General features: G+C 69.2%; 53 protein-coding genes (2 of these 53 only partly in view). 20 read left to right on the top strand and 33 right to left on the bottom strand.

What is annotated here, in order from left to right; translation table 11 throughout:
• From mmsB to ACWPN7_RS10690, 4 genes are all read right to left on the bottom strand, one after another.
• Positions 1-196 carry the start of a multiple monosaccharide ABC transporter permease gene (mmsB, locus tag ACWPN7_RS10705; RefSeq protein ID WP_459197338.1) on the bottom strand. The gene continues 1,016 nt to the left of window position 1, outside the view, so only the first 196 of its 1,212 coding nucleotides appear in the window; the start codon lies at positions 194-196; the stop codon falls past the left edge of the window.
• Complete coding sequence (mmsA, locus tag ACWPN7_RS10700) at positions 193-1,776, bottom strand: multiple monosaccharide ABC transporter ATP-binding protein (RefSeq protein ID WP_459197337.1); 1,584 nt, start codon at positions 1,774-1,776, stop codon at positions 193-195. Before mmsA ends, mmsB begins: the two co-directional genes overlap by 4 nt.
• Before the next feature lie 287 nt (positions 1,777-2,063).
• The gene (gene chvE, locus ACWPN7_RS10695; RefSeq protein ID WP_040138175.1) at positions 2,064-3,140 is read right to left on the bottom strand and encodes a multiple monosaccharide ABC transporter substrate-binding protein; all 1,077 of its coding nucleotides are present in this window, start codon (positions 3,138-3,140) and stop codon (positions 2,064-2,066) included.
• A gap of 115 nt (positions 3,141-3,255) precedes the next feature.
• A complete protein-coding gene (locus ACWPN7_RS10690) occupies positions 3,256-4,284 on the bottom strand; it encodes a LysR family transcriptional regulator (RefSeq protein ID WP_040138174.1) in 1,029 nt (342 codons plus the stop codon).
• 151 nt (positions 4,285-4,435) lie between these two features.
• On the opposite strand from ACWPN7_RS10690, the gene ACWPN7_RS10685 reads away from it, so the two are divergent.
• The 7 genes from ACWPN7_RS10685 (at position 4,436) to yjfF (ending at position 12,710) form a co-directional block, all read left to right on the top strand.
• A complete protein-coding gene (locus tag ACWPN7_RS10685; RefSeq protein WP_456511113.1) occupies positions 4,436-5,335 on the top strand; it encodes an SMP-30/gluconolactonase/LRE family protein in 900 nt (299 codons plus the stop codon).
• Positions 5,336-5,378: 43 nt separating this feature from the next.
• The gene (locus ACWPN7_RS10680) at positions 5,379-6,305 is read left to right on the top strand and encodes a dihydrodipicolinate synthase family protein (RefSeq protein ID WP_149649488.1); all 927 of its coding nucleotides are present in this window, start codon (positions 5,379-5,381) and stop codon (positions 6,303-6,305) included.
• Between the two features lie 37 nt (positions 6,306-6,342).
• The gene (locus ACWPN7_RS10675; protein WP_459197353.1) at positions 6,343-7,923 is read left to right on the top strand and encodes an aldehyde dehydrogenase (NADP(+)); all 1,581 of its coding nucleotides are present in this window, start codon (positions 6,343-6,345) and stop codon (positions 7,921-7,923) included.
• A 193-nt stretch (positions 7,924-8,116) separates the two neighbouring features.
• Positions 8,117-9,082, top strand: coding sequence for a galactofuranose ABC transporter, galactofuranose-binding protein YtfQ (gene ytfQ, locus ACWPN7_RS10670; protein WP_149649487.1), 966 nt, complete (start codon positions 8,117-8,119; stop codon positions 9,080-9,082).
• 37 nt (positions 9,083-9,119) lie between these two features.
• Complete coding sequence (ytfR, locus tag ACWPN7_RS10665; protein ID WP_149649486.1) at positions 9,120-10,670, top strand: galactofuranose ABC transporter, ATP-binding protein YtfR; 1,551 nt, start codon at positions 9,120-9,122, stop codon at positions 10,668-10,670.
• Entirely contained in the window at positions 10,667-11,731 is a 1,065-nt protein-coding gene (locus tag ACWPN7_RS10660; RefSeq protein ID WP_149649485.1) for an ABC transporter permease, read from the top strand. Before ytfR ends, ACWPN7_RS10660 begins: the two co-directional genes overlap by 4 nt.
• 4 nt (positions 11,732-11,735) lie before the next feature.
• Positions 11,736-12,710: a galactofuranose ABC transporter, permease protein YjfF gene (gene yjfF, locus ACWPN7_RS10655; protein ID WP_149649484.1), complete on the top strand. Its 975-nt coding sequence runs from the start codon at positions 11,736-11,738 to the stop codon at positions 12,708-12,710.
• Between the two features lie 6 nt (positions 12,711-12,716).
• On the opposite strand, the gene pth is transcribed toward yjfF, so the two are convergent.
• The 9 genes from pth to ACWPN7_RS10610 form a co-directional block, all read right to left on the bottom strand.
• On the bottom strand, positions 12,717-13,292 hold the full coding sequence (gene pth, locus ACWPN7_RS10650) for an aminoacyl-tRNA hydrolase (protein WP_137107221.1): 576 nt from the start codon (positions 13,290-13,292) through the stop codon (positions 12,717-12,719).
• An 89-nt stretch (positions 13,293-13,381) separates the two neighbouring features.
• Positions 13,382-13,993, bottom strand: coding sequence for a 50S ribosomal protein L25/general stress protein Ctc (locus tag ACWPN7_RS10645; protein WP_014199936.1), 612 nt, complete (start codon positions 13,991-13,993; stop codon positions 13,382-13,384).
• Positions 13,994-14,191: 198 nt separating this feature from the next.
• Positions 14,192-15,127, bottom strand: coding sequence for a ribose-phosphate pyrophosphokinase (locus ACWPN7_RS10640; protein ID WP_014199935.1), 936 nt, complete (start codon positions 15,125-15,127; stop codon positions 14,192-14,194).
• Positions 15,128-15,326: 199 nt separating this feature from the next.
• On the bottom strand, positions 15,327-15,806 hold the full coding sequence (locus ACWPN7_RS10635) for a bacteriohemerythrin (RefSeq protein WP_040138165.1): 480 nt from the start codon (positions 15,804-15,806) through the stop codon (positions 15,327-15,329).
• A gap of 119 nt (positions 15,807-15,925) precedes the next feature.
• Entirely contained in the window at positions 15,926-16,693 is a 768-nt protein-coding gene (gene pgeF, locus ACWPN7_RS10630; protein WP_040138163.1) for a peptidoglycan editing factor PgeF, read from the bottom strand.
• Between the two features lie 31 nt (positions 16,694-16,724).
• On the bottom strand, positions 16,725-17,855 hold the full coding sequence (locus tag ACWPN7_RS10625; RefSeq protein WP_459197336.1) for a class I SAM-dependent methyltransferase: 1,131 nt from the start codon (positions 17,853-17,855) through the stop codon (positions 16,725-16,727).
• A gap of 17 nt (positions 17,856-17,872) precedes the next feature.
• Positions 17,873-18,679 (bottom strand): prolipoprotein diacylglyceryl transferase, encoded by an 807-nt coding sequence (gene lgt / locus ACWPN7_RS10620; protein ID WP_459197335.1) that lies wholly within the window; start codon positions 18,677-18,679, stop codon positions 17,873-17,875.
• Between the two features lie 60 nt (positions 18,680-18,739).
• Positions 18,740-19,726 (bottom strand): ADP-glyceromanno-heptose 6-epimerase, encoded by a 987-nt coding sequence (rfaD, locus tag ACWPN7_RS10615; RefSeq protein WP_459197334.1) that lies wholly within the window; start codon positions 19,724-19,726, stop codon positions 18,740-18,742.
• 123 nt (positions 19,727-19,849) lie between these two features.
• Positions 19,850-21,550 carry a long-chain-fatty-acid--CoA ligase gene (locus tag ACWPN7_RS10610; protein ID WP_459197352.1) on the bottom strand — a complete coding sequence of 567 codons (1,701 nt, stop codon included), beginning with the start codon at positions 21,548-21,550 and terminating at the stop codon, positions 19,850-19,852.
• Between the two features lie 286 nt (positions 21,551-21,836).
• Between ACWPN7_RS10610 and ACWPN7_RS10605 the strand changes: the two genes are divergently transcribed.
• Both ACWPN7_RS10605 and ACWPN7_RS10600 read left to right on the top strand, forming a co-directional pair.
• Complete coding sequence (locus ACWPN7_RS10605; protein ID WP_051658775.1) at positions 21,837-22,370, top strand: cold-shock protein; 534 nt, start codon at positions 21,837-21,839, stop codon at positions 22,368-22,370.
• A 108-nt stretch (positions 22,371-22,478) separates the two neighbouring features.
• Complete coding sequence (locus ACWPN7_RS10600; RefSeq protein ID WP_459197333.1) at positions 22,479-23,141, top strand: chemotaxis protein; 663 nt, start codon at positions 22,479-22,481, stop codon at positions 23,139-23,141.
• A gap of 4 nt (positions 23,142-23,145) precedes the next feature.
• On the opposite strand, the gene ACWPN7_RS10595 is transcribed toward ACWPN7_RS10600, so the two are convergent.
• The gene (locus ACWPN7_RS10595; protein WP_459197332.1) at positions 23,146-24,198 is read right to left on the bottom strand and encodes a serine hydrolase domain-containing protein; all 1,053 of its coding nucleotides are present in this window, start codon (positions 24,196-24,198) and stop codon (positions 23,146-23,148) included.
• Positions 24,199-24,347: 149 nt separating this feature from the next.
• Between ACWPN7_RS10595 and ACWPN7_RS10590 the strand changes: the two genes are divergently transcribed.
• The gene (locus ACWPN7_RS10590) at positions 24,348-24,848 is read left to right on the top strand and encodes a hypothetical protein (RefSeq protein WP_349620764.1); all 501 of its coding nucleotides are present in this window, start codon (positions 24,348-24,350) and stop codon (positions 24,846-24,848) included.
• A gap of 93 nt (positions 24,849-24,941) precedes the next feature.
• Here ACWPN7_RS10590 and ppdK read toward each other — a convergent pair whose 3' ends face one another.
• The 7 genes from ppdK to bioF all read right to left on the bottom strand — a co-directional run bounded on the left by ppdK (position 24,942) and on the right by bioF (position 34,464).
• Positions 24,942-27,635, bottom strand: a complete 2,694-nt coding sequence (gene ppdK / locus ACWPN7_RS10585) for a pyruvate, phosphate dikinase (RefSeq protein WP_492273281.1) — start codon at positions 27,633-27,635, stop codon at positions 24,942-24,944.
• A gap of 279 nt (positions 27,636-27,914) precedes the next feature.
• On the bottom strand, positions 27,915-28,622 hold the full coding sequence (locus ACWPN7_RS10580; protein ID WP_492273274.1) for a DUF2270 domain-containing protein: 708 nt from the start codon (positions 28,620-28,622) through the stop codon (positions 27,915-27,917).
• Positions 28,623-28,676: 54 nt separating this feature from the next.
• The gene (gene bioB / locus ACWPN7_RS10575) at positions 28,677-29,669 is read right to left on the bottom strand and encodes a biotin synthase BioB (RefSeq protein WP_456530707.1); all 993 of its coding nucleotides are present in this window, start codon (positions 29,667-29,669) and stop codon (positions 28,677-28,679) included.
• A 25-nt stretch (positions 29,670-29,694) separates the two neighbouring features.
• Positions 29,695-30,999, bottom strand: coding sequence for an adenosylmethionine--8-amino-7-oxononanoate transaminase (gene bioA, locus ACWPN7_RS10570; RefSeq protein ID WP_459197331.1), 1,305 nt, complete (start codon positions 30,997-30,999; stop codon positions 29,695-29,697).
• Positions 30,996-32,405, bottom strand: a complete 1,410-nt coding sequence (gene bioD, locus ACWPN7_RS10565; RefSeq protein WP_456530705.1) for a dethiobiotin synthase — start codon at positions 32,403-32,405, stop codon at positions 30,996-30,998. The genes bioA and bioD overlap by 4 nt, the downstream gene beginning before the upstream one ends.
• Positions 32,402-33,190, bottom strand: a complete 789-nt coding sequence (locus ACWPN7_RS10560; protein ID WP_459197330.1) for an alpha/beta fold hydrolase — start codon at positions 33,188-33,190, stop codon at positions 32,402-32,404. The genes bioD and ACWPN7_RS10560 overlap by 4 nt, the downstream gene beginning before the upstream one ends.
• Positions 33,187-34,464: an 8-amino-7-oxononanoate synthase gene (gene bioF / locus ACWPN7_RS10555; RefSeq protein WP_456530704.1), complete on the bottom strand. Its 1,278-nt coding sequence runs from the start codon at positions 34,462-34,464 to the stop codon at positions 33,187-33,189. Before bioF ends, ACWPN7_RS10560 begins: the two co-directional genes overlap by 4 nt.
• Here bioF and ACWPN7_RS10550 point away from each other — a divergent pair.
• Positions 34,463-34,894 (top strand): GIY-YIG nuclease family protein, encoded by a 432-nt coding sequence (locus ACWPN7_RS10550; RefSeq protein ID WP_051658770.1) that lies wholly within the window; start codon positions 34,463-34,465, stop codon positions 34,892-34,894. The two genes, bioF and ACWPN7_RS10550, sit on opposite strands and share 2 nt — an antisense overlap.
• A 93-nt stretch (positions 34,895-34,987) precedes the next feature.
• Entirely contained in the window at positions 34,988-36,124 is a 1,137-nt protein-coding gene (locus ACWPN7_RS10545) for a BMP family ABC transporter substrate-binding protein (RefSeq protein WP_456530703.1), read from the top strand.
• Between the two features lie 3 nt (positions 36,125-36,127).
• On the opposite strand, the gene ACWPN7_RS10540 is transcribed toward ACWPN7_RS10545, so the two are convergent.
• The gene (locus tag ACWPN7_RS10540; RefSeq protein ID WP_137107204.1) at positions 36,128-36,838 is read right to left on the bottom strand and encodes an RluA family pseudouridine synthase; all 711 of its coding nucleotides are present in this window, start codon (positions 36,836-36,838) and stop codon (positions 36,128-36,130) included.
• A gap of 193 nt (positions 36,839-37,031) precedes the next feature.
• Between ACWPN7_RS10540 and ACWPN7_RS10535 the strand changes: the two genes are divergently transcribed.
• The 3 genes from ACWPN7_RS10535 (at position 37,032) to galU (ending at position 39,555) form a co-directional block, all read left to right on the top strand.
• Complete coding sequence (locus tag ACWPN7_RS10535) at positions 37,032-37,778, top strand: hypothetical protein (RefSeq protein ID WP_040138142.1); 747 nt, start codon at positions 37,032-37,034, stop codon at positions 37,776-37,778.
• Between the two features lie 33 nt (positions 37,779-37,811).
• Positions 37,812-38,552 carry a DnaJ domain-containing protein gene (locus ACWPN7_RS10530; protein ID WP_176025266.1) on the top strand — a complete coding sequence of 247 codons (741 nt, stop codon included), beginning with the start codon at positions 37,812-37,814 and terminating at the stop codon, positions 38,550-38,552.
• A 133-nt stretch (positions 38,553-38,685) separates the two neighbouring features.
• On the top strand, positions 38,686-39,555 hold the full coding sequence (galU, locus tag ACWPN7_RS10525; RefSeq protein ID WP_040138141.1) for a UTP--glucose-1-phosphate uridylyltransferase GalU: 870 nt from the start codon (positions 38,686-38,688) through the stop codon (positions 39,553-39,555).
• A gap of 72 nt (positions 39,556-39,627) precedes the next feature.
• Here galU and ACWPN7_RS10520 read toward each other — a convergent pair whose 3' ends face one another.
• Together ACWPN7_RS10520 and ACWPN7_RS10515 are read right to left on the bottom strand one after the other, a co-directional pair.
• On the bottom strand, positions 39,628-40,236 hold the full coding sequence (locus ACWPN7_RS10520; RefSeq protein WP_040138140.1) for a hypothetical protein: 609 nt from the start codon (positions 40,234-40,236) through the stop codon (positions 39,628-39,630).
• Positions 40,233-40,793 (bottom strand): hypothetical protein, encoded by a 561-nt coding sequence (locus ACWPN7_RS10515; protein WP_349620769.1) that lies wholly within the window; start codon positions 40,791-40,793, stop codon positions 40,233-40,235. Before ACWPN7_RS10515 ends, ACWPN7_RS10520 begins: the two co-directional genes overlap by 4 nt.
• Positions 40,794-41,072: 279 nt before the next feature.
• On the opposite strand from ACWPN7_RS10515, the gene ACWPN7_RS10510 reads away from it, so the two are divergent.
• Together ACWPN7_RS10510 and ACWPN7_RS10505 are read left to right on the top strand one after the other, a co-directional pair.
• Complete coding sequence (locus ACWPN7_RS10510) at positions 41,073-41,825, top strand: isochorismatase family protein (RefSeq protein ID WP_040138135.1); 753 nt, start codon at positions 41,073-41,075, stop codon at positions 41,823-41,825.
• 129 nt (positions 41,826-41,954) lie between these two features.
• Positions 41,955-43,139 carry a pentapeptide repeat-containing protein gene (locus tag ACWPN7_RS10505; RefSeq protein WP_103039719.1) on the top strand — a complete coding sequence of 395 codons (1,185 nt, stop codon included), beginning with the start codon at positions 41,955-41,957 and terminating at the stop codon, positions 43,137-43,139.
• Positions 43,140-43,146: 7 nt separating this feature from the next.
• Here the strand turns inward: ACWPN7_RS10505 and ACWPN7_RS10500 are convergent, their stop codons facing one another.
• Together ACWPN7_RS10500 and ACWPN7_RS10495 are read right to left on the bottom strand one after the other, a co-directional pair.
• Positions 43,147-44,139, bottom strand: a complete 993-nt coding sequence (locus ACWPN7_RS10500) for a BMP family lipoprotein (protein WP_103039718.1) — start codon at positions 44,137-44,139, stop codon at positions 43,147-43,149.
• Entirely contained in the window at positions 44,136-44,882 is a 747-nt protein-coding gene (locus ACWPN7_RS10495; protein ID WP_492273273.1) for a hypothetical protein, read from the bottom strand. The genes ACWPN7_RS10500 and ACWPN7_RS10495 overlap by 4 nt, the downstream gene beginning before the upstream one ends.
• Before the next feature lie 169 nt (positions 44,883-45,051).
• Here ACWPN7_RS10495 and ACWPN7_RS10490 point away from each other — a divergent pair, with 169 nt between their 5' ends.
• Together ACWPN7_RS10490 and ACWPN7_RS10485 are read left to right on the top strand one after the other, a co-directional pair.
• On the top strand, positions 45,052-45,879 hold the full coding sequence (locus ACWPN7_RS10490; protein ID WP_040138131.1) for an SDR family oxidoreductase: 828 nt from the start codon (positions 45,052-45,054) through the stop codon (positions 45,877-45,879).
• 334 nt (positions 45,880-46,213) lie between these two features.
• Positions 46,214-46,471: a hypothetical protein gene (locus tag ACWPN7_RS10485; protein WP_040138129.1), complete on the top strand. Its 258-nt coding sequence runs from the start codon at positions 46,214-46,216 to the stop codon at positions 46,469-46,471.
• Positions 46,472-46,556: 85 nt separating this feature from the next.
• Here the strand turns inward: ACWPN7_RS10485 and argE are convergent, their stop codons facing one another.
• The 6 genes from argE to ACWPN7_RS10455 form a co-directional block, all read right to left on the bottom strand.
• Positions 46,557-47,753 carry an acetylornithine deacetylase gene (gene argE / locus ACWPN7_RS10480; protein WP_459197327.1) on the bottom strand — a complete coding sequence of 399 codons (1,197 nt, stop codon included), beginning with the start codon at positions 47,751-47,753 and terminating at the stop codon, positions 46,557-46,559.
• Positions 47,750-48,757 (bottom strand): ABC transporter ATP-binding protein, encoded by a 1,008-nt coding sequence (locus ACWPN7_RS10475; protein WP_459197326.1) that lies wholly within the window; start codon positions 48,755-48,757, stop codon positions 47,750-47,752. The genes argE and ACWPN7_RS10475 overlap by 4 nt, the downstream gene beginning before the upstream one ends.
• Positions 48,754-49,743: an ABC transporter ATP-binding protein gene (locus tag ACWPN7_RS10470; RefSeq protein ID WP_459197325.1), complete on the bottom strand. Its 990-nt coding sequence runs from the start codon at positions 49,741-49,743 to the stop codon at positions 48,754-48,756. Before ACWPN7_RS10470 ends, ACWPN7_RS10475 begins: the two co-directional genes overlap by 4 nt.
• Before the next feature lie 13 nt (positions 49,744-49,756).
• Positions 49,757-50,659: an ABC transporter permease gene (locus tag ACWPN7_RS10465; protein ID WP_040138120.1), complete on the bottom strand. Its 903-nt coding sequence runs from the start codon at positions 50,657-50,659 to the stop codon at positions 49,757-49,759.
• Entirely contained in the window at positions 50,656-51,633 is a 978-nt protein-coding gene (locus ACWPN7_RS10460) for an ABC transporter permease (RefSeq protein ID WP_040138118.1), read from the bottom strand. The genes ACWPN7_RS10465 and ACWPN7_RS10460 overlap by 4 nt, the downstream gene beginning before the upstream one ends.
• A 219-nt stretch (positions 51,634-51,852) precedes the next feature.
• A complete protein-coding gene (locus tag ACWPN7_RS10455) occupies positions 51,853-53,451 on the bottom strand; it encodes an ABC transporter substrate-binding protein (RefSeq protein WP_492273272.1) in 1,599 nt (532 codons plus the stop codon).
• Between the two features lie 338 nt (positions 53,452-53,789).
• On the opposite strand from ACWPN7_RS10455, the gene ACWPN7_RS10450 reads away from it, so the two are divergent.
• A complete protein-coding gene (locus tag ACWPN7_RS10450) occupies positions 53,790-55,229 on the top strand; it encodes an aldehyde dehydrogenase family protein (protein WP_492273271.1) in 1,440 nt (479 codons plus the stop codon).
• Between the two features lie 158 nt (positions 55,230-55,387).
• Here ACWPN7_RS10450 and ACWPN7_RS10445 read toward each other — a convergent pair whose 3' ends face one another.
• Positions 55,388-55,551, bottom strand: the final stretch of a protein-coding gene (locus ACWPN7_RS10445) for a nucleobase:cation symporter-2 family protein (RefSeq protein ID WP_459197324.1). 1,198 nt of this gene lie beyond the right edge of the window; 164 of the gene's 1,362 nt are visible here — the last part of the coding sequence; its start codon lies beyond the right edge, outside the window; it ends in the stop codon at positions 55,388-55,390.

The following is a 55,551-nucleotide window of genomic DNA, read 5'->3' as shown; positions in this document are numbered from 1 at the left end:
TGACGATGTAGCTGTTCTGCAGCACGAGGTTGGTCAGGTTCAGCGGCTGGAGCAGCGTGCCGTCGGTCATGTACTGGAAGAACAGGACGATGGCGACCAGCGACAGCAGCATGCCGTACTCGCGCATGTGCGCCTTCACGAACCGTCCCATGGACACCCGCGGGCCGCGCGCCGGAAGGTTGAGTTCGGCACTCATGGCAGAGCCTCCCCGGACATCAGCGTCTCGCCGGAGCGCATGATCGCTCCCATGATTTTCTCCTGGCTGGCCTCGGCCGCCGGCATCTCGGCGACCATTTCGCCGGCGTTCATCACGTAGATGCGGTCGGCGACGCCCAGCAGCTCCGGCATTTCGGAGGAGATCAGGACGACCCCCCGGCCCTCGGCGACCAGCTGGTTGATGATGGTGTAGATCTCGTACTTGGCGCCGACGTCGATGCCGCGGGTCGGCTCGTCGAGGATCAGCACCTGCGGGCCGGCGAACAGCCACTTGCTGAGCACGACCTTCTGCTGGTTGCCGCCCGACAGGTTCACCGTCTCCTGGAACACGTCGGCACAGCGGATGCGCAGCCGGCGCCGGAACTCCTCCGCCACCTGGACCTCGCGCTCATGGTCGATGACCCAGCGTTTCGCCACACCCCTGAGGTTCGCCAGAGTGACGTTGTGGCGGATGTCGTTGTCGAGCACGAGGCCGAGATGCTTGCGATCCTCCGTCGCGTAGGCGAGGCCGTTCGCCATGGCCCGGCTGATGGTGGAGACGTCGATCTCCCGACCGTCGAGGAAGGCCCGACCGCGGATGTTGCGGCCGTAGGAGCGGCCGAACAGGCTCATCGCGAACTCGGTGCGGCCGGCGCCCATCAGCCCGGCGATGCCCACCACCTCGCCGCGGCGGACGGTCAGGTTCACGTCGCGGACGACGCGCCGGCCGGGATGGGCCGGGTGGTCGGCGCTCCAGCCCTTCACCTCGAACAGCACCTCGCCGGACACGGTGGTCCGCCTGGGATAGCGGTCCGACAGGGCGCGCCCGACCATGCCGCGGATGATGCGGTCCTGGCTGACCACGGCCTCGCGGCAATCCAGCGTCTCCACTGTCGTGCCGTCGCGCAGGATGGTCACCCGGTCGGCAACCTTGGCGATCTCGTTCAGCTTGTGCGAGATGAGGATGGAGGCGATTCCGCGCGCCTTGAACTGCAGCAGCAGGTCCAGCAGGGCGTCGCTGTCGCTCTCGTTCAGGCTGGCGGTCGGCTCGTCCAGGATCAGCAGCTTGACCTCCTTGGACAGCGCCTTGGCGATCTCCACGAGCTGCTGCTTGCCGACGCCGATGTCCGTGATCAGGGTCTCCGGCGGGTCGTGCAGCCCGACGAGGCGCAGCAGCTCCCGCGCCCGCAGGGTGGCGGCGTCCCAGTCGATCACGCCACGGCTTGCCTGCTCGTTGCCGAGGAACAGGTTCTCGGTGATCGACAGCAGGGGAACCAGCGCCAGTTCCTGGTGGATGATGATGATGCCCAGCCGCTCGCTGTCGGCGATGCCGCGGAAGGCCTGGGGCTGGCCGCGGAAGCGGATCTCGCCGTCGAAGCTGCCTTGCGGGTAGACCCCGCTCAGCACCTTCATCAGCGTCGACTTGCCGGCGCCGTTCTCGCCGATCAGCGCGTGGATCTCGCCCTCGCGGACCGACAGGTTGACGTTGTCCAGCGCCTTCACGCCGGGAAACGTCTTGGTGATGCCCTTCATCTCCAGGATCGGCATCGCCAGACTGGACCGCTCCAGGATGGAGTCCATGAGAATCCTCCAAGGAACCTGCGATCGCCCGAGCGCACCTCAGTCCGGTGGCGGGTCGCTCGCATTTTCAATCCCCTCTACCCTCCGCTCACGCGCAAACGAAGTTTGCGCTGACGCGGCAGGCGGACCTTTGGTCCGCCGAAAGCGGGGAGAGGGTTAGGGTGAGGGGGTTGCGCTTTTGCCGGACGCACCGTCACGCGCATCCCCCTCACCGGCCCTCCGGGCCACCCTCTCCCCAGAGGGTAGAGGGTTATGAAAGCCAAATGCGCCCACCCCGCGCCGCTTCGTCACTTGAACTGGGCTTCGGTGTAGTAGCCGCTGCCGACCAGCGTGCTCTTCCAGTTCGACGCGTCCACGCTGACCGGCTTCAGCAGATAGGCCGGGACGACCTTCTTGCCGTTGTCGTAGGTCTTGGTGTCGTTGACCGGCGGCGTGCCGCCACCCAGCACCGCGTCGACCATCTCGACCGTGACCCGGGCAAGCTCGCGGGTGTCCTTGAAGACGGTGGCGCGCTGCTCGCCCGCCAGGATCGACTTGATCGAGGGCACCTCGGCGTCCTGGCCGGTCACCACCGGCATCGGCTGCGACGGCGAGCCGTAGCCGACCCCCTTCAGCGAGGAGATGATGCCGATGCTGATCCCGTCGTAGGGCGACAGCACGGCGTCGACGCGGCGGTTGCCGTAGAAGGCGCTCAGCAGGTTGTCCATGCGGGCCTGGGCGGTGGCGCCATCCCAGCGCAGGGTGGACACCTTGTCCATGCCCACCTGGCCGCTGCCCACCTTCAGCTTGCCGCTGTCGATGTAAGGCTGCAGCACCGACATGGCGCCGTTGTAGAAGAAATAGGCGTTGTTGTCGTCGGGGGAGCCGCCGAACAGCTCGATGTTGAAGGGACCCTTGCCGTCCTTCAGGCCCAGCGCGTCGACGATGTAGCTGCCCTGGAGCACGCCGACCTGGAAATTGTCGAAGGTCGCGTAATAGTCCACGTTCTCCGACCCGCGGATCAGCCGGTCGTAGGCGATGACCTTGACGCCGCGGTCCTTGGCCTGCTGGAGCACGTCGGTCAGCGTTGTGCCGTCGATGGCGGCGATCACCAGAACCTTGCTGTTCTTGGCGACCATCGTCTCGATCTGGGCAAGCTGGTTGGGGATGTCGTCCTCGGCGTATTGCAGGTCGGTCTTGTAGCCCTTGGCCTGGAACTGCTTGACCATGTTGTTGCCGTCGTCGATCCAGCGGGCCGAGGACTTGGTGGGCATCGCGATGCCGACGGTGGGCTTGTCCTGCGCCAGCGTCGGCGTGGCGGCGACGGTGAGGGCCAGCACGCCGACGGCCATCCCGGCCAGTGTGGTCGTGAACGAAGAAGACATGGGCCGATTTCCTCCCCCTTCTGCGGCACCGGGTTGACCACACCCGCGGCTCTTGAACGGGTGTCGGGTGGCGCAATGTTTGTAAGGCTAGCAATAGGCCGAAAAACCATAACTGTCAAATACGATTATTGGCGGAATCCATACACATTTCGATATCACTTGAAGGGCCCGCTTGTGGCGTTTCCTGCGCGCGGCGCATCTTCGCGTCGGACGCCGCCCGCAAGGCGGCCAGGGCGGTGCGGGCGCCCGGCGACAGCGGGCGGTCCTTCAGCCAGAAAATGCCGTAGGGCTCGACGCTGAAGCGCTTGTGGAAGGGCACGATGGTGCAGCTGCCGGTGGGGGAGAACACCTGGGCGAGCGCGCGGGCGAAGACGGTGACCGAATCGTTCTCGGCGACCATCGCCAGGGAAATGACGGGCGAGGCGCTTTCGATCACCTTGCGCGGCGGCGGAACCCCCTCGGCGCGGAACAGCGCCTCGACCCGGCTGCGCAGCAGGCTCCCCAGGGGCTGGAGAATCCAGGTGGCGTCCACCAGATCGGCGGCGGTCAGCGGGCGGCCGAGCCGCAGCAGCGGGTGGCCGTCGCGGCAGACGAAGCACAACTCCTCGCTGCTGATTTCCTGATAGTCGAAGCACGCGGCGTCGACGTGGTCGGGCAGGCGGCCGATCGCGAAATCCATGACGCCCTGCCGGACCCGCTCGGCCAGCACGTCGCTGGTTTCCACCGCCACGGCGATCTTCAGGTCGGGGTGATCGCGGGTCAGCGTGGTGATCACCGGCACCACCAGTTCCACCGCCGGAGCCATCACCGTGCCGATGGAGACGCTGCCGCTGTGGCCGGCCAGCAGGTCGTTCAGCTCCTCCCCCGCCTCCTGCAGGCCGCTGAGGATCGCCCGCGCGTGGCGGATCATCAGGCCGCCGTACCAGTTCGGCTCGACGCCGCGGCCATGGCGCTCGAACAGGGTGACGCCCAGCGACTCCTCCAGATCGCCCAGCAGCTTCGAGGCGGCGGGCTGCGACATGGTCAGGCTGGCGGCGGCGCGGTGCAGGTTGCGGTGCTCGTCCAGCGCCACGAAGAGTTGGAGATGGCGCAGCTTCAGCCGGGCCTTGAGGAACCAGTTGGCCGGGAAACGGTGGGGGGTCACGGGCGGGGGCCTCCGGTCTGGCGAGGCGCCGACATACGAAATCTCGTATCGCCGGCGCCGATATTCGTATTGGACGATTATCAGAACGCTCTCTATTGTTGGCGTGGTCAACAAAATTCAGAACGGGACCGCGAGGGGGAGGCGACACGGCATGCCGCAGGAGGTTCGTTGCGTCTGGCCCGCCCGGGCGCTCCTGGGCGAAGGCCCGCTGTGGTCGCCGGGGCAGGGCGCCGTCTTCTTCGTCGACATCCACGGATCGCGAATCCTGCGCCACGGGCTCGACGACGGGTCCCAAGCGGACTGGGCGCTGGAGGACGCGGCCTGCTGGCTGGTGGAATGCGCCGATGGCGACGGCTTCATCGCCGGGCTGCGCTCGCGCCGGGTGGTCCGCCTGCGGTTGGAGCCGGATCGCGCGGTGATCGCCGGGGAACTGGCGCAGATCGACCCCGACCGGCCGGGCAACCGGCTGAACGACGCCAAGGCCGACGCGCAGGGGCGCCTGTGGATCGGCAGCATGGACGACGGGGAGGAAGCGCCGTCCGGCGCCTTCCACCGGCTCGACCCCGACGGGTCGATTGCGCGTGTGGACGAGGGCTACACCGTCGCCAACGGCCCGGCCCTGTCCCCGGACGGGCGGACGCTCTACCACACCGACAGCGCGGCGCGGACGATCCACGCCTTCGACCTGGACGGCGCGGGACGGCTATCCGGGAAGCGCGCCCACATCCGCTTCGGCGAGGCCGATGGCTATCCCGACGGCATGACCTGCGACGCCGAGGGCGGCCTGTGGGTGGCCCATTGGGACGGCGGACGGGTCAGCCGCTTCCGGCCCGACGGCACACTGGACCGCGCGATTACGCTGCCGGTGTCGCGCGTCACCTCCTGTGTCTTCGCCGGCCCCGCCCTCGACCGGTTGTTCGTGACCACCGCGGCGCATGGCATCGGCCGTGACGGCCGGCCGGACGAACCGCTGGCCGGCGCGCTGTTCGAGTGCGATCCCGGCGGCGTTCGCGGCCTGCCGCCCGGCCGCTTCGGGCATCCGCCGGGCTGACCCGGCCCCCCTCCGCATACCCGACAGAAGGACCCCAACGGCCATGGCCCCCAGCGCCCGCCCCTATCGGGGAGTGTTTCCCGTCGTTCCCACCATCTTCACCGAGACGGGGGACCTCGACCTCGCCGGGCAGACGCGCTGCGTCGATTTCATGATCGACGCCGGCTCCGACGGCCTGTGCATCCTCGCCAATTTCTCCGAGCAATTCGTGCTGACCGACGCCGAGCGCGAGCTGCTGATGGAGACCATCCTCGGCCACGTCGCCGGCCGGGTGCCGGTGATCGTCACCACCACCCATTTCAGCACCGCCGCCTGCGCCGCGCGCAGCCGCCGCGCCCAGGAGCTGGGGGCCGCCATGGTGATGGTCATGCCGCCCTACCACGGCGCCACCATCCGCGTGCCCGAGGCGGGCATCGTCGCGTTCTTCCAGCGGGTGTCCGACGCCATCGACATCCCCATCATGATCCAGGACGCGCCGGTCAGCGGCACCGCGCTGTCGGCGGAGCTGCTGGCCCGCATGGCGCGGGAGATCGCCAACGTCGCCTACTTCAAGGTCGAGGTGCCGCAGGCCGCCGCCAAGCTGCGCCGGCTGATCGAGCTGGGCGGCGACGCCGTCGAGGGGCCGTGGGACGGCGAGGAGGCGATCACCCTGCTGGCCGACCTCGACGCCGGTGCCACCGGTGCCATGACGGGCGGCGGCTATCCCGACGGCATCCGCCAGATCATCGACCCCTTCTTGGCCGGCGACCGCGAGGCGGCGGTGGCCGCCTACGGGCGCTGGCTGCCGCTGATCAACCACGAGAACCGCCAGTGCGGCCTCGCCACCGCCAAGATCCTGATGAAGGAGGGCGGCATCATCGCCTGCGACGCCGTGCGCCACCCGCTGGCGGACCCGCACCCGGCCAGCCGCGCCGGTCTGCTCGACGCCGCCCGCCGCCTCGACCCGCTGGTCCTGCGCTGGGCGCGCTGAGAACGGCGCCACCCCTCGCCAAACCGGGAGACCCATGATGACCATCACCGGCGAGATGCTGATCGGCGCGCGGAGCCACCGCGGCTCCGACGGGTCCTTCCGGGCCGTCGATCCCGCCACCGGCGCGGAGCTGGAGCCGGCCTTCGGCGGCGGCGGCGCGGCGGAGGTCGAGCGCGCCTGCGCGCTGGCCTGGGCCGCCTTCGACGCCTTCCGCGAGACCGGGCTGGAGGCGCGGGCCGCCTTCCTGGAGACCATCGCCGCGAACATCCTCGACCTCGGCGACGAGCTGATCCTCCGCGCCATGGCAGAGAGCGGCCTGCCGCGCCCTCGGCTGGAAGGGGAGCGCGGGCGCACGGTCGGCCAGCTCCGCCTGTTCGCCCAGACGGTGCGCGAGGGCGGCTGGCTGGAGGCCCGCATCGACCCGGCCCAGCCGGAGCGCAAGCCGCTGCCGCGCCCCGACGTCCGGCAGCGCCACATCCCACTCGGCCCGGTCGCGGTGTTCGGCGCGTCGAACTTCCCGCTGGCCTTTTCGGTGGCCGGCGGCGACACCGCGTCGGCCCTTGCCGCCGGCTGCCCGGTGGTGGTCAAGGGCCATTCCGCCCATCCCGGCACGTCGGAGCTGGTCGGCCGGGCCATCCGGGCGGCGGTGGCCTCCTGCGGGCTGCCTGAGGGCGTCTTCTCGCTGCTGTTCGGCGTCGGCAACCCCATCGGAACGGCGCTGGTGACCGACCCGCGCATCAAGGCGGTGGGCTTCACCGGCTCGCGCGGCGGTGGCTTGGCTTTGATGGAAGCGGCGGCCCGCCGGGCAGAGCCGATCCCGGTCTATGCGGAGATGAGCAGCATCAACCCGGTCTTCCTGATGCCGGCGGCCCTGGCCGCGCGGGCCGAGGCGTTGGGCAAGGGCTTCGTGGCCTCGCTGACCGTGGGCGCCGGCCAGTTCTGCACCAACCCCGGCATTCTGCTGGGCGTGGATGGGCCGGACCTCGACCGTTTCGTGGCCGTGGCGGTGGACGCGCTGGGCGGCAGCGCCGCCTCGACCATGCTGACCCCGGCCATCCAGGCCGCCTATGATTCGGGGGTGGCGCGGCTGTCCGGCAGCGCCGCCGTGGCGACGCTCGCCCGCGGCTTGGCGTGCAGCGGCCCCAACCAGGCGCAAGCCGCTTTGTTCGGCACGACCGCCGACGCCTTCCTCGCCGAGCCGGACCTGCAGGACGAGGTGTTCGGGGCAGCGTCGCTGCTGATCCGCTGCCCGGACGTCGCGGCGATGCGGACCGTCGCCGAGCGGCTGGAGGGCCAGCTCACCGCGACCGTGCAAATGGACGCGGCGGACGGCGACGCCGTGGCCGCGCTGCTGCCGATTCTGGAGCGCAAGGCGGGCCGCATTCTGGCCGACGGCTGGCCGACCGGGGTCGAGGTCTGCCACGCCATGGTGCATGGCGGCCCCTTCCCGGCGACCTCCGACAGCCGAACCACCTCGGTTGGGACGCTGGCGATCCGGCGCTTCCTGCGCCCGGTCTGCTACCAGGACATTCCCGCCGCCCTGCTACCGGAGTCGCTGCGCGACGGCAACCCGCTCGGCCTGTGGCGGCGGATTGACGGCGTGCCGAGACAAGAGTGAGGGAAGGACCGGCAACGCTTTGCCCGCATCGGGCGATCATGCCGGTTTTGGTATCGCTTCGGTCGATAATCGTATTGGACAGATATGGTTTTTGACGCTTAATGTTGGCCCAACGAACAGATGCGAGCGGGCACAGGCGGGTCGCCGGGGTTGCCCGGATCGATGACAAGTCACCCCAGGGGAGTGAAACGGTATGTCCAGGACATGGCTGATCTCCGCCGCTGCCGCCGCGGCCTTGTTGATCGGGCTCGGCGGTGCGCAGGCCGCCGACAAGAAGCTGGTCGTCGGCTTCTCGCAGATCGGTTCGGAATCGGGCTGGCGCGCTGCCGAGACCAAGACCGCCAAGACGGAGGCCGAGAAGCGCGGGATCGACCTGAAGATCTCCGACGCCCAGCAGAAGCAGGAGAACCAGATCAAGGCCGTGCGCTCCTTCGTCGCCCAGGGCGTCGACGCCATCTTCATCGCCCCGGTGGTGGCGACCGGCTGGGATTCGGTGCTGAAGGAGGCCAAGGAGGCGAAGATTCCCGTCGTCCTGCTCGACCGCCAGATCGAGACCCGCGACCCCGGCCTCTACATGACCGCCGTCACCTCCGACACGGTGCTTGAGGGTCGGGTCGCCGGCGAATGGCTGGCCAAGCAGACCGGCGGCACCTGCAACGTGGTCGAACTCCAGGGCACCGTCGGCTCCTCCCCCGCCATCAACCGCAAGAAGGGCTTCGACGAGGTCGTCGCCAAGACTCCCGGCATGAAGATCGTCCGCACCCAGTCCGGCGATTTCACCCGCGCCAAGGGCAAGGAGGTGATGGAGAGCTTCATCAAGGCGGAGAACGGCGGCAAGGGCATCTGCGCGGTCTACGCCCACAACGACGACATGGCGGTTGGCGCCATCCAGGCGATCAAGGAGGCCGGGCTGAAGCCGGGCAAGGACATCCTGGTCGTGTCCATCGACGGCGTGCCCGACATCTTCAAGGCGATGGCCGACGGCGAGGCCAACGCGACCGTGGAACTGACGCCGAACATGGCCGGCCCGGCCTTCGACGCGCTGATCGCCTTCAAGAAGGACGGCAAGGCGCCGCCGAAATGGATCCAGACGGAATCGGCCCTGTTCACCCCCGACACTGCCAAGGCCGAGTACGAACGCCGCAAGGACGCCTACTGACCCGGCAGTCCCACGGCACCGCCGGCGAGGCCCCCGCATGACGGACCCCACCCCCACCGCGTCCCCGCCGCTGCTGGCGATCCGCGGCCTGTCCAAAGCCTTTCTGGGCGTCCAGGCGCTCGACGGCGTGGATTTCACCGTGCGCCACGGCGAGATCCACGCCCTCCTCGGTGAGAACGGTGCCGGCAAGTCGACGCTGATCAAGACGCTGACCGGCGTCTACCAGCGCGACGCCGGCACCGTGATGCTGGAGGGGCGGGCGATCGCCCCCCGCGGCGTGGAGGAGGCGCAGCGTCTGCACATCGGCACCGTCTATCAGGAGGTGAACCTGCTGCCCAACCTGTCGGTGGCGGAGAACCTGTTCCTCGGCCGGCAACCCATGCGCTTTGGCTTGGTGGACCGAGGCGCCATGCGGCGGCGGGCGCGGGCGGTGCTGATCCCCTACGGCCTGTCCCTCGACGTGACGGCGCCGCTCGGCCGCTTCTCGGTGGCGACGCAGCAGATCGTCGCCATCGCCCGCGCGGTGGACATGTCGGCCAAGGTGCTGATCCTCGACGAGCCGACGGCCAGCCTCGACGCGCAGGAGGTGGCAGTCCTCTTCAAGGTGCTGCGGACCCTGCGGTCGCGCGGAATCGGCATCGTCTTCGTCACCCATTTCCTCGATCAGGTCTACGCGCTGTGCGACCGCATCACCGTGCTGCGCAACGGTCGCTTGGTGGGGGAGCGGCGCACCGCCGAGCTGCCGCGCCTCGACCTCGTCGCCATGATGCTGGGGCGGGAGCTGGAGGCGGCGGCCCACCGCATCGCCCCGCCGGACGATGAGGGGGAGGAGGATGCCCGGCCGCCGCTGGTCCGCTTCCGCGGCTACGGCAAGGCGCGCAGCGTCGAGCCCTTCGACCTCGCCATCCGCCCCGGCGAGGTGGTGGGGCTCGCCGGGCTGCTCGGTTCCGGCCGGACGGAGACGGCGCGGCTGGTCTTCGGCATGGACCGCGCCGACCAGGGCGAGGTGGCGGTGGACGGCCAAGCGGTGCGGCTGCGCGGGCCGCGCGACGCCATCCGGCTCGGCTTCGGCTTCTGCCCGGAGGACCGCAAGAAGGAGGGCATCGTCGGCGCGCTGTCGGTGCGCGAGAACATCATCCTGGCGCTCCAGGCGCGGCAGGGCTGGCTGCGGCCGATCCCGCGCCGCCGCCAGGAGGAGATCGCCGACCGCTTCATCCGCCTGCTCGACATCCGCACGCCGCACGCCGAGCAGCCGATCCAGCTGCTGTCCGGCGGCAACCAGCAGAAGGCGCTGCTCGCCCGCTGGCTGGCGACCGCGCCGCGCCTGCTGATCCTCGACGAGCCGACGCGCGGCATCGACGTCGGTGCCCATGCCGAGATCATCCGCCTGATCGAGCGGCTGTGCGCCGACGGCATGGCCCTGCTGGTCGTCTCGTCGGAGCTGGAGGAGATCGTTGCCTACAGCCGCCGCGTCGTCGTGCTGCGCGACCGCCGCCACGTGGCGGAGCTGAGGGGAGGGGAGGTCGCCGTGGGCCGCATCGTCGCCGCCATCGCGTCGGAGTCCGTTCCCGTGGAGCCCCGCCCATGACGCGGTCGGCCCCCGGCCCGTCGCGCAACCTGCCGCAATACGGCGCGCTGGCCGCCGTGCTGCTGGCCAACTGGCTGCTCTTCCCCGACTTCTTTTCCATCCGCCTGCAGGACGGCCGGCTGTTCGGCAGTCTGATCGACGTGCTGAACCGTGGCGCTCCGGTGGCGCTGCTCGCCATCGGCATGACCATGGTCATTGCCACCCGCGGCGTCGACCTGTCGGTGGGCGCGGTGATGGCGATCTCCGGCGCGGTCGCCGCCACCCTGACCCAGGCGGGCTGGGGGTTGCTCCCGGTGCTCGCGGCGTCGCTGGCGGCCGGCCTGCTCTGCGGCCTGTGGAACGGGCTTCTGGTGGCGGTCCTGCGCATCCAGCCGATCGTCGCCACCCTGATCCTGATGGTCGCCGGCCGCGGCATCGCCCAACTCGTCACCGAGGGGCAGATCGTCACCTTCACCAGCCCCGGCCTCGCCTTCATCGGCAGCGGGTCGTTCCTGACCGTGCCGATGCCGGTGGTCATCACCGCCGTCCTGCTGGGGGTGACCGCGTTGCTGGTTCGGATGACCGCGCTGGGGCTGATGATCGAGGCGGTCGGCGTCAACCGGCTGTCCAGCGCCGGGGCCGGAGTCAACACGCCGGTCGTGCTGATCGCCGTCTATGTCTGGTGCGGCCTGTGCGCCGCGGTCGCCGGTCTGGTGGTCGCCGCCGACATCCGCGGCGCCGACGCCAACAACGCCGGGCTGTGGCTGGAGCTGGACGCCATCCTGGCGGTGGTGGTCGGCGGCACCTCCCTGCTCGGCGGCCGGTTCGGGCTGCTGCTGTCGGTGGTGGGCGCGCTGACCATCCAGGCGATGAACACCGGCATCCTGCTGAGCGGCTTCAAGCCGGAGTTCAACCTGATCGTCAAGGCGGGCGTCCTGATGGTCGTCCTGCTGTTGCAATCGCCGACCCTGACGCTGTTCCTGCCGCGCCCGGCCGGCCACCGACCCGCCCAGCCGCCGGTCCGGCCGCCGACCCCGCCACGGGCCAAGCCCGAGAGCCCAAGCCCGAGCGCGGGAGCGTGACGCCATGATCCACCGCTTCCTTCCCCTGCTGGTGACCAGCGCCGTCCTGGTGGTCGGCTTCCTGCTCTGCGCCGCGCAGTTCCCCAACTTCGCTTCGCTGCGGGTCGTCGGCAATCTGCTGACCGACAACGCGTTTCTCGGCATCACCGCGGTCGGCATGACCTTCGTGATCCTGTCGGGCGGCATCGACCTGTCGGTGGGGGCGGTGATCGGCTTCACCACCGTGCTGCTGGCCGTGCTGATCGAGCAGGGCGGCTGGCACCCTTTATCCGCCTTCGCCGTGGCGCTGGCGGTGGCCGGCGGCTTCGGGGCGGCGATGGGCGCCGTCATCCACGTTTTCCAGATGCCGCCCTTCATCGTCACGCTGGCCGGCATGTTCGTCGCCCGCGGCCTCGGCTTCGTGCTGAGCACCGATTCCATCCCGATCAACCACCCGCTCTATGCGGAGCTGGGCGATCTGGCGCTGCGTTTCGACGGCGGGGGCAAGCTGACCCTGCCGGCGCTGCTGATGCTGGGGGTGGTCGTCGCCGCGGTGGTCTGCGCCCATTGGACGCGCTTCGGCGCCAACCTCTACGCACTGGGCGGCAACCGGCAGTCGGCGGAGCTGATGGGCGTGCCGGTGGGCCGCACCACGGTCGCGGTCTACGCCCTGTCGGGGCTGCTCGCCGGGCTGGCGGGGATCGTCTTCTCGCTCTACACCGGGGCCGGCTACTCGCTGGCGGCGACGGGGGTGGAGCTGGACACCATCACCGCGGTGGTGATCGGGGGGACCCAGTTGACCGGCGGCTACGGCTATGTGATCGGCACCTTCATCGGCGTGCTGATCCAGGGGCTGATCCAGACTTACATCACCTTCGACGGCAGCCTGAGCAGCTGGTGGACGAAGATCGCCATCGGCGTCCTGCTGTTCGTCTTCATCCTGCTCCAGAAGGGCCTGCTGGCGGTCTGGACCGGCCGCGGTGCCCCGGCGGAGGCGTAACCCCGTCTACTTGGTGGGCGCGGTCGCCAGGGTGACCTTGTTCATGAAGTTCTCCGCTTGCCCCTTCACGACCAGCGGGAAGGCGTCGGCAACGGCGTCGATGAGCGGGTCGAGCCAGCTCTGCTCGGCCTTGGCGAAGTCGTGGAGGACATAGCCGCTGACCCGGTCCTTGTCGCCGGGATGGCCGATGCCCAGGCGGATGCGCCAATACTCCTTGCCGAGATGCGCGTCGATGGAGCGCAGGCCGTTGTGCCCGCCATGCCCGCCGCCCTTCTTCACCCGGATCTTGCCGGGCGGCAGGTCCAGCTCGTCATGGATGACGACGACGTCCTCGGGCTTCATCTTGAAGAACTGCACGGCCGCGGTGACCGACTGGCCGGACAGGTTCATGAAGGTCAGCGGCTCCAGGGCGATCACCTTCTCGCCACCGATCGTGCCCTCGGCGGTCTGACCCTGGAAGCGTTTGCGCCAGGGGCCGAAGCCGTGGCGGCGGGCGATCTCCTCCACCGCCATGAAGCCGATGTTGTGCCGGTTGCGCGCGTACTCGGCGCCAGGGTTGCCCAATCCCACCAGCAGCAGCATGGCGCATTCTCCTCATCTCGAAACAGCGTAGGCCGGAAACGAAACAGGGGGCCGAAGCCCCCTGTCGCAACCCCAAAGGCGGCTTCCGATCAGGAAGCGGCGGCCTCGGTGGCTTCGCCCTCTTCGGACTTCAGGCCCGACGGGGCGACGATCGTGGCGATCGTGAAGTCGCGGTCGGTGATGGTCGAGGCGACACCCTCCGGCAGCTTCACCGAAGAGATGTGGATCGAATCGCCGACGTCGTAGCCCTCGCAGGAGATCGTGATCTGCTCCGGGATGTTGCCGGCGGAGACGGTCACGTCCAGCTCGTGGCGGACGATGTTGAGCACGCCGCCGCGCTTCAGGCCCGGCGACTTCTCCTGGTCGACGAACTCGACCGGAACCTGCACGGTGGTGCGGGTTTCGGCGGAGACGCGCAGGAAGTCGACGTGCAGCGGGACGTCGGTGACCGGATGGAACTGCACGTCGCGCGGCAGGACCCGGTGGGTGGCGCCATCGACGGTGACGTCGAACAGGTGCGTGAAGAAGCCCGCCTGGTTCAGAACACGGGTGAACGTGAACTTCTCCAGCGAAATCATGATGGGGGCCTGCTTGCCACCGTAGATCACGGCCGGGATACGGCCATCACGACGGGTCTGGCGGGCGGTCCCCTTGCCGGCCCGGTCGCGCGCTTCGGCGCTGAGCGGAACGATCTGCGTCATCGGAAGAACTCCTTGAACGGAAAAAAGCGCCAGCCTCCAGGGGTGCTGACGCGTGGGCGCGGTGATTAAGCCATGCGGGGCGCGGCGTCAAGGACAGAGTCCGGAAACGCCCGAATGGCCCTTATGAAAAGATGACGCCCATGAAAAAAGCCCTTCCCCCGCGAAGGGGAAGGGCTTTTCGCGTGTGGTCCGGCGCCGTTACGAGAACAGGCTCGACACCGAACGCTCCTCGCTGATGCGGGTGATCGCGTCGGCGAGCAGCGGGGCGATGGTGAGCTGGCGGATGTTGCGGGACACGCGCACGGCCTCGGTCGCCTGGATGCTGTCGGTGGTGACGAGCTGCTCCAGCGGCGACACGGCCACGCGGGCCACCGCACCGCCGGACAGGACGCCGTGGGTGCAATAGGCGTGGACCGACTTCGCGCCGGCGTCCATCAGGGCGACCGCGGCGTTGCACAGCGTGCCGCCCGAATCCACGATGTCGTCGAGCAGGATGCAGCGGCGGTTCTTGACGTCGCCGATGATGTTCATCACCTCCGACACGCCGGCGCGCTCACGCCGCTTGTCGATGATGGCGAGATCGGCGTCCAGCCGCTTGGCCAGCGAGCGGGCGCGCACCACGCCGCCGACGTCGGGCGACACCATCGTCACCTCGCCGATGTCCTCGAAGGTCGCGCGGATGTCCTTCTCGAACACCGGGGCGGCCATCAGGTTGTCGGTCGGGATGTCGAAGAAGCCCTGGATCTGGCCCGCGTGCAGGTCCATGGTCAGCACGCGATTGGCGCCGGCCTGGGTGATCAGGTTGGCGACCAGCTTGGCCGAGATCGGCGTGCGCGGGCCGGTCTTGCGGTCCTGGCGCGCATAGCCGTAGTAGGGGAGGACCGCCGTGATGCGCCGGGCCGACCCGCGACGCAGGGCGTCGATGGTGACCAGCAGCTCCATCAGGTTGTCGTTGGCCGGGAACGACGTCGACTGGACCACGAACACGTCTTCGCCGCGCACGTTCTCCAGGATTTCGACGAACACCTCCATGTCCGAAAAACGGCGGATGCTCGCTTTGGTCAGCGGCACGCCGAGACAGGTGGAGATGGCCTCGGCCAGCGGACGGTTGCTGTTGCCGGCAAGCACCTTCATCGCAGTCGGCTCTCTCTGCAGGGAATAGGTTCCGGTGCGCCCGTCAGTCCCTTGCCGACGCCGCCCCTTGAAAACGCGGCGGACCATAACAAAGGGGCGCACCTATGTAAACGTTCCATGACGGGCGGTTCAAGACGCCGCAGCCAGCCGGCCCTGCGATTCCCGCATGGCGCAAGCGTGGCGGCAGGACGCCTGCGCATCACCGCACGGCGAACTTCGCAAGGTGCGATTTCATGGGCAGATCGGCCTTCACGAAATGGTCGAAGAACCAGAACTGCAGAAGCTCGTCCGCCTTGGCCTTCACATAGCTGTATTCGAAGGCCGACTCCTCGGCGTCCACCTGCCCGATGATGTCGTCCAGGAGGGTGGCCAGCCGGCGGTGCTGCGCCCGGTGTTCCTCCAGATGCGGGTAGCGCATGGAGGCCTGGACCCGCTCTTCCCGCAGGAAGTGGCGGACCGAGACGCGGCGCAGCTCGTTCAGCAGGGCCAGCGCCGGCTTGCGCTCCGCTTCCTCACCCGGCAAGGCGACGAAGCGGCGGATCAGTTCGTGCTGCATCCGGTGGTCGGCGTCCAGCCCGCCGTTGTCGAGCACCATCCGCGCGCTGCGCCAATCGCTTCGCCCGTCGCCGCCCCGCCCATCGGCCCGATGCGTGTCTTCCCGGTGCGCGTCCATCGTCATGCCGGCGTCTCCCTCTCCGGAATGCCCTCACCCTTGAGAATCGATCTTACCCGAAATGGGTCGTATCGCAATCAGTCAGAGGTAAGAACAAATTTCGGGCGGGAACTTTTCTGTCGTGTTCAGCCCTGAAGGACGATGGCCGAGAGGCCGCGCCCATAGTCCTTCTCACCACGCAGGCAGGACCGGCGGTAGCTGAAGAAGCGGTCCTCTTCGACCACCGTGTCGTTGGGGCAGCGCTGGATGATCTGCACCCCGGTATCGCCCAGGCGGCGGGTGATGTAGCCGGCCAGATCGAACAGGAAATGATCCAGGCGGCGGGCCGGCGCGAAATAATCGCGGTTGCGCGGGTCTTCCGACAGGAAGGGGGCGGGGAATTCCGGCCCGACTTCGTAGGAGCGCTGGGCGATGCAGGGGCCGATGGCGGCGACGATGCGGTTGCGCTTGGCGCCCAGCTCTTCCATCCGCGCGATGGTCGCCTCCAGAACGCCGCCCTTGGCGCCCTTCCAGCCGGCGTGGGCGGCGCCGATGACGCGGGCCTTCTCGTCGGCGAACAGCACCGGGGCGCAGTCGGCGGTGAGGATGCCCAGCGCGATGCCCGGACGGTCGGTCGCCATGGCGTCGGCGTGGGGCGCCTGATCGGGCGTCCAAGGCTCGGTGACCGCGACGCAGGTCGGGCTGTGCACCTGATAGCAGGTGACGAGCCGCTCCGGCGGGACGTCCATGCGGGCCGCGGCGCGCGCGCGGTTCTCCGCCACGGCGGCGGGCGCGTCCCCGGAGCCGAAGCCGACGTTCAGCGAGGCGTACAGCCCCGTCGACACGCCGCCGGTGCGGGTGAAGAAGGCGTGTCGGATGTGGGTGATGTCGTTCAGCGCGCCAAGCGTAATCACGAACCCGTCCCTTTGCTGTCGCGGTCTCTTGTTAATTTGCCAGATCCGGGCTTTCGAAGCCCGCCGGAGGCCCCAGGCCGGGGGAGGCGAGGGCCAGAACCTTGAAGAGGGTGCCCATTTGGTCGGGACCGATCAAGCGGGCCAGTGCGGAGTCGATGTCCGCGGCCTGCGTCGCCGTGGCGCTGCGCTTCAGCGCGGCGGCGCGCGGCTGGATGCCCAGCCGGGCCAGCCAGTCGCCCTGGTCCACCGGACCGAAGCTCTCCGCCCCGCCCTCGCGGGCCGCGGCGGCGATGGCGGCGAAATCCACATGCGCGGTCAGGTCGGCCTCGCCCGGCGCGTCGAGCACCGGGGCGTAGGCGTGGCGGCGCAGCGCCTGGAGCGTGTCGCCGACCGCCGGACCGCCGCGGTAGCCGTAGTCGATCACCAGCGCCGCGCCGGGGTGGGCGGCCAGACGCTCCCCGATCAGGCGGGCCACCGCCTGGGAGGCCGGGGAGACCTCGACCACGCTGCCCTCCGGCGCGTCGCGCAGGGCCGGTGGAATCAGCCGGGCGCCGGCGCTGCCGAAGGCCTCCAGGACGAAGCGGAAGCGGGGCGTTTCGGCGGGAGCCGCAGTGTCGATGTCGATCAGCCGCTCGAACCAGCCGTGGTTGGTCTTCTGGACCTGACGGATGGGCAGGGCGTCGAAGAACTCGTTGGCGAGGATCAGGGTCGGGCCTTCGGGCGCATCCTCCAGCCGGTCGTGCCAAGCGACCGGAGTGCCGGCCAGGGTGTCCTTCTGGCGGGCGCGAAGCGTCGGGCTGGTCTCCACCAGATGGACCTGGGCGGCCTCACGGAAGGCGGGAACCAGCGCGGCGGCGCGCAGGGCGTCCTGCATCAGCGTGCCGCGGCCCGGCCCCAGCTCCACCAGATGGAAGGGGGCGGGGCCGCCCAGCCGCGCCCAGGTATCGACGCACCACAGCCCGGCCAGCTCGCCGAACATCTGGCTGATTTCCGGGGCGGTGGTGAAGTCGCCGGACACGCCGAAGGGGTTCTGGCGCATGTAGTAGCCAAAGCGCGGATGCCCCAGCGCCTCCGCCATGAAGGCGGCGACCGACAGCGGCCCGTCCATCAGGATGCGGCGGGCGAGGTGGCGGGCGAGGCTGTCCGGGGCGGCATCACTCATGACGGTACCTTCCGAACTCAGACGGCGGCGGGGCGGCGGCGGGCCTGGGCGACCAGCCACACACCGAACAGAACCATCGGCACCGACAGAAGTTGTCCCATCGTCGCCCCGGCATAGAGGAATCCGAGCTGCGCGTCCGGCTCGCGGAAGAACTCCGCGACGATGCGCGACAGGCCGTAACCGATGAAGAAGATACCCGCCGTCATGCCGGCCCGCCCGCGCACGGCGGGCATCCGCACCAGGATGGCCAGGAGGACGAACAGCACCGCCCCCTCCAGGAAGGCTTCATAGAGCTGGCTGGGGTGCCGTGGCACCTGCAGCGGGTCGCGCGGGAACACCACCGCCCAGGACACGTCGGGCGCCGGGCGGCCGTACAGCTCGCCGTTGATGAAGTTGGCGATGCGGCCGAAGAACAGCCCGATGGGGGCCGCCGCGGCGATCAGGTCGCCGAAGGCCAGCGGCGACAGGCCGCGCTTCCAGCAGAACAGCAGGATCGCGCCGAGGACGCCGATCAGCCCGCCGTGGAAGGACATCCCGCCATGCCAGACCATCAGCGCGTCGAGCGGATTCTGGAGGTAGAAGGGCAGGTTGTAGAACAGCACGTAGCCGATCCGCCCGCCCAGGATGACGCCGACCACGGCCCAGGTCAGGAAGTCGTCGTAATCCTCCGCCGAGGGGCGGCCGGGCGTGCGGCGGGCCAGCGCCAGGCAGTAGCGCCAGCCGAGCACGAAGCCTGCCAGATAGGCGAGCGCGTACCAGCGGATGACGATCGGCCCGAGTTCGAACGCCACGGGGTCGATGGCGGGGAAGGCGATGGCGAGCATGCGCGGCGGGTGCCTTATGTTGTTTCGGCGTTTCCCCCGTCGATGGGGGAGGCGGAACCGTCAGCGGTAGGGGTCGGGCTGCGACAGGAAATCCTGGACGTAGCGGCGCACGCCCTCTTCCAGCTCGGTGAAGGGCTGCTCGAATCCGGCGGCGCGCAGGCGTTCGGTGCGCGCCTCGGTGAAATACTGGTATTTGCCCTGAAGCTCGGCCGGCATGTCGAAATACTCGACGCGCGGCTCCAGCCCCAGAGCGGCGAAGGTGGCGAGCGCCAGGTCCTTGAAGCTGCGGGCCTTGCCGGTGCCGACGTTGAACAGCCCGCTGACCTGCGGGTTGTCGTAGAGCCACAGCATCACCGCCACGCAGTCGTCGACGAAGATGAAGTCGCGGAGCTGTCCGCCGTCCTCGAACTCCGGGCGGTGCGACTTGAACAGGCGCGCCGGCTCGCCGGCCTTGAGCTTGGGGTGCAACTTGGCGACGACACTCATCATGTCGTCCTTGTGCCGCTCGTTCGGGCCGTAGACGTTGAAGAACTTCAGGCCCGCCCATTGCGGCGGCACGATGTCGCCCTCCGTTACCACGCGGGCGACGCGGCGGTCGATCAGGTGCTTGGACCAGCCATAGGCGTTGAGCGGGCGCAGGGTCGCCAGCGCCCCCGGCGACCCGTCGTCGTCGAAGCCGGCGGAGCCGTCGCCGTAGGTCGCGGCGGAGGAGGCATAGATCAGCCGCGCCCCCCGCCAGGAGGACCAGCGCCACAGGTCGAGCGTCAGCGCCACGTTGTTGGCGACGATCTTGTCCACGTCGCGTTCCGTCGTCGCCGAGATGGCGCCGAGGTGGAAGATCACGTCGATCTCCGCAGCATGCTGGTCGAGGAAGGCGAGCGCGTTCTCCGGAGCGATGAGGGTGGCGAGTTCCCGCTTGGCGAGATTCTGCCACTTCTCCCCGTCGCCGAAGCGGTCGATCACCGCGACGTTGGTGATCCCGCGCGCGGCCAGGGCCGCCACGAGGTTCGAGCCGATGAAACCGGCCCCACCGGTGACCACGATCATGCGCTTTTCCTTGCCGCCGGACCGAAAGAAAGGACGAGCGTCCTTATAGGGTCCGGGGGGCGGGGCCGCAAGGTGGGGTGGGGCGTATGGCCACCCTGCGGTTCCGGAAGGGCACGCGGTGCCTTACGAGCCCTTCCGCCGCTCCGCCTCCTCGTCGAGCAGGGCCTTGCGCGACAGCTTGCCGATCATCGTCTTGGGCAACTCGCCGCGGAACTCGACCGCCTTGGGCATCTCGATGGGGGAGAGCTTGTCCTTGAGGAAGTCGATCAGTTCCTCGCGCGTCAGGCTCTTGCCGTCGTCGACGCGGATGTAGGCCTTCACCGTCTGGCCGCGGTACTCGTCGGGCAGGCCGGCGACCACGCATTCCGCGACGGCGGGGTGCAGGTAGATCGCCTCCTCCACGTTGCGCGGGTAGACGTTGAAGCCGCTGCACAGGATCATGTCCTTGATGCGGTCGACGATGTGGGTGTAGCCGTCCTCGTCCATGTAGCCGACGTCGCCGGTGTGCAGCCGGCCGTCCACCAGGGTCAGCGCCGTTTCCGACGGCTTGTTCCAGTAGCCCTTCATCACCTGCGGACCGCGGATGCACACCTCGCCCTTCTCGCCGATGGGCAGGACGCGGCGCGGCTCCTCCAGGCTGACGATCTCGATCAGCGTGCCGGGCAGGGGCAGGCCGATGGAGCCGGCCTTGTTCAGCCCGGTTATCGGATTCGCGGTGGCGACGGGGGAGGATTCGGACAGGCCGTAGCCCTCCACCAGGACGCAGCCGGTGTTCCGCTCGAACGCCTCCTTGACCTCCACCGGCAGGGGAGCACCGCCCGACAGGCAGTAGCGGATCGAAGAGAGGTCGTATTTCTCCAGATGCTTGTGGTGGTTGATCGCCGTGTAGATGGTCGGCACCGCCGGGAACAGCGTCGGCTTCTTGGCGTGGATGGTCTCCATCACCTGATCCAGCTCGAAGCGGGGCAGCATGACGATCTCCGCCCCGATGCGGATGCTGAAGTTCATCACCACGGTCATGGCGAAGACGTGGAAGAAGGGCAGCACGCCCAGCATCCGCTCCTCCCCCTGCCGCGCGCCGACGAACCACAGGCTGCACTGCTCGGTGTTGGCGTAGAGGTTGGCGTGGGTCAGCATGGCGCCCTTGGGTACGCCGGTGGTGCCGCCGGTGTATTGCAGCACCGCCACGTCCTCCGCCGGGTCGATGGCGACCGGCTTCGGGGCGCCGTCGTTGGCGACGAGGCGGCGAAAGGACAGGTGGCGGTCGTCCGCAGGGATGCGCGCGACCTCCGCCCGCTTCACGATGGGGAACAGCCAATTCTTGGGAAAGGGCAGGATATCGGCCATCGGGCAGACCACCAGCCGCTTCAGCCCCGATTCGGCGAGCATCCGCGCCATCTTGCCGTAGAGCACGGTAAGGTCGAGCGTCACCATCAGCTCGACGCCGCTGTCGGTGATCTGGTGGTGCAGCTCCCGCTCGGCGTAGAGGGGGTTGAAGTTCACCACCGTCCCGCCGGCCTTCAGGATCGCGAAGTAGCAGATCACGTAATAGGGTGTGTTGGGCAGGAACAACCCGACGCGCACGCCCTTGCCGACGCCGATCGCCTGGAAGCCGCGGGCGGCACGGTCCACCATCCGCGCCACCTCCGCGTAGGTCGAGCGCTTGCCCATGAAGTCCAGGAAGGGCCGCTCCGCGAAACGGGCCGCCGCGTCCTCCAACAGCGCGGTCAGCGGTTTCACCGGAATCGGCGCGTTCCAGTCCACGTCGGGCGGGTAGCCCAAGGTCCAGCTCTGGTCCGGCAATTTGCGGGCCGCATCCCCCATCATCGTCGTCCCTCCCATGTTCGATTCTTGTTTGTTTGGGTCTTGTTTGGCCCCGGCGCCCGTTCGGGCTTGTTCCAATCAGGTTCGGGGGCCTTTGGCTCATTGTAGCCCTTTTTGTAACCCGTCATCCGGAGAAATGGTCCCTGTGACGGTGCCGCCGCCAGAGGCAAAGGGCGGTTGTGAAGAAAAAATTACGCTGGAAACCCTATTTTCTGTGTGGCTAAATTCATGTTCGGCGGACGATCCGCTTTCCACGCTTGGCGCCTTGACCGAAAGGATCGGACCCTTGCCTTCAGCCGATTCGCATCCCAGCGACGTTCTGGATGTTTCCGATCCTGGCGAAGCGGCCCCGCTCCGCGCTTCGGTGACGTGGTTCGATCCGGTCAAGGGCTTCGGCTTCGTGGCGCCGCAGGACGGGACGACCGACGCCTTCCTGCACATTTCCGTCCTGAACCGAGCCGGGCTGCACGAGATCGGCGAGGGGGCGGAGCTTCTGTGCCGGGTGGTTCCGGGTGCCAAGGGGCCGCAGGTGGCCGACATCCTGGACGTTCTGAGCACCGGCACGACCGCCGAGAGCCGCAACGCGCGCCATGACGCGGCGTCCGGCGCCGAAGAGGAACTGACGGGCACCGTGAAGTGGTTCAAGCCGGAGCAGGGCTTCGGATTCGTCATCGCGGACGACGGGGCCAAGGACGTCTTCGTCCACAAGAGCGTTCTGCGCCGCTGCAATCTGACCGGATTGGAGTCCGGACAGCGGGTGCTGCTGCGGGTGCGCGCCGCGCCGAAGGGACGGGAGGCGTCCTGGGTCGTGCTGCTGTGACGCGGTCGTGGACGCTGGAAGGTCGGCGGGGCATACGGACTTGTTGTATTTTCTTTAATTACCATTGATTACCATCGCCGAGCCTTTGTCCCTTTCAGGCTGACGGTGATGCCCCTGTCCGGATCGCTTCACTTCCAATCCTCCGCCGGATTCGACGGCCGCGGCGCGGACGGTGACGGGCCGCGCGCGGACGGCAGCTACCTGGACCGTGAGTTCGGGGCCTATGTGGTGCCGGTCGTGCTGGGCCATCACCGGATTTCCGGGCGTGACGACGACATGCTGGTGACCACGCTTGGTTCCTGCGTCGCCGCCTGCATCAACGATCCGGTGGCCCAGGTCGGCGGCATGAACCACTTCCTGCTGCCCGGCTCCCCGTCCGGCGGCGAGGGCTTCGGAGTCGCCACCCGCTACGGCAGCGTCGCGATGGAACGGCTGATCAACGACCTGCTGGCGCGCGGCGCCCGCCGCGAGCGGATGGAGGTCAAGCTGTTCGGGGCGGCCCGCGTCATCGACACCAGCCTGGACGTCGGCGCCGCCAACGCCGCCTTCGCGGTGGATTATGTGCGGCGGGAGGGGTTGGCGCTGGCCGTTCGGGATCTGGGGGGGGGCAAGGGGCGGCGCGTCCATTTCTTCCCGGCCACCGGGCGGGCCTTCCGCCGCCTGCTGCGCCCCGAGGCGGAGCGGGAGACGGTGCATCAGGAGATGGATTATCTCCAGGCGCTGCGGCGCACCCCCGTCGAGGGGGAGATGGAGTTGTTCGACCGGCGCTGACCGGTCATTCCCGCAGGCTTTCCACAGCCTCCACGGTCATCCACTCCGCCTGGTCGTTGTCCTCGCCGTCGGTGAAAAGGGCCACGGTCACCGGCTCCTCTCCCGGCTTGCGGGCGGGGAAGTGATAGGCGCAGGCCGACCCGCCCGGCCCGCCGCCGGTGTGCCCCCAGTAGGGTCCGGCCTGCCCGTCGCGCTCCACCATCAGGCCGAGGCCGTAGCCCGGCTCCACCCAGGGTCGCCCGCGCATCGTTCCCGGCACCGGGAAGGACTCCTGCATGCGCGCCGCCGCGGCGCCGGGGAGCAGGCCGCCCGCGAACAGCGCGTGGAGAAGGTCGGCAATGTCCGCCGCCGTCGCGGCCACCACGCCATGGGCCACCCAGCCGGGATGGTAGCGGGCCGCCACATCGGCGGGCAGGCCGTCCTTGCCGCCGAGATAGGGGCTGGGACCGGTCCACAGGCCGGAGAGGTCGCCGCGCCCCGTCGGCACCGACCAGCCGGTCAGGCCCAGCGGGCCGAACAGCTCGCGGTCGAGGGCCTGGGCGAAGGGCAGGTCGGTGGCCCGCTCCAGCACCCGCTTCGCCAGCAGATAGCCGATGTTGGAATAGGAGAATTCCCGGCCCGGCGGGGCGAACAGGTCGCTGGCGCGGCAGTGTTCCAGGAAGCCGTCCTCGCTCCACGGCTCCTCGCCCGCCCGCACGGCGGCGTGGTAGGCGGGGCTGCCGCCGTAATTGCGCAGGCCGGCGCGGTGGGCGAGAAGCTGGGCCAGGGTGATCCGGCCGGCCGCCGCGAAGTCCGGCAGCCAGCGGTCCAGCGGAGCGTCGGGGTCGATCAGGCCCCGTTCGCACAGCCGCAGCAGCGCGGCGGCGGTCAGGGTCTTGGTGATGCTGTAGATCAGGAAGCGGGCCGTGGCCGGCGGGAGCGGCGCGCCGCTGCGGGCGAGGCCGGTGGTCCAGGAGTGCGGACCCGAACGGACCGCCACCACGGCGGCGCGGGCCGCGGCGGGGCCATCGCCTTCGTCGAGAAGCCGGGTCAATCGATCGGCGGTGTAACGATCCATGCCTCGCGGGTCCTCCGGTGAGGAATTCCCGGATAGTACGGCCATGCCGGGCGAATGGCGACGCCATAACGGCCGCACCGGGCCGTGCCGGCTTCACGCCACGGTCCGCCTGCACGTCTGCCTGTCGTTGAACCGACCAAAAGGAGCAGATGATGCTGCATCGCAAACGATTGGTTGCCGCGGCGCTGGGAGCCGCCCTGACAATGGGCATTCCTTCTTACGGATTTGCCACGGAGCTGCCAAATCTCAGCGATTTCAAGAAGGCCATGGGTGAGGATGGATGCCAGCTCATCCCGTTCGCGGATCTGCGCGGCCGATGCATTGAAGCCAACGCCGGGCTTCACGCCCAGGACGCCTGCTCGGCGCCGGCCTGTCAGGCCAGTGCCGGGGTGCAGGAGAACCAGCGGCGGCGGGAAGCCTGGAACAATTGCGTCGTCCGGCGCACCGCGACGGAAAAGGCGTTTTCGGACACCCTTTCTCGTTTCGAGAGCCTGAAGAGGGTGGAACTGAGGGGGAACCAGGAGCCGAACAGGAGCTACAAGGCGGCCATGGCGGCGATCTCCGAAAAGATCGCGGCGGGACAACCCGGCCACGCCCAGGCCCTGCGGAACGCCAAGAGCACTTTGACCGCCTGCAGCGGCCGGATATGACGCGCAACGTCTGACACGCAACGGGCCGCCCCGATGAGGCGGCCCGCTCAACCCTGAAACGGCCCGCCCCGGTGAGGCGGGCCGTGGTCCGGATCAGTCGCGCTTCACCGTGTCGGCGTCGAGCGCCGCCTGGGCGGCCGCCAGACGGGCGATCGGCACGCGGTAGGGCGAGCAGGACACGTAATCCAGACCGACCTTCTCGCAGAAGGAGATGGAGGCCGGGTCGCCGCCATGCTCGCCGCAGATGCCGAGCTTGATGTTCGGACGGACCTTGCGGCCGCGCTCCGTGGCGATGGCGATCAGCTCGCCGACGCCGTCCTGGTCCAGCGTCTGGAACGGGTCGTGCTCCAGGATGCCCTGGCGCTGGTACTCCGGCAGGAAGGCGCCGGCATCGTCGCGCGACAGGCCGAAGGTCGTCTGGGTCAGGTCGTTCGTGCCGTAGGAGAAGAACTCCGCCGTCTCGGCGATCTCACCGGCCTTCAGCGCGGCGCGCGGCAGCTCGATCATGGTGCCGACCATGTACTCGAACGTGACGCCGGTCGAGTCCATGACCTCCTTGGCGACACGGTCGACGACCGCCTTGAGGATGTCCAGCTCCTTCTTGGTGCCGATGAGCGGGATCATGACCTCCGGCATCACCGTCTCGCCCGTAGTCTGGGAGACCTCGGCGACCGCGCTGAAGATGGCGCGGGCCTGCATCTCGTAGATCTCGGGGTAGGTGATGCCGAGGCGGCAGCCGCGATGGCCGAGCATCGGGTTGGCCTCGTGGAGCTGCACCACGCGGTGGTTCACCTTGAGCTGGTCGGTGCCGGTGGCCTTGGCGACCTCCGCCATCTCCGCCTCGGTGTTGGGCAGGAACTCGTGCAGCGGCGGGTCGAGCAGGCGGATGGTCACCGGCAGGCCCGACATGATCGTGAACAGCTCGGCGAAGTCCTTCTTCTGGAAGGGCTCCAGCTTGGCGAGCGCGGCGCGGCGGCCGGCCTCAGTCTCCGCCAGGATCATCTCGCGCACCGCCAGGATGCGGTCCGGGTCGAAGAACATGTGCTCGGTGCGCGACAGGCCGATGCCCTCCGCGCCGAACTTCCGCGCGGTGCGGGCGTCCAGCGGGGTCTCCGCGTTGGTGCGGATCTTCATGCGGCGCAGCGAGTCGGCCCAGCCCATCAGCGTGGCGAAGTCGCCCGACAGCTCCGGCTGGATCGTCGGCACCTGGCCCAGCATCACCTCGCCGGTCGAGCCGTCGATGGTGACGATGTCGCCTTCCTTGATGGTGACGCCGCGGACCGACATGATCTTGGACTTGTAGTCCACGCGCAGGTCACCGGCGCCCGACACGCAGGCGCGGCCCATGCCGCGGGCCACCACGGCGGCGTGGCTGGTCATGCCGCCGCGGGTGGTCAGGATGCCGCGGGCAGCGTGCATGCCGTGGATGTCCTCAGGCGAGGTCTCCACGCGGCAGAGAATGACCGCCTCGCCCTGGCCGGCCAGAGTCTCCGCCTCGTCGGCGGTGAAGACGACCTTGCCCGAGGCGGCACCCGGCGACGCCGGCAGGCCCTTGGCGATGACCTTGCGCTCCGCCTTCGGGTCCAGCGTCGGGTGGAGGAGCTGGTCGAGCGAGGCCGGATCGATGCGGCGCACGGCCTCCGCCTTGTCGATCAGCCCTTCCTCGGCGAGATCGACGGCGATCTTCAGCGCCGCCGGGGCGGTGCGCTTGCCGTTGCGGGTCTGCAGCATGAACAGCTTGTTCTGCTGGACCGTGAACTCGATGTCCTGCATGTCGCGGTAGTGCTTCTCCAGCGTGAGGCGGACCTCGTTCAGCTGGTTGAAGACCTCCGGCATGACCTCTTCCATGGCGGGGAGGTCGGACTTGTTGGCCTGCTTGCCGGCGATGGTCAGGTGCTGCGGCGTGCGGATGCCGGCCACCACGTCCTCGCCCTGGGCGTTGACGAGGTATTCGCCGTAGAAGGCGTTCTCGCCGGTGGACGGGTTGCGGGTGAAGGCCACGCCGGTGGCGCAGTCGTTGCCCATGTTGCCGAACACCATGCACTGCACGTTGACGGCGGTGCCCCAATCGGCGGGGATGTCGTGCAGCTTGCGGTAGGTGATGGCGCGGGCGTTCATCCACGAGCCGAACACGGCGCCGACGGCGCCCCACAGCTGCTCCTGCACATCCTGCGGGAAGGGCTTGCCGAGCTCGTGCTCGACGTCCTTCTTGTAGTCCTCGATGACGGCCTGCCAGTCGGCGGCGCTCAGGTCGGTGTCGAGGTTGTGGTTCTTGTCGCGCTTGTGGTTGTCCAGGATCTCCTCGAAGTGGTGGTGGTCAACGTCCAGCACCACGTTCGAGTACATCTGGATGAAGCGGCGGTAGCTGTCGTAGGCGAATCGGGCGTCGCCCGAGCGCTTGGCGAGGCCGGCGGCGGTCGCGTCGTTCAGCCCGAGATTCAGCACCGTGTCCATCATGCCCGGCATGGAGGCGCGGGCGCCGGAGCGCACCGAGACCAGCAGCGGGTTGGCCGGATCGCCGAAGGTGGCGCCCATGGCCTGCTCCAGCCCCTTCACCGCGGCTTCCACCTGGGCCTTCAGCTCCGGCGGATAGTTGCGGCCGTTGGCATAGAAATAGGTGCAGACCCCAGTCGTGATGGTGAAACCCGGAGGAACCGGGAGGCCCAGATTGGCCATCTCGGCCAGATTGGCTCCCTTGCCGCCGAGCAGGTTCTTCATGTCCGCCCGGCCTTCGGTGGCATCGGCACCGAAGCAGTAAACCCACTTGTTCTCGCCCTGGCTCGCCATCGTGAAATCCTCGTTCACCTCTATGGTCGTCCGGCCGTCGGCTGTGCGGGGAACCGGTGAAGATCAGCCCGGCGAACGGGTGTCCTTCTGGTATGACCGCGCAACCGCATCCGATGGAGCCCCTTCTAGCCCCCCGCGGAAGGAGAACACAAGACGATCCGTTGCATAGCGTGAGCGCGACGGTGCTGATCCCATTTATGCCACGGCGCGCAAAAGGGGCAGGCCGGACGGAAAACTACCCCTTATACCTTGCGCGAAAAGGGAAATTTGCCATGGCTCTCACGGCCCCCGCGCCAGATCGAGCACGGCGTCGGTGGCCGGCGGGGGCGGACGTTCGCGGTCGGCGCCGCGGCTGCTGCGGAAGGTCCGGAAGGCGATGGCCATCCAGGTGCCGTGAAAGGCGAGGCCGCAGAGCAGGACGATCTCCCCCGGCACCGGCCCGATGGTCGCCCGCGCGAACAGCTCGCCCAGGCTCGACAGCGGGACCGGGTGGATCATCAGCTTGCCCAGATAGGCCACCACCTGGATCAGGAAGATCCAGCCGTAGTTCCGCCGCAGCCGACGGCCCACAGCCTCCAGGTAGGTGATGTGCAGGTTGGGGTGCTGGTAGTCCTGGAACAGCGTCTCGTTCCAGCCCCGGGCGAACTGGTCGCCCTGGCCGCGCAGGATGGGGCCGAGGAAATACAGCTCCAGCACATGGGCGCGGATTCGCCAGAAGTCGAAGAAGCGGTAGCGCCGCGCCTCGATGTAGAGGAACACGGCGACCAGAAGCCCCACCAGCACCAGCGGCAGGGGGGAGGCGGTGGCACTGCTGAAGGTCAGCGACAGGGCGATCCCGGTGGTGACCACCGCCCAGTTGGTGGTGGCGTCCAGCCGGGTGCGCCAGACGGTGCTGCGGTAGATCTCGGCCCTGTAGAGATGCGACAGGGCCGTGACCTCGGCCGAGGTATAGTTGGTCTTGGGTGCTTTGGCGGCGATGTTGTCCATGCTCGGCGTCCTCCCCTGGCTTTTCTTGGCGCAGGGACCGGGGACGCCGGCGCGTCAGTGGGCGCCGCCGTCGGCCTCCAGCCCCAGCCGGTCGAACAGCCGCCGGTCGGCCTCATGCTCCGGGTTGCCGGTGGTCAGCAGCTTGTCCCCATAGAAGATGGAGTTCGCGCCGGCGTAGAAACAGAGCGCCTGACCCTCGTCGCTGAGCGAGCGGCGGCCCGCCGACAGACGGACGTAGGAGCGCGGCATCAGGATGCGGGCGACCGCGATGGTGCGGATGAACTCGAAGGCGTCCAGAGCGTCGACGCCGCCCAGCGGAGTGCCGGCGACCGAGACCAGCTTGTTGATCGGCACGCTCTCCGGCTGCGGCGACAGGTTCGCCAGGGTCTCCAGCAGGCCGGCGCGGTCCACCCGGCTTTCTCCCAGCCCGACGATGCCGCCGGAGCAGACCTTCAGCCCGGCGTCGCGGACGTTGGCCAGCGTGTCCAGCCGGTCGCGGTAGCTGTGGGTGGAGACGATCTGCTCGTAGAACTCCTCCGACGTGTCGAGGTTGTGGTTGTAGTAGTCGAGGCCGGCGTCCTTCAGCGCGTCGGCCTGCGGGCGGGTCAGCATGCCCAGCGTCATGCAGGCCTCCAGCCCCAGGTCCTTCACGTCGCGGACGATGTTCGCGAGCTTCTCGACGTCACGGTCCTTCAGCTCGCGCCACGCCGCCCCCATGCAGAAGCGGCCGGCGCCCGCCTGCTTGGCCTTCTCGGCGGCGGCGCGCACCTGGGCGCGGTCGAGCAGCTTCTCCGCCCCGACGCCGGTGTCGTACTTCACGCTCTGCGCGCAGTACTTGCAGTCCTCCTGGCAGCCGCCGGTCTTGATGTTCAGCAGGGTGGAGAGCTGGACCTTGTTCGGGTCGTGGTGCTGGCGGTGCGTCTCGTGGGCGCGGTGCAGCAGCTCCATGAAGGGCAGCACGAACAGGGCCAGGATGTCCTCGCGGGTCCAGCGCCGGGCGATGGTGGTGGAGGCGGAGTCCGCGGTCTGCATGGCGGTGTCGGGCATGATCGGTCCTCGGGGGAAAAGCGAATCAGAGAAGGGTATCGGCGGCGTCGCGGATCGCGGCGTAGGCGCGGTCCAGCTGCCCATCCGTCACGCAGTAGGGCGGCAGCAGGTATATCACGGGGCCGAGCGGGCGCAGCAGCAATCCCCGCTCCAGGAAGAAGCGCTTCAGCGTCTGCCCGACCGCGGCGGTGTAGCCCTGCGCGTCGGTCACCTCGATGGCGGCGATGGTGCCCATGACGCGCCCGCGCGACAGCTTCGGGTGGCCGGACAGGTCGGCGATGGCGGCGCGGTGCCGCGCCTCGATGCGCGCGAGGTTGGCGGCGGTCTCCGCCGAGGTGGTCAGCTCCAGCGAGGCCAGGGCGGCTGCGCAGCCCAGCGGGTTGGCGGTGAAGCTGTGGCCGTGGGCGAAGGCCCGGTCGAAGCCGGCGCCGAGGAACGCTTCGTAGATCGAAGCGCCGCAGGCGGTGACCGACAGCGGCAGGAAACCGCCGGTCAGGCCCTTTGACAGGCAGATCAGGTCCGGGGCGACCCCGGCCTTATGGCTGGCGAACAGGGCGCCGGTGCGGCCGAAGCCGGTCATCACCTCGTCGAAGATCACCAGACCGCCCGCCGCCCGCACCCGCGCCGCCATGGCCCGCAGGAACTCCGGACGGCAGAAGCGCATGCCGGACGCGCCCTGGACCAGCGGTTCGATGATGACGGCGACCAGCTCCGCCCCGTTGGCGGCCAGCCAGTGGTCGAGCCAGTCCAGCGCCGCCGCCTCCTTGGCCTCGACCTCCGGGTCGCCGTCCCAGGTGGCCGGGTAGGGCATGCGGTCGACGGCGAACAGCAGCTCCTGGAACGGCGCGTAGAAGCCGGAGCCGACCCCCGCCGCCATGGCGCCGAAGGTGTCGCCGTGGTAGCTGCCCTCGAAGGCGAGGAAGCGGCGGCGCTGGCCCTCGCCCTTGTTGCGCCAGTACTGCCAAGCGAGCTTCAGCGCCACCTCCACCGCGGTCGAGCCGTTGTCGGAGTAGAAGACGCGGTCGAGGCCGCCCGGCAGCACTTCCGCCAGCCGGGCGGCGAGGCGGGCGGCGGGGCTGTGGGTGAAGTCGGCGAAGATCACCTGCTCCAGCCGGTGCGCCTGCTCCGCAATGGCCCCGGCGATGGCCGGGTGGGCGTGGCCGTGCAGGTTCACCCACCAGGAGGAGATGAGGTCGAGGATTTCCCGCCCGTCCTCGGTGAACAGGCTGACTCCCTTGCCGTGAGTAACGGCCAGCGGCTCCGGCGCGGTCTGCGCCTGGGTGAAGGGGTGCCAGACGTGGCGGTGGTCGAGGACGATGGTGTCGGTCATGGAAACACGCTGTCGAAGGACGGAATGAGGGCCGCCGCTTCGGCGACGGTTTCGGCGTCGAGGCGGGGCAGGGTGGGGATTTCGGCCAGCACGCGGACCTTGCCGAACCGCTCGATGGCGGCGCGGTTGCCGGGGTTGGGCGGGCCGTTCAGCACCACCCCGGCCACCGCCAGCCCGCGCGCCCGCAGCGCTTCCAGGCTGAGCAGCGTGTGGTTGATGGTGCCGAGCGTGCTGCGCGCCACCAGCACCACTGGCAGGCCGAAGCGGGCGATCAGGTCGATGATGAAGACGTCCTCCGTCACCGGCACCATCAGCCCGCCGGCCCCCTCCACCACCAGCGGACGGTCGGTGTCGAGCAAGGACAGCGCGTCGGGGTCGATGGCGACTCCCTCCAGCTCCGCCGCGGCGTGGGGGGACAGCGGCTCGGCCAGGGCGTAGGCCGGGGGGTGGACGCGCTCCACGGGCAGGGCGGCGAGGGCGGTGACCGTGGGGGTGTCGCCGGCTTCGTCCTTCAGGCCGGTTTGCAAGGGCTTCCAATAGGCGGCGTCCCAGGCCCGCGCGAGCACGGCGGAGACCAGCGTCTTGCCGACGCCGGTGTCGGTGCCGGTGACGAACACCCCGCGGGGCTGGGCGCCGTCCTTGCGGAACAGGCCGTAGGCGATGTGATGGGTCATGGTCAGTCCTTCCGGCCGTTCCAGCCGGCGCAGCACGCGGCGCAGGGCGCCCGGAGGCAGGGGGCGGCGGCCCTCCGCCGGCAGATGGGCGCCGATGCCCTTCAGTTCGGCCAGGAACTCCAGCCCGTCGGCGTGACGGCGGAGCAGCCGCTCCTCCTCCACCGATCCGCTGCCCCCGGCGGGCCACAGCCGGTCGAGGGCGTGGCGGGTGGGGTAGGGGGGAATCCCGGTCTCCAGCCCCAACGCATGGTGAGCCTCCCGCCACTCCCGGAAACTGTCGGCGGCGAGTGTTGCGACGGCGATTCGCCCACCGGGCGCCAGCAATTCTGCCCAGCGCGCCAGCGCGGAGGCGGGATCGCGGAACCATTGCAGGGCGAGGCTGGATACGATCAGGTCGAAGGGGGCGTCGAGGTCCGGCTGTTCCCCGTCCACGATCCGGAAATTGGAATCGGTCGGGTCGCCCAGCGCGGCGCGGCAGCGCGCCAGCATGTCCGGCGACAGATCGGTGAGCAGCCAGTCCGCCGGTCCGATCCGCTCGCGCAGGGCGCGGCTGAGGAAACCGGTGCCGCAGCCGATCTCCAGCACGCGGGGGCGGGGCGGCAAGGGGAGGTGGGCGACGCGCTCCGCCAGACGCTCCGCCGCGATGCGCTGCACGGCGGCGTGTTCCTCGTAGGAAGGGGCGGCCTTGCCGAAGGCGGCGGCGATGGCGGCCTTGCGCGGGTCGGCGGTCATGCCGTCAGTCCGGCGGCGAAGGCGGCGATCCGCTCGGCGCACCAGCCCGGCGCGGTCAGCGGCAGCAGATGCCCACCTTCGGGGTGCCACTCGACCGAAATCTGACCGCATCCACCATCCCCTCTCCCCTCTGGGGAGAGGGTTAGGGTGAGGGGGTTGCGCAATGCCTGATCGTCCGGTTCCCCGAGAACCCCCTCACCCGGCGCCTTCGGCGCCCCCCTCTCCCCGGAGGGGCGAGGGACAGAGTGGTCGCGAAACGCCTGTTCGGTCATGGCCGGGGGGACGATGGGGTCCTGCGCCCCCGCCAGGGCGAGCGCCGGACCAGTGAGCGCAGCGCGGGCGTCCCAGTCGCGCAGCGCCCGCAGCGCCTCGCCCAGCCGGGCCGCATCCAGGCCCTCAGGCGGTGGGACCTCGCAGCCGCAGCGGCGCAGAAAGTCGGCGGTCACCGCCTCCGGCGCGGTGTGGAAGCGGGCGATCATGCGGTCCAGCAGCCGGCGCGGCGTGGCGGGGGTGAAGCCGTCGCCCTCGGTGAAGCGGGGGAAGCCGTTGACCAGCACCAGCCCGTCCCAGGCGAAGGGCCGCTCGTGCAGCAGCCACAGCCCCCCGAAGGAATGGCCGACCGCGATGACGGGGCGCCCGCGGGGAAGTGCGGGAATCGATGGCGGGCCGTAGAAGCCCAGATCAATCGCCACGCTCTTGCCCTCCGGAAGGGCGGCCCGCACACCGTCCCAGATGGTGGGGCCGAAGCCCCAGCCATGGACGAGGACGAACAGCGGCGCGTTCATCGCGGGCTCCAGGCGTCGGCCACCGCGCTCATCAACGTCTCCAGGTCGGCGTCCGTGTGGGCGGCGGACAGGGCGAAGCGCAGGCGGCTGGTGCCCGGCGGCACGGTCGGCGGGCGGATGGCGATGCCCAGGATGCCGCGCTCCTCCAGCCGCCGGCTGAGCGCCAGCGCGTCCTCCTCCGTGCCGGTGATGGCCGGGACGATCTGCGTGCTCGACCCCGCCGTGGCGATGCCCAGCCCGTGGAAGGCGGCGCGCAGCCGTTCGGCCATGGCCTGGAGCCGGGCACGCTCCGCGTCCAGCGTCGGCACGAGGTCGAGCGCCGCGTCCATCGCCCCCAGCACGGCGGGCGGCAGGGCGGTGGCGTAGATCAGCCCGCCGCAGCGGTTCACCAGATAGTCGCAGAGCGCTCTCGACCCCGCCACATAGGCGCCGAAGCCGCCCAGCGCTTTGCTGAAGGTGCCCATGGCAAGGTCCACGCGCCCGCCGCCCAGCGCCGCCAGCCCCATCCCGCGCGGGCCGAGCACGCCGGTCGCGTGCGCCTCGTCGAGGTACAGGAAGGCGCCGTGCCGCTCCGCCAGCGCGGCCAGCGCCGGCACGTCGGCGCGGTCGCCGTCCATGCTGAAGACGCTCTCCGTGACGATGAAGCGCGTGCCCGGCTCGCCCGCGCGCTGGGCCAGCAGGGTTTCCAGATGATCGAGGTCGTTGTGGCGGAAGCGGATCTGCCGCACCCCGGCGGCGGCGCAGCCATGGTGCAGGCTGGCGTGGTTCAGCCGGTCGGTGAAGACCAGGGCCTCCGCGCCCAGAAGTTCGCGGTCGAACAGGGCGGGCAGGACGGCGGCGTTGGCCTGCCAGCCGGAATTGAACAGAAGCGCGGCCTCCGTGCCCTTCAGCCGGGCGAGCTTCGCCTCAACCTCCGCGTGAAGCTCCAGCGTGCCGCAGACGAGGCGCGACGCCGTCGCCCCGGCACCCCAGCGCCGCGTCCAGTCGCCGGCGCGCTCCACCAGCAGCGGATGGGAGGCGAGGCCGAGATAGTCGTTGCTGGAGAAGTTCAGCAGCGTCCGCCCGCCGCGCCGGATGCGCCCCGCCCCCTCCGGGTGCACGGGCAGCAGGGAGCGGCGCGTGTGGCGCCGGTCGAGGCGGTCGAGATGCTGGCGGAACAGCGGATCGAGCAAGGACATGATGCGGGCGTGATAGCAGAGCGCGCCGCTGGGGCGAAAGGTCCGATTAACAACCGGTGCTCCGGCGCCCCGACGGCGGTAGACTGGCGTGGCCATGCCGCCCGATCCGCAATTCCACGACCGTCCCGACACCCTGCCGCCCGAGCCCGGCGCCTATGTGCTGCTGATCGCGCTGGAATGCGAACTCCCGCTTCGCCTGCCCGGCAAGCCGGAGCGTGTGCTGACACCGGGCCGTTATCTTTATTGCGGCAGCGCGCGGGGGCCGGGCGGGCTGCGGGCACGGGTCGGGCGCCATTTCCGCCATGGCAAGCCGGAGCGCTGGCACATCGACCGGCTGACCGCGGCGGGCCGGATGCTTGGCGCCTGGATCGTTCCCGGCGGCAACGAATGCGCCCTGGTCGCGGCGCTGTCCGGCCTGCCGGTGCCGGTTCCCGGCTTCGGCAGCAGCGATTGCCGCCGCTGCGCCAGCCATCTGCTGCATTGGCCGGACGGGGCGCCAATTCCGCTGCGCAATGCGCCGTTTTGAGGCTCCGGACGGGCTCTGGCGCGGGAATTGAGGCGAATTGCTTGGTTCGACCGCCATCCGGAGGTTATAGTCCCCCGTCATCGGGAGGCGGGCATGAAGACATTGACCCATAACCGCCGGGATGTCCTCCGGGCGTTCGGGGCCGCGGCCATGCTTCTGACGGCGCCCCAGGCGTTGGGGCAATCGGCACCCTCGGCACCGTCCGCCCTTGGATCGCCCGACTTGGGAGTCGGCGTCCTTTATTGCGGCGACCGCGGGGATTTCGGCTTCAACCAGGCCCATGCGGAGGCCGCCCGCGCCCTGACCGGTCTGCCCGGCCTGCGGCTGGAGGAGCGGGAACACGCCGCCGGTACGCTGGCCGCCACGGCGGAGGAGCTGGTCGGCCCCGAGGGCTGCCGGATCGTCATCGTCACCGCCGCGGGCGACGCCCTGCCGGGGCTGCTGGCCCAGGCCGACGCCCACCGCGACACGGTGTTCCTGTTTTCCGGCGCACCGCTGGACCGCGACCGGCTGCCGATCAACACCGGTTTTTTTGAAGGCTATCTGGAGGAAGCGCAGCACATCTCCGGCCTCGTCGCGGGCTACGCCAGCCGGGCCAAGACGATCGGTCTCGTCGCTTCCCACCCCGCACCGGACGTGCTGCGCTGCGTGAACGCCTTCGCGCTGGGCGCCCGGCGCGCCGATTCCGCCACCGCGCTGCGCGTCGCCTTCGTCGGCGAGGCGGCGACGCCGCGGCAAGTCGCGGAGGCCGCCCGCGCCCTGGCCGACGGCGGGGCCGACGTGCTGGCCGCCCAGCTCGACGGGGCCCGCCCGGTCTGCGAGGTGGCGGAGGCCCACGGCATCCTGTGCTGCGGCCTGCACACCGACCTGTCGGCCTTCGCGCCGCAGGGCTTCCTGACCGGGGCCGAATGGGCCTGGGAGAAGGCCTACGCCGAGACCGTCGCGCTGATCGCCGCGGGAAAGCCGTGGAAGCATTTGCGCCAGGGCGGCTTCGACCAGGGCTTCGTCCGCAACACCGCCTATGGTCCGGCGGTGGGGGTGGAGGCGCGGGCCCACGCCGACGCGGCGCGCATGCAGCTTGCCAACGGCAACGCCGCCGTCTTCCGCGGGCCGATCCAGGACAACACCGGACGGACGGTGGTCGCCAAGGGCAAGGCGCTGCGTGGCGGCGACGCGGAGCTTGGCCGGATGGTCTGGCTGGCCGACGGCGTCACCGAGGTCGGGCGCTGACTGTTACGTCCCGCTTCGTTCGGTCCAGCCGCAGGCGATCAGCGCGTCCCGCATGTGCGGCGGAGGCGGTGCCACGGCGGTGACCGGTTCGCGGTCAAAAGCCATGGTGAAGGTGACCGACCGCGCCAGCAGGTGCAAGTTTCCCGGCGGCACGCGCACCGGACCGTAATAGGGCTCTCCCACCAGCGGGCAGCCGATGGCCGCGCTGTGGACGCGGAGCTGGTGGGTGCGCCCGGTCCGCGGCCGCAGCTCCAGCCATGCCCGCCCGTTGCCGGTTCCCAGCACCTTGTATTCGGTGACGGCGGGCTGGCCGGTGGGGTGCGTCACGATGTTCCAGGCGCCGGGGATCAGCAGCTTCAGCAGCGGGAAGTCGATGACCCCCTCCGCCGTCTCCGGGATGCCCTCGCTGATTGCCCAGTAGGTCTTCTCGACATGGCCGGCGGCGAACATGTCGCCCAGCCGCTTCAGCGCCCAGAGTGACCGGCCGAGCACAAGGCAGCCCGCCGTGTCGCGGTCCAGCCGGTGGGCCAGCCGCGGCGGCGTGCCGTCCCCCTCCGCCAGGAAAGGCAGGTAGAGGTCGAGATGGTCGGTGATCCGCCCGGCCTTGTGCACGGCCAGCCCGGCGGGCTTGTCGATGATGAAGACGTCCTCGTCCTCGTGCAGGATTCGGGCGCGCAGCGTGGTGGGGGTGAAGGTGGTACCGGCGTCGCTCATGGGCGCCACCCAAGCACGGCGCGGGGAGAGGGGCAAGCCCGCCGGCGGCTCCCGCGTCGCGGAACCACATCGGCGGACGCTCTGTTGCCCAACGGGCGGCGCCGTGGACAAGTCTTGGACAAGTCTGGACCCATGCCGCCGCGCCGCCCATCTTTACGGAATGACAGATCACCGTGGCGAGGGGATACGGGCGATGGCTGAACGCGACAATCTGCCGGCGCAGCAGCGGTCCACCCAGACCGAGGTGGACGATTTCCTGAGCCGTGTGGCGGCCCTTCCACGGGCGACGGGGGGGCCGCGCGGGCGTCTGATGTTCGCCATGGACGCCACGGCCAGCCGCGAGCCGACCTGGGACCGCGCCTGCCAGATCCAGGGCGAGATGTTTCAGGCGACCTCCGCGCTGGGCGGACTGGACATCCAGCTCGTCTACTACCGGGGGTTCCGCGAGTGCCAGGCCAGCCCCTGGGTGGGCAACGCGCAGGACCTGCTGCGGCGGATGACCGCGGTGTCCTGCATGGCCGGCCAGACCCAGATCGCGCGGGTGCTGGGGCACTGCATCAAGCAGACACGGGACCGCAAGGTCAACGCCTTGGTCTTCGTCGGTGACTGCATGGAGGAGGACGTCGATCAGCTCGCCCATCAGGCGGGCCAGTTGGGACTGCTCGGCGTCCCGGTCTTCATCTTTCACGAGCGTGGGGACCTGATTGCCAAACGCGCCTTCCAGACGATCGCGCGGCTGAGCGGTGGCGCCTATTGCCCGTTCGACGGCTCGTCCGCCCAGCAATTGCGGGACCTGCTGAGCGCGGTCGCCGTCTATGCGGCGGGCGGCCGGGCGGCGCTGGAGCATTACAGCCGCGGGCGTGGCGACGCGGTGCGGCTGCTCACCAGCCAGCTCGGGAGCGGTCAGGGGGGACGCGGGGGGCAAAGCCATGCATCATAAAGCAGGATTTGGCTAGAGATGGGGCAGAGCGGGATGTTTGGGTTTTTTCTCCTGGGCATCGCTCTGGTGGCCGGCTTTGCCATGCTGGCCCGTGTCTTCGTGTCCGCGGACCCGCGCACGCTGGCCACGGCGGTGCGTTATGGCGGCATCGCGCTCGCGGCCGTGACGGTTGTCGTCCTGACCCTGACCGGACGGCTCGGCACCGCCATGATGCTGGGGGCATTGGCCTTTCCGCTGCTGACGCGCTGGCGGACGCTGCGCGACGCCTTCCGCCCGTCGTCCTATGGAGCCTCCTCGGGCAGCGGACAGACCTCGCAGATCGAGACGCTCTATCTGCGGATGACGCTGCAGCACGACACCGGGGCGATGGCGGGGGAGGTGCTGCACGGGCCGTGGCGCGGGCGGACGCTGGAGTCGCTGACCCTGGGGCAATTGCTGGCGCTGCTGGACGAGTGCCGGCGCGACGATGCGCAATCGGCCTCCGTGCTGGAGGCGTGGTTGGACCGCGCCCATCCCGACTGGCAAGCCGCTGAAGAGCAATCCGCCGGACGCGCGAACGATGCCGGTTCGGCGGGCGGCGGCGGTGGTCGTGGCGGCGGTTCCATGACCCGCGACGAGGCCTATGAGATTTTGGGGTTGTCGCCCGGCGCCACACCCGAACAGGTAAAGGACGCCCACCGACGGCTGATGATGAAAGTGCACCCAGATCATGGGGGGTCCACCTATTTGGCAGCCAAGATCAACCAAGCGAAGGATTTGCTGCTGCGCAACTAACCTTTTGCCGGGTTACGGAAGGGGAGTTGCGTCACCGAATTGCCTGTGGCAGAAAGCTGGACGAGCGTTTTGCAAACCTGCGAATCGTCTCCATATTCGAAGTATTTCCTCAAGCAACCACAAGAGAACCCCAATGCGAAAGCCTGTGCGCAAGGTGGTGTTCCCCGTCGCCGGTCTCGGTACGCGCTTTCTGCCGGCGACCAAGGCGATTCCAAAGGAAATGCTGCCTTTGGTCGACCGGCCTCTGCTTCAGCATGCCGTGGAAGAGGCGCGGGCCGCCGGCATCGAGGATTTCGTGTTCGTCACCGGCCGCAGCAAGCGCGCCATCGAAGACCATTTCGACACCGACACGGAACTGAACCGCACCCTTGAGGAGCGCGGCAAGCAGGACGCCCTCGAGGTGGTGCGCGACAGCGAGATCGCGCCGGGCCGCTGCTTCTACACGCGTCAGCAGGTTCCGCTGGGCCTTGGTCACGCGGTGTGGTGCGCGCGGGCGGTGATCGGCAACGACCCCTTCGCCATCGTCCTGCCCGACGACTTCGTCCAGGGCGACACCCCCTGCCTGAAGCAGATGGTCGACGCCTACAACGAGGTGGGCGGCAACGTCGTCGCCGTCGTGGACGTCCCGCGCGAGCGGACCAGCAGCTACGGCATCCTGGATGTGGAGAAGGACGACGGCCGTCTGGCCACCGTGCGCGGCCTCGTCGAGAAGCCGAAGCCGGAAGAGGCGCCCTCCACCCTGTCGATCATCGGCCGCTACATCCTGCAGCCGGAGGTGTTCGATCATCTGGAGAAGCAGCAGCGCGGCGCCGGCAACGAGATCCAGCTGACCGACGCCATGGCCAAACTGATCGGCACGCAGCCCTTCCACGGCCTGCGCTTCGAAGGCACCCGCTACGACTGCGGCGACAAGGTCGGCTTCATCGAAGCCACGCTGGCCCACGCGCTGCGCCGTCCGGACATGGCGGACAAGGTCCGCGACATGCTGCGCAAGTACTGCTGAGGCGGACGGCCCGCGGGGAGGGGCGCCGTCCTTTCCCCGCGGGCCAGGCTGCTTTCGCTGGCTGTATGCTCGTCAACGGCCGCCGGCGGCCCGGCGGGGAGGCCGTGCGGCTTCCTCCGGCGGGGCGGAGCGGCGGAAGGTGCTGAGTTCGGGGATGCGGTTCACCGACAGGCCGGCAACCCGGCAGGGCACCACCTCCAACACCTGGAATCCGGCCTTGCGCGGGTAGCGGGCGCTGACGCGCTCGCGCACCTCCCGTTCCGTTTCGGCGGTCAGGAGACAGCGGCGGATGCCCAGCCAGCCGCGCTGGCCGGTCATCACGGTGGCGTCGCTCGGCACATGACGTACCGCGGCTTCCCAGAACCGGCCCGGACGGGGTTCGGAGCGGTCGAACACGTGATAGCGCACGACCGGCGCGGTCTGCCTCGCCTCCAGTTCGTTCAAGGCGGCCTGCATGTCCTGCTCCGCCTTCTGGGCGCGCTTCTCGGCCTCGGCGTGCTTCTGAGTAACCTGGGAATAGGCGGTGGCGATGTCCTCCACGTCCTTCCCAACCTCCTCCATCTTCTCGCGGATGCGCAACTGGCCCTGCCGCAGACCTTCCAACTGCCGCCGCCAGTAGCGGTTGGACAGCACCGTCAGCACCATCAGCCCAAGGCTGAGATAGAGCATCATCCCGGTCATGCCGCCGCTCCTTCCGCGTCGGGGTCGGGCGCCTGGGCGAGCGGGACGACAATGGTCGGCAGGACGCCGTTCTTCACGGTGAAGGCGACGCGCGCCATCGCCGCCGCCTGATCGACGGAATAGGTCCAGACATGGGCGACGTTCGGATAGCTCCAGATCTGGCGGGCGAAGATCACGTCGCGCCGTTCGATGGCGGGGAACTCGTCCTGCACGCTCAGCCGGACCCAGAAGGCGCTGGCCTCCTCGCCGTCGCCCAGTTCATGGACGAACTCCACCTTGGTCAACTCCAGGGCCCTGATCTCCGACAGTGCCTTCTGCCGTCGCCCGTTGCATTCGGTATAGCGGGCCTGGAAGGCGGTCATTTCCTCCTGCCGCTGCTCCAGCTTGCGGGTCCATTCGCCCAGTGCCGTCTTCTTCCGGTCGTGCTGGCGCATCATCATGGTCTGGCGCGCCTTCTCCGACGTGATCTGCCCGACGTCGATGACGATGGACAGGCCGAGCGCCGCGGCGCTGGTGACCAGCAGAAGCATGCCCAGGAACTCGGCCGATGGAACCATTGGTGTACCTTATGGTTGCGGCGGAAGCTTCGCGTCTCCTTCATTGAGGACCGGGAGCCACGACTTGGCACCGCGGTATTCCGTCGCACGGCCCGCCGCATGCAGACAGGAATATGTCGCGCGGTTGCAACAAACGGTCGATCGGGCTGAATTCCATTGATCTTTTCGGACCCATGCGCAAGCGTTCGGCCACAATGTCGCAGCGCTTGGACACAGTCCTGAAATGTTGCGCGCCCCTGGTCACAGGACTGACATTTCCACCGTTCGAAGGGAGGACCCATGCTGGACCTGATGACTCGCAGCGACGAGGCGCTGGACACCATCCGCCGCACCTTTCCGGTGGCGCTCGGCGATTACGCGATGCCCGCCGGGGGCACCGGGCTGGTGATCATCGACGAGGTGAAGGGGTTCGCCGCCGTCGGTTGCGGTCCGCTCGCCCCGGCGGCGCCGAACGCCCAGGTCGACCGCATGATCGCCGAGACGGACCGTCTGGCCCGCCGCTTCGCCGGGGCCGGCTGGCCGATCTGCGTCTCGCTGGATCGCCACGCCCCGGACAAGCCGGAACCGCCCTATCCCCCGCATTGCCTGATCGGCACCGGCCATGACGAGCTGGTGTCCGAACTGGCTTGGCTCGAGTCGGAGCCGTCGGCGACCCTGATCGCCAAGGATTGCATCAATTTCTTCATCGGCGCGACCGAACTGGGCGCGGATGGCAAGGCCGGGCGCAACCGGCTGGTGGACTGGGTCAACGGCAACCGGCTGGTGTCGGTCGTCACCGTCGGCATCTGCACCGACGTGTGCGTGATGGACTTCGTCCTGACCCTGCTGTCTGCGCGCAACCACGGCATGATGCCGACGCTGAAGGACGTGGTGGTCTACGAGCCGGGCTGCGCCACCTACGACCTGCCGGCGGAGACGGCGCGGGACCTCGGCCTGCCTGAGACGGCGGCCCACCCGCAGGAGCCGGCGCACCACATGGGGCTCTACATGATGGCCTCGCGAGGCGCGCTGCTGTCCGACACGCTGCGCTGAGGCAAGGCAAATCAGGGCTTTCGCTTTTTCCAGGCGGCTCTGGTAACATCCCAGCGTGGCAAGGGTCCCGATCGTTCAACCGGCGCGCGGTGCCGGCGGAAACGGCTGGACGGCGCGGAGGCGTCGCACGTGGAAGAGCGATATCTGAGGGCGATCCGCAACGCGCTGGTCAAGCATCAGCAATGGCTGACGCGCGACCCCAGCATGAAGGGGCGTTGCGCCGACCTCAGCTTCCACAACCTGTCGGGCCTGGGGCTGCGCCGCATCAACCTCAGCGGCGCCAAGCTCAGCGGTGCGAACCTGAACAGCGCCCGGCTGTCCGGGGCCGTTCTGGCGCGCACCGACCTGTTCGGCGCCGACTTGTCCAAGGCCGATCTCACCGGTGCGTCGCTGGAGGGTGCCGACCTGCGCGGCGCGCGGGTGGAGGGCGCCTTGATGGAGGAGGCCAACCTGCGCGGCGCCGACCTGCGCAAGGGCATGATGCTGGGCGCGGACGAGCGCAAGCCGGCGGGCAACGCCGACGGCAGCACCACCTTCATCGGGTCCAAGATGGCCCGCGCCATCCTGTCCGACGCGCGTCTGGCGCAGTGCGACTTTTCCGGTTGCGATCTCTGCGGCGCGACCTTTTCCGGCAGCGACATGACCGGAACCATCCTGATCGGCGCCAATCTGATCGGCGCGGTGATGGAGCGGGTGGAAATGCAGGGCGCCCTGCTGTGCGGCGCCCGGCTGGACGACGAGTTGCGCCAGACGCTGGAGCGGCGCGGCATCGACGTCGACGGCACCGGTCTGGTCAGCCTTGCCGGGCGGATGGCCGACAGCATTTCCGCCCACCAGCTCTGGGTCGAGCGCAACGCCGCCGCCGGGCAGCGGCTGGAGATGCAGCGCGTCGATCTGCGCGGCTACAACTTCGCCAACCAGCTCCTGGCCGGCAGCGTGATGCGCTTCTGCGGGCTGCGCGGGGCGGATTTCTCCGGGGCGAAACTGGTCATGGCGGATCTGTCCTATTGCGACCTGCGCGAGGCAGACTTCACCAGCGCCGACCTGTCCGGCTGCAACCTGCGCGGTGCCAATCTGGCGGGGGCCAAGCTGTGGCGGGCGCGGCTGCGCCCGGTGGACCTCGCCGGGGACGGCAGCCGCCTGTGGCCGACCAACCTCGCCGAGGCCAGCCTGACCGGCGCCGATCTGCGCGACACCAGCCTCGCCCGCGCGATCCTGCACGGCACCGACCTGACGCGCGTCCGCGCCACCACGGAGACTCTGCGCGGCGCCGACCTGAGCTTCGCCGTCGGAGTCGAACCGCAATACGCCTGAGTGGGCGCTACACGGCGTCTGCCACCCGGATGCGGCCCTGGATGATGGCTTCGCGCGCCTCCTCCAGCCGGTCCTTCATGGTGGGGGTGACCAGCGCGCGGTTGTTGTCGTCCAGCGCGTAATCGACGCCGCGCTCGGCCAGCCCCAGGGCGCGCGGGCCGGGGGTCCAGGCGCCGCTGCGGCCCTCCCCGAAGGCGCGCTCCACCGCCAGATCCACCCGCTTCAGCATCGAGGTCAGGATGGTGCCGGGGTAGAGGTGGTTCTGGTTGCTGTCCACCCCGATGGCAAGGCGCCCGCCGTCCTTGGCGGCGGCGAAGATGCCGAAGTTGGAGACGCCGGCCCCGGCAAACACCACGTCGGCGCCGCGCTGGAACTGGGCCTTCGCCACCTCCGCCCCGGTGGTCGGGTCGTTGAAGGCGGCGGGGGTGGTGCCGACGAAATTGACCAGCAGGCCGATGTCCGGGCGGGCGTGGCGGGCGCCCTGTTGGAAGCCGGCGATGAACTTGCGGATCAGCGGGATGTCCAGCGCCCCGATGAAGCCGACGGTTCCCGTCCGCGAGGCCATGGCCGCCAGCATGCCGACGAGGAAGGACCCCTCCTGCTCCTTGAAGGTCACGGACTGGACGTTCGGCGCCTCCACCACCGCGTCGACGAGGGTGAATCGGACGGCGGGGTGTTTCGGCGCGAGGCTGGCGAGCGGGGCGGCGTAGTAGAAGCCGATCAGCGCGAGGTCGGTCACGCCGCGGCGCAGCAGGGCGGCCACCGCCTGCTCGAACTGCGCCGTGCTGGCCGGCAGATAGTCGCGGTAGGCGACCCCGGTGGCCTCCTTGAACCGTTCCGCGCCGGTGAAGGCGCCCTCGTTGAAACTCTTGTCGAATTTCTGGCCGACCGCGTAGAGCAGCCCCGGCGCGAAGTCCTGCGCCCGCGCCGGAGCGGCCAGCGTGGCGAGGCCGCCGGCACCGAGCGCCAGGACGGAACGGCGGGAGAGATGGGTCGTCATCGGGCGGGCTCGGTGGTCAGGATTTCGGACACCAGCGCCGCGTGCCGCGCCCGCAGCGGGGCGAGGGCAGGGCTGTCGGGCTGGGGCGGCTGGAGGACGAGCCGCGCGTCGGCGCGCCCGGTCGCGGCCAGGGCCGCGCCGGGGAAGGCGTCGGCGGCGCGGCGCAAAAACTCCGCGAAGGCCTCGTCTGGGAGGCCGCTGTAGGGCGTCCCGCCGTCGCTGCGCAGATTCAGGAACAGCAGCGTATCGCCGAAGGCGGTGTAGCCGCCACCCAGCCCTTCATGCTCCGCCGCGGCGGCGAGGAAGAAGCGCAGGGCGCGGTCCGGCGTCAGGCTGCCCGCGGGAAAGCGGACCAGGGCGTAGCCGGTGGCGCCGTCGGCGCTGTCGAAATCGGCCACCAGGACGCTGTCCTGTTCGAGGCTCCAGGCGATGGCCCTGGCCAGACGGTCGGCGGGACCGTCCTCCAGCCGCAGGGTCAGGTGGAGCGACGGGTTGGTGTGGAGCCGGTAACCGCCCATCCGCAGGTCGGCGACCGCGCCCGCTCCATCCAGGCCGGCGGCGTCGAGGATGGCCGGCAGCAGCTCGGTCCGGGCGCGCTCGGTCAGGCGTTGCCGCGCCTCGTAGGACGCGCCGGACGGGGCGCCCGCCGGCACGGCCTCGAAGAACAGATGCTGCGCCACCACCTGCGCGAAGGCGGGCGCCGTGGCGAGGATCAGCGCGAGGGCGAGGGCAAAACGGCGCACCGGCTGAGACTCCCGAACGAGAGGGGCGAGCGCAGTCTAGACGGGATGGCAGCATTGACGCATAGGTCAATTAAATGACGCATGCGTCTGGACGAGTCCTGGGGAATGTGTGCTAGCATCGCCGATAACCGGCCGGCTGCGGCGGAAGAACCATGGGGAGGAAAGCAACATGACGGACGCGCGCACGCTGAAGGGCAAGACCCTGTTCATCACCGGCGCCAGCCGGGGCATCGGCAAGGCGATCGCGCTGCGCGCCGCCCGCGACGGCGCCAACGTCGTCATCGCCGCCAAGACGTCGGAGCCACACCCCAAACTGCCCGGCACCATCTTCTCCGCCGCGGAGGAGGTCGAGGCCGCCGGTGGCAAGGGGCTGCCGATCCTCTGCGACATCCGCGACGACGCCCAGGTCGCTGAGGCGGTGGCCCGCACGGTGGAGGCGTTTGGCGGCATCGACATCCTGGTCAACAACGCCAGCGCGATCAGCCTGACCGGCACGCTGGACACGCCGCTGAAGCGTTGGGACCTGATGATGGGGGTCAACGGGCGGGGGACCTTCGCCTGCTCCCAGGCCTGCCTGCCGCATCTGCTGAAGGCCGAGAACCCGCACATCCTGACCCTGTCGCCGCCGCTGAACCTGAACCCGCGCTGGTTCCAGCACCACACCGCCTACACCATCGCCAAATACGCGATGAGCCTGTGCACGCTTGGCATGAGCGCCGAGTTCCGCGGCAAGGTCGGGGTGAATTCCCTGTGGCCGCGCACGATCATCGGCACGGCGGCCATCGCCATGCTGAAGGGCGCCGCCGAGTTCGACAATTGCCGCAAGCCGGAGATTCTGGCCGACGCCGCCCACGCCATCCTGACCCGCGACGCCAGGACTTGCACCGGCCACTTCTTCATCGACGACGAGGTGCTGGCGGAGGAGGGCGTCACCGACCTGGAGCCCTACGCGGTCAAGCCGGGCGCTCCGCTGGCGCCGGACATCTTCCTGGATTGAGGGTGGTCTAAGGTAGCCGTGGAGCACCGTGGGGGCATGCCCACGGCTACCCCTTTTGCGTCTCGTGAACGCTCTTGGCGCAGAGCAGCGTTCCCACGATATCACAAGCATCGGCCGCCGATTTCGATTACACTGCGGTTTGTTTGCTCCCCAAATCGAAAGGGACCCTTTTCGCCGATCGGCTGATCCCCGGATTCAATCCGCCAACCGGCAAGTGTCCGCACGTCCCTTTCCAGCTTGTTTTCACACACCGTCCGGTTGGGGCGGAGCGGATGCTCGAACAGCGTCAAACACTGAGCTTGTCCCAGAACAATCGGTTCATTCCGGAGCTCTTATGACCATCGAGCTGCACACCTTTACCGTTACCCTGAATCACTCGGAAGCAACGGCGTACAAGAGCTTGGCCGAGCATCGGGCCTGGGTCCGCACCGCGGTGTCCGACCTGTCGGAGGTGCTGCGCACCGCCGGCATGGGCGCGGAGGCCCGCCTGCGCGGGCACGACCGCTGCGGTCACCTCGTCGTCGAGGCGACCGACACGGGTGTGAACTTCCTGCGCACCCTGCCGGCCATCGTCAGCGTGGAGGTCCACTGACCGGCGAAGCGCAACGGTCTACGGACAGTTTTAAAAGGGGCCGGAGCGGCAACGCTCCGGCCCTTCCGCGTTAAAGCCCTATTTGTCACAGCCCCTTCTTCGCGGCGTCCCTCAGCCGGTGCAGGAAGCGCTCGGCGCGGGCGAGTTCGCTCAGCTCTACATACTCGTCGGGCTTGTGGGCCTGCTCGATGTCGCCGGGGCCACAGACCACGGCGGGGATGTTGGCGATGCTGGTGAACAGCGCGCCCTCCGTGCCGAAAGCCACCTTGCCATGGCCGTTCTGCTCGGCGAGGTTCTTGACCAGCGTCACCTCCTCCGACTCCGGCGGGGTGTCGAGCGCCGGGCTGTCCGACAGGGTTTCCCAGGAGAAGCCGGCATCCGGACGGACGGCGCGCATCTCCGGCTCCAGCGTCTTGGCGAAGTCCCGCAGCTCCTTCAGCATCGGCGCCACGGGGTGGTCGGCGAGATGCCGGATCTCGAACTCGAAGGAGGCGTCGGAGGGGACAATGTTGCGGGCCGTGCCGCCCTCCATCACTCCGGTGTGCACCGTGGTGAAGGGCACGTCGTAATCGTAATCGAACGGCCCCTGCTCGGCGAAGCGGCGGCCCATGCCGCGCAGGAAGGACACCAGTTCCGCCGCATACTCCACCGCGTTCACCCCCTGCGGGGCGAGCGAGGAGTGGCAGGCGTGGCCGTGAACGCGGCAACGCAGCGCCACCTTGCCCTTGTGGCCGACGATCACCCGCATCCGCGTCGGCTCGCCGACGATGCACAGGCGCGGCTTGACCGCCATCCCGGCGAGCTGGGTGAGCAGGCCGGGCACGCCGAGGCAGCCCAGCTCCTCGTCGTAGGAGAAGGCGTAATGGACCGGCGTCGTCAGATTGGAGGCCAGGAAGTCCGGCGCCATGGCCAGCGCCGCCGCGATGAAGCCCTTCATGTCCGCCGTGCCGCGCCCGAACAGCTTGCCGTCGCGCTCCGTCAGGGTGAAGGGATCGCTGGACCAATCCTGGTCATCCACCGGCACCACGTCGGTGTGGCCGGACAGGCAGACGCCGCCGCGGTCCATCGGTCCGATGGTGGCGTAGAGGTTGGCCTTGGTCCGCTCCTCGTTGAACACCAGCGTGCTGGACACCCCCAGCGCCGCCAGATGGTCGCGGATGTAGTGGATCAGGTCGAGGTTGGAGTTGCGGCTGGTCGTGTCGAAGGCGATCAGGTCGCGCAGCAGCTCCAACGTGCGCGGGCTGCACGCGGATGGGCCGGCGGGATCGGGTGAGGGCATCATGGACCTGTGGTTTCGTTCAGGTGGCAGGCGGACCAGCGCCGGGGCGCGATCGCGCGCAGGGCCGGGCGTTCCGCCGAACAGCGTGGCATCGCGTGCGGGCAGCGCGGGTGAAAGGCGCAGCCCGACGGCGGGTCGAGGGGCGATGGGATCTCTCCGCGGATCGGCGCGAACCGCCGCTTCTCCACGGACACGCGCGGCGCCTCGTCCAACAGCGCCTTGGCATAGGGATGATTGGGTTTGTCGAACAGCTCCGGTGTCGGGGCCAACTCCACGATCCGTCCAAGATACATGATCGCGGTGCGGTCGGAAATGTGTTCCACGACGCCCAGGTCGTGGCTGATGAAGAGATAGGTCAGCGACAGCTCTTCGCGCAGGCGCATGAACAGGTTGATGATCTGCGCCTGGATCGACACGTCGAGCGCCGCGACGGACTCGTCGCAGACCAGCACGTCCGGCTTCACCGCCAGTGCGCGGGCGATGCCGATGCGCTGCCGCTGCCCGCCGGAGAACTGGTGCGGGTAGCGCCGCAGATAGGCGGGGTCCAGCCCGACCTGCCGCAAGGTCGCGGCCACATAGTCCTCCGCCTCCCTCCGCGGCACCAGCCCATGGACCACCGGCGCCTCGCCGACGATGTCGGCCACGCGCAGGCGCGGGTTGAGCGATGCCATGGGGTCCTGGAAGACCATCTGGATCTTCAGGTTGGCGTGATGGCGGTCGGCCGGGGACAGCTCCCACAGGTCGCGGCCGCGCCAGCGCAGGGTGCCGGCGCTGGGCGGCAGGATGCCGGCGACCATGCGGCCCAGCGTGCTCTTGCCGCAGCCGGATTCGCCGACCAGCCCGACCACCTCGCCCTCGGCGATGGACAGGTCGACGCCGCTGACCGCCTGCACCGCCCGGTCGTCGATGGCCGCCCCCAGCCGGCGGGCGAAGCGCTCCACCACGTCCAGCTTGCGCGAGAAGCGTTTGGTCAGCCCATTCAGCTCGATGATCGGGGGAGTGGTCATGCGGCGTCTCCCCGCGCTTCGGCCGCGACGGGGTTCCAGCAGCGCCAAGCGCGGTCCTCCCGCTCCCCCGCCAGTTCGGGCATGGTCGCGCAGGCTCCGCTGGACCGGTCGCAGCGCGGGCGGAAGGCGCAGCCCTCCGGCAGGTCGAGGACGGAGGGCGTCATGCCGGGGATCGAGCGCAGCGGCACGCCGCGCCGGTTGCGGCTGGGCACCGATTCCAGCAGGCCGCGGGTGTAGGGGTGGCGCGGGGTGCCGATGATCTCCGCCACCGTCCCGGTCTCCACCACCCGGCCCGCGTACATCACCGCCACCCGGTCGGCCAGCGCCGAGACGACGGCGAGGTCGTGGGTCACCCAGATCAGCGCCGTCCCCGTTTCGCGGCAGAGCTTTTGCACCTCGAACAGGATCTGCGCCTGGATGGTCACGTCGAGCGCGGTGGTCGGCTCGTCGGCGATGATCAGGTCCGGGGAATGGAGAAGGGCGATGGCGATGGCGACGCGCTGGCGCATCCCGCCGGAGAACTGGTGTGGGTAGGACGCCAGCCGCTCGTCGGGCGAGGCGATGCCGACGCGGGCCAGCGCCCGGCGCGAGCGCTCCCAGGCCTCGGCCCAGCCGACTTTGTCATGAGCCCGCACGGCCTCGACCATCTGGGTGCCGATGCTCAGCACCGGGTTCAGCGTCATCATCGGGTCCTGGAAGATCATGGCGATGCGCCGCCCGCGGATGGCGCGCAGCCGCTTCTCCCCGGCGCCCACCAGATCCTCGCCCTGGAACAGCACCCGGCCGCCGACCACCCGGCCCGGCGGATCGACGAGGCCGAGGATGGATTGCCCGGTCACCGACTTGCCGGAGCCGGACTCCCCGACCAGCCCGAGGATCTCGCCGCGGTCGAGCCGCAGGTCGACCCCGTCCACCGCCTTCACGGTGCCGGCGCGGGTGAGGAAATGGGTCTTCAGCCCGTCCACGCGCAGCAGGGGTTCGGTCATCGCGTGCCCCCTCTCAATGGTTGAGCCGCGGGTTGAGGACATCGCGCAGCCGGTCCCCCACCAGATTGATCGCCACGATGGTGATCAGCAGGGCGAGGCCGGGGAACAGGCTGACCCAGTAATCGCCCGACAGCATGTACTGGTAGCCCGACGCGATCAGCATCCCCAGCGACGGCTGGGTCACCGGCACGCCGACGCCGAGGAAGCTCAGCGTCGCCTCCAGCGCGATGGCGTGGGCGACCTGCACCGTCGCCACGACGATAAGCGGCGGCAGGCAGTTGGGCAGTAGGTGGCGCATCATGATCCGCCGGTGGGGCAGGGCAAGACATTGCGCGGCCTCGATGTATTCCTTGCGCCGTTCCACCAGGGCGGAACCGCGGATGGTCCGGGCGTAGTAGGCCCACTGCACGGCGGCCAGCGCGACGATCACCTTGTCGACCCCCTTGCCCAGCAGGGCCAGCAGGATCAGCGCGATCAGGATGGCCGGGAAGGAGAGCTGGATGTCGACCAGCCGCATGACCAGCCCGTCCACTCGGTCCCCCGCATAGGCGGCGAGCAGCCCGACCGCCACCCCGACAGCGAGCGCGATCAGCGTGGCGACCACCCCGACCAGCAGGCTGGTGCGCAACCCGAAGACGATGGCCGACAGCATGTCGCGCCCCTGGTCGTCGGTGCCCAGCCAGTAGGTCCAGCCGCTGCCGCCCAGCGACCCCGGCGCCATCATACCGTCGAGGATGTCGAGTTGGGCGAGGTCGTAGGGGTCCTGCGGCACCACCCAGCGGGCGAGCAGGGCGGCCAGCACGATCAGCACCAGCGCCGCCAGACCGGCCAGCGCCGTGCGCGACCGCGCGAAGTCCCGCGCCAGCCGCAGGAAGGGCGTCTCGACCGGCGGGGCCTTGGCAACGACGCTGCTCATGCCCGCCCTCCGCCCAGCCGGATTCGCGGGTCGAGCAGCGAATAGACCAGATCGACGATCAGATTGATGACGACGAACAGCAGCACCGTCACCAGCAGGTAGGCAATCACCACCGGCCGGTCGAGCTGGAGGATGCTGTCGATCAGCAGCTTGCCCATGCCCGGCCAGGCGAAGACCGATTCCGTGACCACCGAGAAGGCGATGACGCTGCCAAGTTCCAGCCCCAGGACGGTGACCACCGGGATCATGATGTTCTTCAGGATGTGCACCCCGACCACCCGCGCGGGCGCCAGCCCCTTGGCGCGGGCGAACTTCACATAGTCCTGCAAGGCGACCTCCCGCGTGCCGGCGCGGGCCAGACGAATGACCAGCGACAGCTTGAACAGGGCCAGATTGACGGCGGGGAGGATCAGATGGGCCAGCCCGTCGGCGGTCAAAAAGCTCCACTGCACGCCGAGGAGGCTCGCCGTCTCGCCGCGTCCGCCCGCCGGCAGCCAGCCCAGAGTCACCGCGAAGGCCATGATGAGCATCATGCCCACCCAGAAGGTGGGCAGCGAGAAGCCGAGGATGGAGCCGGTCATGATGACCCGCCCGGCCATGCTGTCGGGCTTCAGCCCGGCCCACAGCCCCAGTGGGATGCCGAGAACCACCGCCACCAGCATGGCGCAGAGCGCCAGCTCCAGCGTCGCCGGGAAGCGTTGCAGCACGAGGCCGAGCGCCGGCACCCCATGCACGAAGCTGGTGCCGAGGTCGCCGCCGAGCGCGCTGTCCACGAAGCGCAGGAACTGCTCGTGCATGGGCTTGTCGAGCCCCAGCCGGGCGATGGCGGCGGCGCGTTCGAACGCGTCGGCCTCGGGGCTGATGAGCACGTCGATGGGGTTGCCGATGGCGAAGATGCCGGCGAAGACCAGCACCGACATCGCCACCACGACGACTGCGCTCTGCGCCAGCCGCCGGAGGATGAAGACAAGCATGGATTTTAACCCCTTAACCCTCTCCCCTCTGGGGAGAGGGTGGCCCGGAGGGCCGGTGAGGGGGATGCGCGTTGCGGAGCGTTCGGCAGAAGCGGAACCCCCTCACCCTAACCCTCTCCCCGCTTTCGGCGGACCGAAGGTCCGCCTGTCGCGTCAGCGCAAACGAAGTTTGCGCGAGAGCGGAGGGGAGAGGGGAAATGGAGGACCGCTCCCCCTTCGCTACTTCGCGGGGGTCACCTTCTGCGCCAGCGTGTACTGGTCTGCGCGCGGTTCGTAGCTCAGCCCCTTCTTCATCGCCCAGACCGTCACCTCGTAATGCAGGGGGATGATGATGTCGGCGTCCACCGCCCGCTTCACCGCGGCCTGGAGCAGCTTCTCCCGTTTGGCGTCGTCCACCGTCGCCAGCGCCGTGTCCAGCATGCCGTCCAGCTCCGGGTCGGAATAGCTGGTGTAGTTGGTCGTGCCGTAGCCCTTCTCCTTGATCGGCGTGGCGATCAGCGCCTTCAGCGGCGACGACATCTCGCCCGAATCGGCGCCCCAGCCGGCCAGGAAGACGCTGTATTCCTGCTTGTTGCGCTTGGAGAAGAAGACGTTGGCGGTGGTCGCGTCGACCTGGGTCTGCACGCCGATGCGGGTGAACATCTGGGCGACCGCCTGGGCCACCTTGTCGTCGTTGATGTAGCGGTCGTTCGGCGTGCCGAGGGTGAGCTGGAAGCCCTTCGGGTAGCCGGCCTCGGCGAGGAGCTGCTTGGCCTTGTTGGCGTCGGTGGCGACGGTGACCTCCGGGTTGTTGCCATAGAAGCCGGCGGGGAGGTACTGGTTCGCCGGCTCCGCCACGCCCATCATGATGCGCTTCACGATGGCGTCGCGGTCCACCGCCAGCGACAGCGCCTTGCGCACCTTCGGGTCCTTCAGCGGATTCTTGCCGTCGGTGCCGGTGATGGTCGGCGGGGTGTCCTGCACGCCCAGCGCCAGATAGATCACGCGGTTCGACTGGGCCTGGGCCAGGGAGACGTTGGGGGCGGACTTCAGCCGCTCGATGTCCTGCACCGGGGGCGATTCGATCATGTCCACGTCACCGGCGAGCAGGGCGGCGACGCGCGGCCCGTCGCTGGTGATCGGGCGGAAGACCACCGTGTCCCAGGCGGCCTGTGGACCCCAGTAGTCGGGGTTGCGCTCCAGCACCTGCCGGTCGCCCTTGGTGTAGGACTTGTGCTTGAACGGCCCGGTGCCGATCATCAGCGAGCCGTCGTTGAAGGCCTGCGTGGTCGGCCAGGAATTGGCTTTGCAGCCCGCCTTGTCGAAGGTGACGGCCTCGCCGCCCGCCGCCTTGGCGGAGATGATGCCGAAGGTCGACAGTTCCACCGGCAGAAGCGGGTAGGGCTTGCCGGTCTTGATGATCAGGGTGTGCGGATCCGGCGCCTCGATCCCCGCGATGCCCTTGGTGTAGACGGTGAAGGAGGAGGGGCTGTTGGCGACGTTCGGGATGCGGCAGACCGTGTAGACGAAATCCTGCGCCGTGAACTCGGTGCCGTCGTGGAACTTCACGCCCTTGCGCAGCTTGAATTCCCAGGTCGTCTCGTCGATGGCGCGCCAGCTTTCCGCCAGTTCGGGCTGGAGCCGCATCTTGGCGTCCATGCTGACCAGCGATTCGAACACATGCTTGCGGGCGCGCGTGTTGGGGCCGAGGTTGTGGTAGTGCGGGTCGAGCGCGCTCGGCTCCGCCGAGGTGCCCACCGTCAGGGTGGCGGCCTGAGACGGCGTCGGGGCCGCGGCCAGCAGGGCCAGGCAGGCCGCCGCCGGCAGGACTTGTTTCAAGGTTCCGGAACGCAGCGCATCCGCAAGACGCCGATGCCGATCACGTAAGGCCATCCCTCGTCCCCCTGATTGTACGTTTGATTTGTACCCGTGAAGCAGGCTCCCAGCCCTTTGGACCACGGTTGTTGCGGCCCGATTCTTGTCGTTCGGCTCGCCGCAAGCGGGGCGGCGGCACGTATGTGTTCAACGATCAGAGCTTGAAACCATTGATCTGTCAACAGGGTCTGGTCTTCTGACCTATCCGGTTTTTCCCCGATGGAAAGCTTTGGCAAACGGCGCCGGACGGGGCAGGATCGGTTCACCCGAAAACGCCAACGCAGAGAGCGAGGGGATTAGAGATGAAGACCTGCCAATCCTTCTACATCGGCGGCGCCTGGACCGAACCCGCGGCGGGCGCCACCGTGATGGAGGTGTTGAACCCGGCGACGGAGCAGGTGTCGGGCACCGTTGCGCTCGGCGGGCCGGAGGACGCGCAGCGCGCGGTGGCCGCGGCCCACGCCGCCTTCGACGGCTTTTCCCGCACCTCCCTGAACGAGCGGCTGGAGCTTCTGGCCGCCGTCTGCGCGCTCTTCGAGAAGCGCATGGACGAGGTGGCCGACGCCATCACCGAGGAGATGGGCGCGCCCCTGGCGGCGCTGTCCAAGCCGGCGCAGGCCTTCATGGGGCTGGCCCATTTCAAGACGGCCTTGGAGGCCGCCCGCGAGTACCCGTTCGAGCGGACCCGCGGCACCACCCGCATCCTGCGCGAGCCGGTCGGCGTCTGCGCCATGATCACGCCGTGGAACTGGCCGATCAATCAGATCGCCTGCAAGGTCGCCCCGGCGCTGGCCACCGGCTGCACGATGGTGCTGAAGCCCAGCGAGTTCGCCCCTTATTCGGCCTGGATCTTCGCGGAGATCCTGCACGAGGCCGGGGTTCCGGCGGGCGTCTTCAACATGTTCTACGGCGACGGCGCGGTGGTCGGCCCGGTCCTGGCCTCGCACCCGCTGGTCGACATGGTGTCGCTGACCGGCTCCACCCGCGCCGGGGCGTCGGTGTCCCACAACGCCGCCGACAGCATCAAGCGCGTGTCGCTGGAGCTGGGCGGCAAGTCCGCCAACATCATCTGCGAGAGCGCCGACCTGACCAAGGCGGTGACCCACGGCGTGCGGTCGATGATGTCCAACACCGGGCAGAGCTGCAACGCGCCGTCGCGCATGTATGTCCCGGCCTCCCGCCTGGACGAGGCGGAGAAGATCGCCGCCCAGGTCTGCGCCCGTCTGGTGGTCGGTGACCCGCGCGGCGACCGCACCGGCGTCGGCCCGATCGCCAACCAGCGCCAGTACGAGCGGGTGCAACGCCTGATCCAGGCCGGCATCGAGGAGGGGGCATCCCTGCTGTGCGGCGGTCCGGGCCGTCCGGAGGGGCTGGAGCGCGGCTTCTACGCAAAGCCCACCGTCTTCAGCCGCGCCACCGACACCATGACCATCATGCGCGAGGAGATCTTTGGCCCGGTCCTGACCATCCGCCCCTACGAGGACATCGAGGAGGCGATCCGCAGCGCCAACAACTCGCTCTACGGTCTGTCCGGCTACGTCTATGCCGGCACGGTGGACGAGGCGCGGGCGGTGGCGAAGCGTCTGCGCACCGGCATGGTGCATCTGAACGGCGCCTCCATCGACCTTGCCGCTCCCTTCGGCGGCTACAAGCAGTCCGGCATCGGCCGCGAGTGGGGCGAGGTCGGGTTCGAGGAGTTCCTGGAGACCAAGTCCGTCTACGGCAGCGAACCGGCCGCTTAAGGGGCTGAATTGGCGGTGAAATCCCCTTTCCCCTCCGGGGAGAAGGTTAGGGTGAGGGGGGTGCGCATTGCTGTACGTCCGGCAAATGCACAACCCCCTCACCGCCCGCTTCGCGGGCACCCTCTCCGCAGGGGGAGAGGGCTAGACGGTTCGTCCCCTTACGCCTCCGCGGTTTTGGCGGCGGCGACGAACTCCTCGCTGGTCGCCTTGCCCAGCCCGTTGAAAAACAGGTTCAGCAGAACCGCGGCGATGGTGCCCAGCAGGATGCCGCTGTGCAGCAGCGGCGCCAGGAAGGGCGGCATCTTCTGGAAGATCTTGTCGG

Source organism: Azospirillum sp. UENF 312511, assembly GCF_058780635.1.
The sequence above is the reverse complement of the archived record's forward strand: the minus strand, read 5'-3'. Positions and strand labels throughout refer to the sequence as shown.

Bases quoted from the DNA above. Each gene is read 5' to 3' on its own strand.
- ACWPN7_RS10500 (WP_103039718.1), bottom strand. From the start codon at position 44,139: ATGACGACCCATCTCTCCCGCCGTTCCGTCCTGGCGCTCGGTGCCGGC.
- ACWPN7_RS10530 (WP_176025266.1), top strand. From the start codon at position 37,812: ATGTTTGGGTTTTTTCTCCTGGGCATCGCTCTGGTGGCCGGCTTTGCC.
- pth (WP_137107221.1), bottom strand. From the start codon at position 13,292: ATGCTGCTGCTGGTGGGATTGGGCAACCCTGGCGCCGAGTACGCGCGC.
- mmsA (WP_459197337.1), bottom strand. From the start codon at position 1,776: ATGGACTCCATCCTGGAGCGGTCCAGTCTGGCGATGCCGATCCTGGAG.
- galU (WP_040138141.1), top strand. From the start codon at position 38,686: ATGCGAAAGCCTGTGCGCAAGGTGGTGTTCCCCGTCGCCGGTCTCGGT.
- ACWPN7_RS10675 (WP_459197353.1), top strand. From the start codon at position 6,343: ATGACCATCACCGGCGAGATGCTGATCGGCGCGCGGAGCCACCGCGGC.
- rfaD (WP_459197334.1), bottom strand. From the start codon at position 19,726: ATGATCGTGGTCACCGGTGGGGCCGGTTTCATCGGCTCGAACCTCGTG.
- ACWPN7_RS10465 (WP_040138120.1), bottom strand. From the start codon at position 50,659: ATGAGCAGCGTCGTTGCCAAGGCCCCGCCGGTCGAGACGCCCTTCCTG.
- ACWPN7_RS10470 (WP_459197325.1), bottom strand. From the start codon at position 49,743: ATGACCGAACCCCTGCTGCGCGTGGACGGGCTGAAGACCCATTTCCTC.
- ACWPN7_RS10510 (WP_040138135.1), top strand. From the start codon at position 41,073: ATGCTGGACCTGATGACTCGCAGCGACGAGGCGCTGGACACCATCCGC.
- ACWPN7_RS10645 (WP_014199936.1), bottom strand. From the start codon at position 13,993: ATGACGCAGATCGTTCCGCTCAGCGCCGAAGCGCGCGACCGGGCCGGC.
- ACWPN7_RS10625 (WP_459197336.1), bottom strand. From the start codon at position 17,855: ATGAGTGATGCCGCCCCGGACAGCCTCGCCCGCCACCTCGCCCGCCGC.
- chvE (WP_040138175.1), bottom strand. From the start codon at position 3,140: ATGTCTTCTTCGTTCACGACCACACTGGCCGGGATGGCCGTCGGCGTG.
- ACWPN7_RS10475 (WP_459197326.1), bottom strand. From the start codon at position 48,757: ATGACCACTCCCCCGATCATCGAGCTGAATGGGCTGACCAAACGCTTC.
- argE (WP_459197327.1), bottom strand. From the start codon at position 47,753: ATGATGCCCTCACCCGATCCCGCCGGCCCATCCGCGTGCAGCCCGCGC.
- ACWPN7_RS10550 (WP_051658770.1), top strand. From the start codon at position 34,463: ATGCCGCCCGATCCGCAATTCCACGACCGTCCCGACACCCTGCCGCCC.
- ytfQ (WP_149649487.1), top strand. From the start codon at position 8,117: ATGTCCAGGACATGGCTGATCTCCGCCGCTGCCGCCGCGGCCTTGTTG.
- ACWPN7_RS10515 (WP_349620769.1), bottom strand. From the start codon at position 40,793: ATGGTTCCATCGGCCGAGTTCCTGGGCATGCTTCTGCTGGTCACCAGC.
- ACWPN7_RS10595 (WP_459197332.1), bottom strand. From the start codon at position 24,198: ATGGATCGTTACACCGCCGATCGATTGACCCGGCTTCTCGACGAAGGC.
- ACWPN7_RS10450 (WP_492273271.1), top strand. From the start codon at position 53,790: ATGAAGACCTGCCAATCCTTCTACATCGGCGGCGCCTGGACCGAACCC.
- ACWPN7_RS10460 (WP_040138118.1), bottom strand. From the start codon at position 51,633: ATGCTTGTCTTCATCCTCCGGCGGCTGGCGCAGAGCGCAGTCGTCGTG.
- ACWPN7_RS10590 (WP_349620764.1), top strand. From the start codon at position 24,348: ATGATGCTGCATCGCAAACGATTGGTTGCCGCGGCGCTGGGAGCCGCC.
- ytfR (WP_149649486.1), top strand. From the start codon at position 9,120: ATGACGGACCCCACCCCCACCGCGTCCCCGCCGCTGCTGGCGATCCGC.
- ACWPN7_RS10520 (WP_040138140.1), bottom strand. From the start codon at position 40,236: ATGACCGGGATGATGCTCTATCTCAGCCTTGGGCTGATGGTGCTGACG.
- ACWPN7_RS10660 (WP_149649485.1), top strand. From the start codon at position 10,667: ATGACGCGGTCGGCCCCCGGCCCGTCGCGCAACCTGCCGCAATACGGC.
- ACWPN7_RS10580 (WP_492273274.1), bottom strand. From the start codon at position 28,622: ATGGACAACATCGCCGCCAAAGCACCCAAGACCAACTATACCTCGGCC.
- lgt (WP_459197335.1), bottom strand. From the start codon at position 18,679: ATGCTCGCCATCGCCTTCCCCGCCATCGACCCCGTGGCGTTCGAACTC.
- ACWPN7_RS10545 (WP_456530703.1), top strand. From the start codon at position 34,988: ATGAAGACATTGACCCATAACCGCCGGGATGTCCTCCGGGCGTTCGGG.
- ACWPN7_RS10540 (WP_137107204.1), bottom strand. From the start codon at position 36,838: ATGAGCGACGCCGGTACCACCTTCACCCCCACCACGCTGCGCGCCCGA.
- bioB (WP_456530707.1), bottom strand. From the start codon at position 29,669: ATGCCCGACACCGCCATGCAGACCGCGGACTCCGCCTCCACCACCATC.
- ACWPN7_RS10635 (WP_040138165.1), bottom strand. From the start codon at position 15,806: ATGACGATGGACGCGCACCGGGAAGACACGCATCGGGCCGATGGGCGG.
- ACWPN7_RS10640 (WP_014199935.1), bottom strand. From the start codon at position 15,127: ATGAAGGTGCTTGCCGGCAACAGCAACCGTCCGCTGGCCGAGGCCATC.
- ACWPN7_RS10560 (WP_459197330.1), bottom strand. From the start codon at position 33,190: ATGAACGCGCCGCTGTTCGTCCTCGTCCATGGCTGGGGCTTCGGCCCC.
- bioF (WP_456530704.1), bottom strand. From the start codon at position 34,464: ATGGCCACGCCAGTCTACCGCCGTCGGGGCGCCGGAGCACCGGTTGTT.
- bioA (WP_459197331.1), bottom strand. From the start codon at position 30,999: ATGACCGACACCATCGTCCTCGACCACCGCCACGTCTGGCACCCCTTC.
- ACWPN7_RS10610 (WP_459197352.1), bottom strand. From the start codon at position 21,550: ATGGGGGATGCGGCCCGCAAATTGCCGGACCAGAGCTGGACCTTGGGC.
- ppdK (WP_492273281.1), bottom strand. From the start codon at position 27,635: ATGGCGAGCCAGGGCGAGAACAAGTGGGTTTACTGCTTCGGTGCCGAT.
- ACWPN7_RS10685 (WP_456511113.1), top strand. From the start codon at position 4,436: ATGCCGCAGGAGGTTCGTTGCGTCTGGCCCGCCCGGGCGCTCCTGGGC.
- ACWPN7_RS10535 (WP_040138142.1), top strand. From the start codon at position 37,032: ATGGCTGAACGCGACAATCTGCCGGCGCAGCAGCGGTCCACCCAGACC.
- ACWPN7_RS10490 (WP_040138131.1), top strand. From the start codon at position 45,052: ATGACGGACGCGCGCACGCTGAAGGGCAAGACCCTGTTCATCACCGGC.
- bioD (WP_456530705.1), bottom strand. From the start codon at position 32,405: ATGACCGCCGACCCGCGCAAGGCCGCCATCGCCGCCGCCTTCGGCAAG.
- ACWPN7_RS10485 (WP_040138129.1), top strand. From the start codon at position 46,214: ATGACCATCGAGCTGCACACCTTTACCGTTACCCTGAATCACTCGGAA.
- yjfF (WP_149649484.1), top strand. From the start codon at position 11,736: ATGATCCACCGCTTCCTTCCCCTGCTGGTGACCAGCGCCGTCCTGGTG.
- ACWPN7_RS10600 (WP_459197333.1), top strand. From the start codon at position 22,479: ATGCCCCTGTCCGGATCGCTTCACTTCCAATCCTCCGCCGGATTCGAC.
- ACWPN7_RS10680 (WP_149649488.1), top strand. From the start codon at position 5,379: ATGGCCCCCAGCGCCCGCCCCTATCGGGGAGTGTTTCCCGTCGTTCCC.